45 protein-coding genes are annotated in these 50,968 nt (G+C 50.4%); 13 read left to right on the top strand and 32 right to left on the bottom strand.

Translation table 11 applies throughout. The features are described from left to right. A partial coding sequence (locus tag ACVBEF_RS08055; RefSeq protein ID WP_447123422.1) for an aldehyde dehydrogenase family protein occupies window positions 1–435 on the bottom strand: 435 nt, incomplete at its 3' end. A 305-nt stretch (window positions 436–740) separates the two neighbouring features. Between ACVBEF_RS08055 and ACVBEF_RS08050 the strand changes: the two genes are divergently transcribed. From ACVBEF_RS08050 to ACVBEF_RS08020, 7 genes are read left to right on the top strand one after another with little or no spacing between them, the layout of a single operon-like run. After that, complete coding sequence (locus ACVBEF_RS08050) at window positions 741–2,519, top strand: fatty acyl-AMP ligase (RefSeq protein WP_447123421.1); 1,779 nt, start codon at window positions 741–743, stop codon at window positions 2,517–2,519. A gap of 55 nt (window positions 2,520–2,574) precedes the next feature. Next, window positions 2,575–4,377: an acyl-CoA dehydrogenase family protein gene (locus tag ACVBEF_RS08045; RefSeq protein ID WP_447123420.1), complete on the top strand. Its 1,803-nt coding sequence runs from the start codon at window positions 2,575–2,577 to the stop codon at window positions 4,375–4,377. Next, window positions 4,374–6,080, top strand: a complete 1,707-nt coding sequence (locus ACVBEF_RS08040) for an acyl-CoA dehydrogenase (protein WP_447123419.1) — start codon at window positions 4,374–4,376, stop codon at window positions 6,078–6,080. The genes ACVBEF_RS08045 and ACVBEF_RS08040 overlap by 4 nt, the downstream gene beginning before the upstream one ends. Before the next feature lie 23 nt (window positions 6,081–6,103). After that, the gene (locus ACVBEF_RS08035; protein ID WP_447123418.1) at window positions 6,104–6,373 is read left to right on the top strand and encodes an acyl carrier protein; all 270 of its coding nucleotides are present in this window, start codon (window positions 6,104–6,106) and stop codon (window positions 6,371–6,373) included. Window positions 6,374–6,396: 23 nt separating this feature from the next. Continuing rightward, complete coding sequence (locus tag ACVBEF_RS08030) at window positions 6,397–6,669, top strand: hypothetical protein (RefSeq protein WP_447123417.1); 273 nt, start codon at window positions 6,397–6,399, stop codon at window positions 6,667–6,669. Beyond that, the gene (locus ACVBEF_RS08025) at window positions 6,670–7,785 is read left to right on the top strand and encodes an SDR family oxidoreductase (RefSeq protein ID WP_447123416.1); all 1,116 of its coding nucleotides are present in this window, start codon (window positions 6,670–6,672) and stop codon (window positions 7,783–7,785) included. Window positions 7,786–7,791: 6 nt separating this feature from the next. Further along, a complete protein-coding gene (locus ACVBEF_RS08020; protein WP_447123415.1) occupies window positions 7,792–9,033 on the top strand; it encodes a beta-ketoacyl [acyl carrier protein] synthase domain-containing protein in 1,242 nt (413 codons plus the stop codon). Window positions 9,034–9,058: 25 nt separating this feature from the next. On the opposite strand, the gene ACVBEF_RS08015 is transcribed toward ACVBEF_RS08020, so the two are convergent. The 12 genes from ACVBEF_RS08015 to ACVBEF_RS07960 all read right to left on the bottom strand — a co-directional run bounded on the left by ACVBEF_RS08015 (window position 9,059) and on the right by ACVBEF_RS07960 (window position 19,020). Continuing rightward, window positions 9,059–9,880: an SGNH/GDSL hydrolase family protein gene (locus ACVBEF_RS08015; RefSeq protein WP_447123414.1), complete on the bottom strand. Its 822-nt coding sequence runs from the start codon at window positions 9,878–9,880 to the stop codon at window positions 9,059–9,061. Window positions 9,881–9,904: 24 nt separating this feature from the next. Beyond that, a complete protein-coding gene (locus tag ACVBEF_RS08010; protein WP_447123413.1) occupies window positions 9,905–10,711 on the bottom strand; it encodes a polyphosphate kinase 2 family protein in 807 nt (268 codons plus the stop codon). 118 nt (window positions 10,712–10,829) lie between these two features. Next, the gene (locus tag ACVBEF_RS08005; protein WP_447123412.1) at window positions 10,830–11,270 is read right to left on the bottom strand and encodes a CoA-binding protein; all 441 of its coding nucleotides are present in this window, start codon (window positions 11,268–11,270) and stop codon (window positions 10,830–10,832) included. 499 nt (window positions 11,271–11,769) lie between these two features. After that, window positions 11,770–12,195: a F0F1 ATP synthase subunit epsilon gene (locus ACVBEF_RS08000; protein ID WP_447123411.1), complete on the bottom strand. Its 426-nt coding sequence runs from the start codon at window positions 12,193–12,195 to the stop codon at window positions 11,770–11,772. 122 nt (window positions 12,196–12,317) lie between these two features. Next, window positions 12,318–13,718: a F0F1 ATP synthase subunit beta gene (atpD, locus tag ACVBEF_RS07995; protein ID WP_447123410.1), complete on the bottom strand. Its 1,401-nt coding sequence runs from the start codon at window positions 13,716–13,718 to the stop codon at window positions 12,318–12,320. A 179-nt stretch (window positions 13,719–13,897) separates the two neighbouring features. Further along, window positions 13,898–14,770, bottom strand: coding sequence for a F0F1 ATP synthase subunit gamma (atpG, locus tag ACVBEF_RS07990; protein WP_447123409.1), 873 nt, complete (start codon window positions 14,768–14,770; stop codon window positions 13,898–13,900). 29 nt (window positions 14,771–14,799) lie between these two features. Beyond that, complete coding sequence (atpA, locus tag ACVBEF_RS07985; protein WP_447123408.1) at window positions 14,800–16,341, bottom strand: F0F1 ATP synthase subunit alpha; 1,542 nt, start codon at window positions 16,339–16,341, stop codon at window positions 14,800–14,802. A gap of 88 nt (window positions 16,342–16,429) precedes the next feature. Continuing rightward, on the bottom strand, window positions 16,430–16,963 hold the full coding sequence (locus ACVBEF_RS07980) for a F0F1 ATP synthase subunit delta (RefSeq protein WP_447123407.1): 534 nt from the start codon (window positions 16,961–16,963) through the stop codon (window positions 16,430–16,432). A gap of 2 nt (window positions 16,964–16,965) precedes the next feature. Next, on the bottom strand, window positions 16,966–17,436 hold the full coding sequence (locus ACVBEF_RS07975) for a F0F1 ATP synthase subunit B (protein ID WP_447123406.1): 471 nt from the start codon (window positions 17,434–17,436) through the stop codon (window positions 16,966–16,968). Window positions 17,437–17,509: 73 nt separating this feature from the next. Then, window positions 17,510–17,755, bottom strand: coding sequence for a F0F1 ATP synthase subunit C (gene atpE / locus ACVBEF_RS07970; RefSeq protein ID WP_038494309.1), 246 nt, complete (start codon window positions 17,753–17,755; stop codon window positions 17,510–17,512). A 99-nt stretch (window positions 17,756–17,854) separates the two neighbouring features. After that, entirely contained in the window at window positions 17,855–18,679 is an 825-nt protein-coding gene (gene atpB / locus ACVBEF_RS07965) for a F0F1 ATP synthase subunit A (protein ID WP_447123405.1), read from the bottom strand. Beyond that, on the bottom strand, window positions 18,676–19,020 hold the full coding sequence (locus tag ACVBEF_RS07960; RefSeq protein WP_447123404.1) for an ATP synthase subunit I: 345 nt from the start codon (window positions 19,018–19,020) through the stop codon (window positions 18,676–18,678). The genes atpB and ACVBEF_RS07960 overlap by 4 nt, the downstream gene beginning before the upstream one ends. A 353-nt stretch (window positions 19,021–19,373) precedes the next feature. On the opposite strand from ACVBEF_RS07960, the gene ACVBEF_RS07955 reads away from it, so the two are divergent. Beyond that, the gene (locus ACVBEF_RS07955) at window positions 19,374–19,805 is read left to right on the top strand and encodes a hypothetical protein (RefSeq protein WP_447123403.1); all 432 of its coding nucleotides are present in this window, start codon (window positions 19,374–19,376) and stop codon (window positions 19,803–19,805) included. Window positions 19,806–19,861: 56 nt separating this feature from the next. Here ACVBEF_RS07955 and ACVBEF_RS07950 read toward each other — a convergent pair whose 3' ends face one another. The 7 genes from ACVBEF_RS07950 to ACVBEF_RS07920 form a co-directional block, all read right to left on the bottom strand. Next, window positions 19,862–20,767 (bottom strand): ParB/RepB/Spo0J family partition protein, encoded by a 906-nt coding sequence (locus ACVBEF_RS07950; RefSeq protein ID WP_447123402.1) that lies wholly within the window; start codon window positions 20,765–20,767, stop codon window positions 19,862–19,864. Window positions 20,768–20,800: 33 nt separating this feature from the next. Then, entirely contained in the window at window positions 20,801–21,571 is a 771-nt protein-coding gene (locus tag ACVBEF_RS07945; protein ID WP_447123401.1) for a ParA family protein, read from the bottom strand. Window positions 21,572–21,588: 17 nt separating this feature from the next. Continuing rightward, on the bottom strand, window positions 21,589–22,230 hold the full coding sequence (leuE, locus tag ACVBEF_RS07940) for a leucine efflux protein LeuE (protein WP_447123426.1): 642 nt from the start codon (window positions 22,228–22,230) through the stop codon (window positions 21,589–21,591). 7 nt (window positions 22,231–22,237) lie between these two features. Then, window positions 22,238–22,714 carry a lipocalin family protein gene (locus ACVBEF_RS07935; protein ID WP_447123400.1) on the bottom strand — a complete coding sequence of 159 codons (477 nt, stop codon included), beginning with the start codon at window positions 22,712–22,714 and terminating at the stop codon, window positions 22,238–22,240. Between the two features lie 83 nt (window positions 22,715–22,797). Next, window positions 22,798–23,469, bottom strand: a complete 672-nt coding sequence (rsmG, locus tag ACVBEF_RS07930) for a 16S rRNA (guanine(527)-N(7))-methyltransferase RsmG (protein WP_447123399.1) — start codon at window positions 23,467–23,469, stop codon at window positions 22,798–22,800. Continuing rightward, on the bottom strand, window positions 23,466–25,400 hold the full coding sequence (gene mnmG / locus ACVBEF_RS07925; RefSeq protein WP_447123398.1) for a tRNA uridine-5-carboxymethylaminomethyl(34) synthesis enzyme MnmG: 1,935 nt from the start codon (window positions 25,398–25,400) through the stop codon (window positions 23,466–23,468). The genes rsmG and mnmG overlap by 4 nt, the downstream gene beginning before the upstream one ends. 152 nt (window positions 25,401–25,552) lie before the next feature. Beyond that, window positions 25,553–26,335 (bottom strand): sulfite exporter TauE/SafE family protein, encoded by a 783-nt coding sequence (locus ACVBEF_RS07920; protein ID WP_447123397.1) that lies wholly within the window; start codon window positions 26,333–26,335, stop codon window positions 25,553–25,555. Between the two features lie 334 nt (window positions 26,336–26,669). On the opposite strand from ACVBEF_RS07920, the gene ACVBEF_RS07915 reads away from it, so the two are divergent. Continuing rightward, window positions 26,670–28,928, top strand: a complete 2,259-nt coding sequence (locus ACVBEF_RS07915; protein WP_447123396.1) for a TonB-dependent hemoglobin/transferrin/lactoferrin family receptor — start codon at window positions 26,670–26,672, stop codon at window positions 28,926–28,928. A 13-nt stretch (window positions 28,929–28,941) separates the two neighbouring features. After that, window positions 28,942–29,340 (top strand): ChuX/HutX family heme-like substrate-binding protein, encoded by a 399-nt coding sequence (locus tag ACVBEF_RS07910; protein WP_447123395.1) that lies wholly within the window; start codon window positions 28,942–28,944, stop codon window positions 29,338–29,340. Window positions 29,341–29,766: 426 nt separating this feature from the next. Here the strand turns inward: ACVBEF_RS07910 and ACVBEF_RS07905 are convergent, their stop codons facing one another. From ACVBEF_RS07905 to putA, 8 genes are all read right to left on the bottom strand, one after another. Next, entirely contained in the window at window positions 29,767–30,738 is a 972-nt protein-coding gene (locus tag ACVBEF_RS07905) for a branched-chain amino acid ABC transporter permease (protein ID WP_447123394.1), read from the bottom strand. Between the two features lie 27 nt (window positions 30,739–30,765). After that, on the bottom strand, window positions 30,766–31,650 hold the full coding sequence (locus ACVBEF_RS07900; RefSeq protein ID WP_447123393.1) for a branched-chain amino acid ABC transporter permease: 885 nt from the start codon (window positions 31,648–31,650) through the stop codon (window positions 30,766–30,768). 185 nt (window positions 31,651–31,835) lie between these two features. Next, entirely contained in the window at window positions 31,836–33,062 is a 1,227-nt protein-coding gene (locus ACVBEF_RS07895; RefSeq protein WP_447123392.1) for an ABC transporter substrate-binding protein, read from the bottom strand. Window positions 33,063–33,099: 37 nt separating this feature from the next. Beyond that, window positions 33,100–33,864 carry an ABC transporter ATP-binding protein gene (locus tag ACVBEF_RS07890; protein WP_447123425.1) on the bottom strand — a complete coding sequence of 255 codons (765 nt, stop codon included), beginning with the start codon at window positions 33,862–33,864 and terminating at the stop codon, window positions 33,100–33,102. 5 nt (window positions 33,865–33,869) lie between these two features. After that, the gene (locus ACVBEF_RS07885; RefSeq protein WP_447123391.1) at window positions 33,870–34,640 is read right to left on the bottom strand and encodes an ABC transporter ATP-binding protein; all 771 of its coding nucleotides are present in this window, start codon (window positions 34,638–34,640) and stop codon (window positions 33,870–33,872) included. Window positions 34,641–34,802: 162 nt separating this feature from the next. Then, complete coding sequence (locus ACVBEF_RS07880; RefSeq protein WP_447123390.1) at window positions 34,803–36,428, bottom strand: GMC family oxidoreductase; 1,626 nt, start codon at window positions 36,426–36,428, stop codon at window positions 34,803–34,805. 599 nt (window positions 36,429–37,027) lie between these two features. Further along, window positions 37,028–37,231, bottom strand: coding sequence for a hypothetical protein (locus ACVBEF_RS07875; RefSeq protein ID WP_447123389.1), 204 nt, complete (start codon window positions 37,229–37,231; stop codon window positions 37,028–37,030). A gap of 1,320 nt (window positions 37,232–38,551) precedes the next feature. Continuing rightward, window positions 38,552–42,364, bottom strand: a complete 3,813-nt coding sequence (gene putA, locus ACVBEF_RS07870; protein ID WP_447123424.1) for a trifunctional transcriptional regulator/proline dehydrogenase/L-glutamate gamma-semialdehyde dehydrogenase — start codon at window positions 42,362–42,364, stop codon at window positions 38,552–38,554. Window positions 42,365–42,537: 173 nt separating this feature from the next. Here putA and ACVBEF_RS07865 point away from each other — a divergent pair, with 173 nt between their 5' ends. Continuing rightward, the gene (locus ACVBEF_RS07865) at window positions 42,538–42,996 is read left to right on the top strand and encodes an Lrp/AsnC ligand binding domain-containing protein (protein ID WP_447123388.1); all 459 of its coding nucleotides are present in this window, start codon (window positions 42,538–42,540) and stop codon (window positions 42,994–42,996) included. Window positions 42,997–43,049: 53 nt separating this feature from the next. Here ACVBEF_RS07865 and ACVBEF_RS07860 read toward each other — a convergent pair whose 3' ends face one another. Beyond that, window positions 43,050–43,586 carry an ACT domain-containing protein gene (locus ACVBEF_RS07860; protein WP_447123387.1) on the bottom strand — a complete coding sequence of 179 codons (537 nt, stop codon included), beginning with the start codon at window positions 43,584–43,586 and terminating at the stop codon, window positions 43,050–43,052. A 155-nt stretch (window positions 43,587–43,741) separates the two neighbouring features. After that, window positions 43,742–44,845: an HTH-type transcriptional regulator GntR gene (gntR, locus tag ACVBEF_RS07855; RefSeq protein ID WP_447123423.1), complete on the bottom strand. Its 1,104-nt coding sequence runs from the start codon at window positions 44,843–44,845 to the stop codon at window positions 43,742–43,744. A 272-nt stretch (window positions 44,846–45,117) separates the two neighbouring features. Between gntR and gntK the strand changes: the two genes are divergently transcribed. Continuing rightward, window positions 45,118–46,671 carry a gluconokinase gene (gene gntK, locus ACVBEF_RS07850; RefSeq protein ID WP_447123386.1) on the top strand — a complete coding sequence of 518 codons (1,554 nt, stop codon included), beginning with the start codon at window positions 45,118–45,120 and terminating at the stop codon, window positions 46,669–46,671. A 10-nt stretch (window positions 46,672–46,681) separates the two neighbouring features. Here gntK and ACVBEF_RS07845 read toward each other — a convergent pair whose 3' ends face one another. Further along, window positions 46,682–47,638 (bottom strand): LysR family transcriptional regulator, encoded by a 957-nt coding sequence (locus ACVBEF_RS07845; RefSeq protein ID WP_447123385.1) that lies wholly within the window; start codon window positions 47,636–47,638, stop codon window positions 46,682–46,684. A gap of 427 nt (window positions 47,639–48,065) precedes the next feature. Here ACVBEF_RS07845 and ACVBEF_RS07840 point away from each other — a divergent pair, with 427 nt between their 5' ends. Next, window positions 48,066–48,392: a hypothetical protein gene (locus ACVBEF_RS07840; protein ID WP_447123384.1), complete on the top strand. Its 327-nt coding sequence runs from the start codon at window positions 48,066–48,068 to the stop codon at window positions 48,390–48,392. 225 nt (window positions 48,393–48,617) lie between these two features. Here the strand turns inward: ACVBEF_RS07840 and ACVBEF_RS07835 are convergent, their stop codons facing one another. After that, window positions 48,618–50,492, bottom strand: coding sequence for a phosphoenolpyruvate carboxykinase (GTP) (locus tag ACVBEF_RS07835; RefSeq protein ID WP_447123383.1), 1,875 nt, complete (start codon window positions 50,490–50,492; stop codon window positions 48,618–48,620). Window positions 50,493–50,968 lie beyond the last annotated feature (476 nt).

The following is a 50,968-nucleotide window of genomic DNA, read 5'->3' as shown; positions in this document are numbered from 1 at the left end:
TTTAATGACAACGATCCGATTATTGGGTGAATTCGTCGGAATGGTGTCGCCACCGGCGCGCTTACCCTCTTCTGCAAACCATTCAATGAAGGATGCAGCGTAGCTGATTTCGCCTCTCGATTCGGCCAGCGGTTTGCCTTGCTCGATGGTCATGATCAGCGCCAGATCATCGGCATTGGCGAGCATTAAATCATGCCATTTTCGTAGAATCACGCTGCGCTCTTTGGCGGTTTTACGACGCCATGCTCGCCAGGCGTCATCGGCGGCGGCTATCGCGCGTTTAGTTTCTGCCGCGCCCATCATGGGTACTGTGCCGATGGTCTCCCCGTTGGCCGGATTGGTGACCGGATGCACAGCGCCGTTATCGGCATCGCACCAGAGGCCATTAATAAAGGCTTGCTGACGGAATAAAGAGAGGTCTTTTAATTGCAACATAACAAACTCCAAAATGACATTTGCAGACGTGATCATCCGCAATACGGTGTGAGGGATTGCAGCGACACGTTGCTGCGAGGGCTAAAGCCTTGTCACGACGTCGCAACATAAAGTTCTTACTAGTATAAGAATCATCTCTCTAATACCAAGAATTGCCCTAGAGATAATTCTTAATTTCTGAAATACTTTCCCCTATTGTTGCTAAACAGAAACCTACTCTGTCTGGCTTTATCGGCAATCCGGCCTATGGTTTTGGCCAATGGCGTAGCAATTGAGATCATTTACAAAGGGTCAAGACAATGAATATGAGCGCACAAATTGGGCAATACTCAGACGCTGAGGGGATGCAAACCTTTGTCGACTCTTGCCTGAGACACATCCGTACCAACGGCGATAAACCCGCGCTAATCATGTTAGCCGATCGTTGTCGCGAGGACCTGCGCATCAGCTACACCGCGTTTGGTCAAAAGGTCATGGCGATTGCTGCGCGACTTCAGCAGCAATACAAAGTTGGTCAGCGGGTATTGCTGGTGTACACCTCCAACAGCGATTTCATGATGGGTTTCATGGCTTGCCAATTTGCAGGCCTGGTTGCCGTGCCGGTCCCGGCACCGACCAAAATGGGTGCTCATTTTCAGCGTATCGAGCACATCGCGCGTGACGCAGAAGTGGCGCTGGTGATGACCAACAGCAGTTTATTTGACGAGGTCAGCAAATGGCTTCATCAAAGTCCCCTCTCCGATGTCGCCTGTCTGGCCTCCGACACGGTGACATTGTCAGAAGCTAATCACTGGAAAAAGCCCTGCATTACGCCATCGAGTCTCTCGTTCCTGCAATACACATCGGGGTCCACGGGCGACCCTAAGGGAGTGATGATTAACCACCGTAATTTGGTGCATAACAGTACATTAATTTATCGCAAATTTAACCACTCCGCAGAGACCATATTCGGCGGCTGGCTGCCGTTTTATCACGATATGGGTCTCATCGGACTGATGCTGCAAGCGCTTTTTGCTGGTGGAACGTTCGTCTATCTGACCCCGCTCACTTTCATGAAGAGACCTGGCAACTGGCTAAACGCTATCAGCATCTATGGCATCAACACGACGGGCGGTCCGAATTTTGGTTTCGATCATTGCACGCGTCGGATTGATGACAAAGAAATTGAAGGTATTGATTTATCCTCATTGAAGCTTTGCTTTAATGGCGCTGAACCGGTGCGCCTGGAAACGATGGACAAATTCGCCGAGCGCTTCGCTCCCTGTGGGTTTAATAAAAAAGCGTTTTATCCCTGCTACGGCATGGCTGAGACAACGTTATTCGTCAGCGGTGTAGATGCTGGCGGCGGCTATCACGGATTAACGGTAGACGCGCAACATCTGGAAATGGGACGTGCCGTAGTATCGATTGACGCCACGGAAGACGCGACCCGCCAACTCGTCAGTTGCGGCAGCGCGCACGATCTGAAATTGATTGTCGTCGATCCTGAAACGCGCAAGCAACAACTCGACAATCGCGTGGGCGAAATCTGGGTAGCCGGCACGAGCGTGGCTGATGGGTATTGGCGTCAACCGGAGAAAACAGCGGAATCCTTTCATGCGCGCTTAGCCACTAAATCCGCTGGATTAACAGACGAATTAATGGCCATATCCGGTCCCGGTTATTTGCGAACGGGCGACCTCGGTTTCTTGCGCGACAATGCATTATTTGTCACCGGGCGCATGAAAGACTTGATCATCATCAATGGCCGCAATATTTATCCTCAGGATATTGAAAGTCGTGTCATACAAAACGACCCCGGAAAATACATCAGTGCCGCTTTCGCTATCCATGGCGCAGATGGCGAGGCCGTTGCCATCGTCCATGAAGTCGCCGTCGATGAGAAGGACGCATTAGTCTTGCATGCGACAGCGCTCAGAAATGATATTGCCGCGCATTTCGAGGTATCTGTCGCCTTGGTGGTGTTAGTCAAGCGGGGGGCGATTCCCCGCACCACCAGCGGCAAGATACAGCGCAAAAAAACCCAAATGCTGTGGGAACAAAAACAGTTAGTCCCTTTGTATGAGAGCCATTTACGACGCTGATTCGTCAGATGTGAAAGAGGTTTAATTCAGGTAGCTTAATAGGTGGACTGACCAAATGACGATCCAAACAATAACGCGGTTGACCGAGCGTTTCGAGTCACATTTTGGTGCTCCCGAAAATGGTAACAATGTATTTTCTTTTGCCAATGCGTTGACCTCAGATACAACTTCGGTATTTCCTGCCGAGGTGATCGCCGCCATTGATGGCTGGGGAGGTGCGCATTGGTATGTCCCGCGTAATCTGGGCGGGGATTTAACGTCGTTTGACGCACTGTTCCATTTCATACGTTTGATGGCACGCCGCGATCTGACCGTCGCTATCGCCCACGCCAAAACTTTTTTAGGCGCAGTTAACGTATGGGTCGCAGGCAATCCGGCACAATCGTCAGCGTTAGCCCACCGCATCCTACGCGGCGAAGCAGTGGCGCTGGCCTTGACCGAGCGCGAGCATGGCAGCGACATTTCGGCCACGACAACATTGGCCGCCGGATTGACAACAGATGAACCGGGCTATGTCCTCAATGGCGAAAAATACTTAATCAATAATGCTACCCGTTCCAGCGTTGTGAACGTCTTTGCACGTACCGAGACTTCCGGTGGATCGCGCGACTTCAGCCTTTTCATGGTGGAGAAAGATTGCTTGCCGCCACAGCAGTACACGCATTTGGCGAAGGTACTCACCCATGGCATCAAAGGGGCTGATATCAGTGGCATCCGCTTCGCCAATGCGGCCTTAGCGCCGGAGTCTTTAATCGGCGAACCCGGTCATGGTCTGGAAATCACGCTCAAGGGTTTCCAGATTACGCGCGTGTTATGCACGGCCTTATCTTGCGGCGCTGGCGATACAGCTTTACGCAGCGCGTTCCGCTTCGCCAGACAGCGCGCAGTCTATGGCAAAACATTACTGGATTTACCGGTGATCCAACAACGATTAAGCGCCGCTTGCGCGGACTTGTTGATCGCCGATGCAGTGGGATTGGTGGTCAGTCGTGCCGTGACTTTTATGCCACAGCAAATGAGCGTGATCTCGGCCGTTGCCAAGGCGGCATTACCGCCACGGATTGAATTGATGATCGATAGTCTGGTCGATGTATTGGGCGCACGTGCCTATCTTGAAACTGGTGTTGAAACCGGCGTTGAAAATCCGGATGAAAATAGCGGCGGCATTTCCTGTTTCGGAAAACTGCAACGCGACTGTCGCATCGTGAGTATTTTTGACGGCAATACGGTCATCAACTGGCAGGCACTTATCCTGCAATTACCCGCACTTGCACGCCGCCGCATGCGTATGGGCGAGAACGTCAGTGGCGTCGGTGCGCTGTTTCAGATCGATGCTACTTGTCCGGAGTTAACGGCGTCGGCAGGGTCGGGATTTCCCGAGCTCTCACTGAGCAGCCACGGACGAGACGACATCGTGGCAACCTTGCGCACGGCCCATGACCAACTCGCGGTCATGGCCAACCTCACTGAGTCAGTCAGAGTCAATGTGCATCAACACATCAGCACAGCATGCGACAGCCTGACCCGTATTGATCGCTTTGTCATCGACCATCCGCCGAATCCACAATCGATAGAGAAAAAATATTTTGATCTGGCCGAAGAATATGGACGCCTGTTTTGTGCGGCATGCTGTCTGCAATTATTTTTCTACTCGCGTCCAATGCTGAACAGCGCCTGTCAGGACGGACAATGGCTGGCGGTGTGTCTGGCGCGATTGATCACGCAATTGAGGACGCACGATGTGAAGGGCGACGAGACGATGTTGGCATTTCTGGACGCGAGTGTGACGGGATCGTCTCTGCTATCTATTTTTTCAATTCCGCTGGCACCTCCCCTTGCATCGCAGGAGTCGATATGAATCGCATCAATCCTATGACTGCAGATGCACTGTCCAGCACGACTATGAGCACAGCGGCGTTCGTCGCAGGCTGGCAGCGCACGGCGATATGCGTTGACGATACGGTGCTCATCGCGCAAGACGCATCGTCGCAGCGCAACCTGGAGGCCGAAGCGCAATTAGACCGCATGGGTATTCCTGCTTGTCTGATACCGATCAAAGACGGTGGTACGTTCGACAATATGCCTGAACTGATGCGATTGTTGCAGGCCGTTTGCAGTAAGGATTTGTCGCTGGGGCTGAGTTATATTTTGACGACACTAATGGCCGTCACCAATGTCTGGATCGCAGGAAATCCTCAGCAGCGCGCCCGATTGGCCGACTTAATCGCCCGGCAAAAAAACAAGGTAGCGATCGCGTATCACGAGCTTGATCACGGTAACGATTTGAATGCCAATACCCTGTCAGCGACGCCAGTGGAAAACGGTTTTTTATTGAACGGAAAAAAACAAGTCCTCAACAATATCGCCCGCGCTGGCGCGGTCGTCGTCCAGGCCAGAACGGCCTCAACCGAGGGTGCGGCATCGCATTCCTTATTTTTCGTCGAGATCGACCAGCTTGGTAGCGGCGTTCAAATATTGCCGCGTTACCGGACCGTCGGCGTCAAGAGTAGTCAGTTACATGGGATCGCGTTTACGGACTGTTTTATTCCAGACACTTGCCTTCTGGGGCAGGCTGGGCATGGATTTTCGTATGCGTCAAAAGCGTTCCAGATTACCCGTGCTTTGTTGCCCGGCATTACGCTTGGCCCGGTCGCCTATGCGCTCAACCTGGCCATCGGTTATGCCGGGCAGCGACACTTGTATGGCAAGCCCATCGCCAAGCTTCCCTTTGTCAGTGCGGTGCTGGCCGAGGCCCGTCTTGAACTATATATCGCCAACTTGCTAACCCATACCGTCGCAGCTTGCCTGCATCAGGTACCGGCGCAAATGAGTGTGTATGCGTCGTTATGCAAATTCATTGTCCCCAAAAAAATGCGCCAGGTATTGCAACGCTTGTCGAGCATGCTTGGCGCTCGATTTTATGTCTGCGAGGGGCCGTATGCGCTCTTTGAAAAAATAGTCCGGGACTATGCGGTGATGTCCTTCGGACACGCCAGCAGTTTGACGTGTCAGGCGCTGATCGCGCCGCAGTTAGCGTTGATCTTGCGCAATCTGGGAAAGACCATGCCAACCGTTGCCGACATGCGTGCAATGAACGATGGCAGCCTGTTGCCGGATTTCGATCCTGACAAACTGCGGCTCACCAATGTTGGTAACGATGTTTTGCTCAACAGCCTTTTGCTGTGGCCTGAAGTGATCGCCACGCTGCGAGAGCAGAAAATTATTTGTGATGATGGATATAAAGAATGGATAACGATTGCCGCCGAGATGCAGCTTACGTTGAACCAACTGACGACACAAAGCAGCAATCAGGTCATCGACGAACCGATCGTTGAGCGTTATGCATTGCTGCAATGTATAGCGGTGGTTTTCAATGACTGGGCTTATCCAGCCTATGGTGGTGTGGTTGAAATCGATGAAGAAAAATCCGCGCTGGCGGTGAGCGCATTACGTCTTTTACTGTGTCAAATCAGCGGTAACGCGTTTTATATTTCTGCTGAGACGGAGCGAAAAATAATCGCAAGTTGCGGCGTTTCGGCGACGGTTATCGGACGTTTTTAAATTTTTTATAAGGAAGCATAACCGTGGAAAAAACAAAACTTGAATCTGAAATTATTACGTTTATTGCAGATTATTTATGTGAAGTATGCGATCTGGAAAAAAGTGATATCAGCATTCAAAAGCCGTTCACAGAGTACGGCGTCAGTTCAGTTGAGGCCATTAATTTAAGCGCAGATCTGGAGGCTTATCTTGGCACGGAGGTCGAGCCAACTGCGGTCTGGGATTATCCATCTATCCAACTGATGGCGACTGCTTTGGCAGAGCAAATAACACTAGCAACCAAGACAGTTTGATTATTACAAGTACGGAGAAAATTATGGCAACTAATATGAGCAAGGATGAACTTGTCACATTTATGGTGATGAATATTGCTCAGCAATTAAGCAGACTTCCATCCTCAATCAATACAATGTCGTCGTTATCATTGCAAGATGTCGATTCGCTAGCGCTTGCTGAACTGGGTATTGCACTGCAAGATTTGCTGGGAGATATAGTAGAAGTCGAGCGTGACATCTTTTGGGAACACATAACCATCGACGCCGCTGCCAAGCATTTGTCCAAGCAAATACTACGCGCGTCGGAGAAGTAAATGCACACCGTCCTCATGACTGGTGCGACCGGTTTTGTCGGCAGTGCGCTGGCGGCAAATTTTCTGACACGTTCGATGCGTGTGATCGCCTTGGTGCGTGACGATCCGGAGGGTGTGCGTACTCGCCGGGCCATTAATGAGGCAGGCCAGGGTTTTGGTCTGTCTGGTTTATCTATCGCATCAAGCATGACTACGCATTTGCAGATAGTCCATGTAGACGAGGTATTGCTGGCAGACAATCCCGGTAGCCGGGGTCATCCAGCCTTAACGGAGGTCACTGAGGTATGGCATTGCGCGGCCGAGATGAGCTATACGCCACGGAGTTTGACGACCTCTTTTAAAACCAACGTCGGCATCACTTGTGCGCTGTACTTGGCAGTGAACGCCTATGCATTAAAATGCCGCCGTTTTTATCATGTTTCAAGTGCCTATGTTTCTGGTGCGGTGAACGGCCAGATCACAGAAACATTGCGATGGAACGCAGACTGTCTCAATCCCTATCAAGTCACGAAATGGAGTGCCGAGGTCGCACTCAAGGCCCTCTCGGACACTGGCCGCGTACCGGTAACGTTGTTCCGACCGAGCATCATCGTCGGTCACGAACAAACCGGTTGGGTCAAACGCAATGGTTTTGGCGTCTATATGTTCGCCGATGTGATGGAGGCTGTCACACGTGCCAACTTGCAAGTAGTCACGCTCGAAGCGATGCGTGAAGGACGACCGGATATGATTCCGATCAATCGTCTGGTCGATGATGCTGTAGCGCTGACGGTGCGGTTATCTGACCATTTACCATCATCTGAATTTGAAATATTTCATTGTTCGGGCGGGCTGTCACTCAATTATCACACCATCGTTACTTTGTTTGGAGAGGCATTCGGGGTGAGCGTTTCATATGGCCCATCCAAGACAATACTAGAGCAGCAGATCAATCTGGGCATCGCATTGCGTCGCGAATTGATGGAGCATGAATTGCATTTTGATCGATCAAAATTAGACGCGGCAGTGGGACACACTACGTCATTGGAGGCCATCGATACGCCAACAATGTGCCGTTTAATTGCCTGGTATCAGATCGGTATTCAATCAGGCAGATCGTCACTCAGAGGGAGCTAGAACGTAATGGAAGCCATTGCGATCACTGGAATTTCTTGCCAATTTGCAGGTGCGCGCGATACTCGTGCGTTCTGGCGCATGATCGTCGACAACACCATCATCGCGCCGAATCTGCCAACAGAGCGCGAGGCTTTATGCGATCAATTGAAGGCCTGTGGCGTGCCGGATTTTGGTGGGTATATCGACGATATTCATCAGTTCGATGCGCCTTTTTTTAATGTCTCGGCACGCGACGCTGTGGCGATGGATCCTCAGCAGCGCTTATTGTTGCGCAATGCCTGGCATGCTATCGAGGATAGCGGTATGTCTCCCGCAGATTTACAGGGAACGCGTTGCGGGGTGTTCGTGGGCGCGATGTCGAACGATTGGGCGCATGTTCTGTGGCCTGATCTGGAGCAACTCACACCGCACATGGTGACCGGAAACGGACTGGGATTATTAGCCAATCGGATTTCTTATCAGCTCGATTTGAAAGGCCCTAGTGTCACAACTGACAGCGCTTGTGCGTCGTCTCTGGTGGCATTGCATGCGGCGATGCGCAGCTTGCGGGATGGCGAATGCGATACGGCAATCGTCGCTGGCGTGACGGCGATCTTGACGCCGACCTTACAGATTTTTTATCAGCGCGCTGGCATCGCCGCACCAGATGGCAGGTGTAAGCCATTTAGCACAGAGGCCAACGGGATCGTGCGCGCCGAAGGCGTTGGCGTCCTGTTTTTACAACGTCTGTCTGATGCACAGCACGATGGACGTGCAATTTATGCGACCTTGCTCGGCAGCCATGTCAATCATAATGGAAGAAGCAACGGGATCACCGCGCCCAACCGTTTTGCGCAGGAAGATTTACTGGCCAGCACCTATGCTTCCATCGGCTTGCCTGCTACAGCAATTGGCTATATTGAATGTCACGGCACAGGCACTGCGCATGGCGATCATATTGAAGCGCGTGCTTTACAGAATTTTTTACACAACAGAAACCATCCTTGCCCTATCGGTGCAGTCAAAGGCTTGATTGGTCATACTGAATCGGCGGCAGGTGTGGCCGGGGTGATCAAAGCGGCCTTGATGCTCAAGCATCGTTATGTTCCCGCCGGTTTGTACGCTGACAAGCCGAATCCGGTGCTCACCAAATCGGATAAGGTCGCATTGGTCAGGGATGGTTATCCGATGGTTGCAGGTAGCGATTTTTATATCGGGGTCAGTGCGTTTGGGATTGGCGGGACAAATGCACACGTGGTGTTGGCTTGATGCTTGAACTAATACACCAGACTTTTCAGCCTAGCGATGCTGGCACACTATTTTTCTTGCGATATGTCAATTGTGGCGCAACTGCCACTGCCAACTGGCGTCCCCAGACTGCCGCACCGAGAGCCGATGGATGATATCCATCGGAGGCCATCTGCGCTGGATCGACCATATTGGACAAAGTAGGAACTAGCATTACGTTCATCTGCTGCGACAAGACCGCCACGACTGCTTGCGCTGCCTCATCAAGTTCCTGCGCTTTGAGACCAAGCACGGTACGTAACGGTTGCGGTAACGCCGGAAATAAATGTAGCGGCGGAATCCCTGTCACCACGATCAGCCGGGGCGATAAATGGTGCTGCAATTGCAGTAACAGGGTTTTCAGTTCGGCAGCATAACGGCGACCTGATCGAAACGCCGTACTGTCATTGACACCGAAGACAACCAGAACAACATCTATATGTTCAAACGCACGATTGGTCGATATTGTTTTCTGCGTAATGGGGGGAAGAATGGTGTTGATAGCGCAATGCAATGTCGCCCCATTTTGCCCCATCGCCTGCCACGCCACCGGACGCCCCAACCGCGTCGCCAACGCAGCGGCAAACTGGCTGGTAATCGCCTCGTGATGGGTTGCTACGCCCACACCAGCCACAGGGGATTCGCCGATGGCGAGTAACTGTAACGTCGGTGGACGGGGATTGCCAGCAATCATCTTTGGTTGAGCCACACCGTTATCAGGACCGATTGCATCTAGTAACCGCGGGGTTATTCTGCGCGTGCGCTTACCCTGGATAATCAGCCAAGGCAAGAGAGGTAATGCCACACACTCGGGTAACCATCGACGCATGGGGATTCTCCTTGATGACTTTATCTACACTATTTTAATATCAGCTAAACTTGGGTTAGCTGCGGGCGGCGTCAGTTTCATTTTTTGCAATGTCTCCAGCACAATACTCGCAATCGCTAGATTGCGATGGGTCTTGGAGTTCGCCGGGATCACATACCATGGCGCATGATCGGCATCGGTTGCCCCAATCATATTGGAATACACATCCTGATAGGCATCCCAATATTTCCGCTCTTCCAGATCTTGAGGATCAAATTTCCAATTTTTTTCAGGGTCATTGATGCGTTCTTGAAGACGACTGGCCTGTTCGTCCTTGGAGATATGCAAGAAAAATTTGATGATGGTGGTACCGGTCTCCGCCAGCATGCGTTCAAAATCCAGAATCTGAGCATATCGTCGTAAGCATTCACTTTCGTCGATCCAATCATGAACGCGCGTTATCAGGACGTCTTCATAATGACTGCGATTGAATACGGCGATTTCGCCGAGTCGCGGGACCTGCTGATGGATACGCCACAAATAATCGTGCGCTTTTTCTATCGTGGTCGGTGCCTTGAAACTGATGACGTTAATGCCCTGAGGATTCACACCGGAAAATACGCCCTTCACCGTACCGTCCTTGCCGCTGGTGTCTATGCCTTGCAAGATGACCAATAATTTATGCTGCTGACCTGCGTACAACATCTCTTGCTGCAGGCCGATTTCAGTCGCCAGCTCGACTACCTTGGCTTTATCTTTATCTTTGTCGCCGCTCGATAAGGACTTTTTGCTTGCATCTGTATCTTTGATTTTGGTTTTTTTGGAGCCACGAAATGCACTTTGTGCTGACATCAGGGTTTCCTCTTTTGTGCCATGGTGGACTATCGGTTAACCGCGTGATTCGCCTTGTGTGGATTATCTTTGGGCCTTATCGATGATGGCTGGTTGAACGATCTTAGGCTCTTAGAAATTACAGTACACCATGGAAATTACCCAGCGCATGCTCAACTTTGATGCAGCGATCCATTATCACCGACAGCCCCGCCTTGATGGCCTTGTCAGCCGCATCCTGATGACTAATCCCAAGTTGCATCCAAACACAGCTCGCACTGATCATAATTGCCTCGCCGACTATGGGCGAAATATCGCTGGCCTTGCGAAAACAGTCTACGATATCGATCTTTAGATTACTCACTGCTAATGCATTGGCAGCTTGATAGAGGTCTTTGTAACATAGCTCTCCGAGAATGTGAGTACCCGCATACATCGGATTTACAGGAATAATCCGATAGCCATGCTCTTGCATATAACGCGCAACTCCAAAACTTGGTCGCTCGGGTTTTATGGATAAGCCGACGATGGCGATGATGGGCTTGTCGGATAACTTTGACGTGGGCGATGGATTTGGCATGGGAGACTTTCCTATTCAGATTGCGCGGGTTGCAAAAACTAGAATTAAGAAACGGACAAACTAACTTGGTGGTTATTTTTTTACGGCTGGCATAGGACTTAGGCAATGCTGTGCCTGTATAAGCAAGCCTGCATAATTGTTTAGACTAGGCGTCACGACGCGGACAGTACTACTGTACGGTAAGATGAGGCAACGTCGTATAAACGATTATGCAGGCTTGCTTAGTCTTACCAACAAAACGTGGTTTGTATTGTTAGGCACAATCCATTTTGCAGGAGGTTTGTGGTGCAGAGGTACGCCTGGGAAACAACAATAAGGGGGCTGCATCCGATTCAACATCTCGATGGCAGCACTTGTAGCGGCGTTCAAAGTCTGCCCCGCTGAGGCATAATGCGTCAATCTCATTCATAGGATATTACTGGGTGCAGACAACAAAAAAGCAGCCGAAGCTGCTTTTTTATCACCTGATCCGAGCAATACCGCGACTCAACATACCGTATTAACGGCCTTTTGAACGCAATTTGTGAATCGCAGCCAACTGCGCAATCGCAGCTGACAATTCTGCCTGCGCTTTTGCATAATCAATCTTCGATTCCTGATTGGTCAAAGCATCTTCTGCCAAACGCTTAGCTTCAGTTGCTTTAGCCTCATCCAGATCGCGACCACGGATCGCAGTATCGGCCAGGATAGTGACGGCATCCGGCTGTACTTCCAGCAAACCACCGGCGACGAACACGAACTCTTCCTGCGCCTGGCCCGGTACTTTGATACGCACCGCACCCGGCTTGATGCGGGTAATCAATGGCGTGTGACGAGGATAAATCCCCAGCTCACCCGACTCACCCGGCAACGCGACGAATTCAGCTTCACCGGAGAAAATTAATTCTTCTGCCGAAACCACGTCAACGCGAATAGTGTTTGCCATGTTAGATCCTTATTTATCCTATCGATCAATTCTTGATAACGGATGTTTTCTGTCTTTAGAGCGCGGGGACGGCCCATGATAGACAGTCCCCGCGTGCTATACGCAGCAAACATCGCTACGTCTTAATTGATTTTCTTGGCTTTTTCGATTGCTTCCTCGATCGTACCAACCATGTAGAACGCTTGCTCTGGCAGGTGATCGAGTTCGCCGCTAGCGATCATTTTGAAGCCCTTGATCGTATCTTTTAGCGAGACGTACTTACCTGGTGAACCGGTAAATACTTCAGCAACGTGGAACGGCTGCGACAGGAAACGCTGCATTTTACGTGCGCGCGCTACCAACAGTTTGTCTTCCGGTGCCAACTCATCCATACCCAGAATTGCGATAATGTCGCGCAATTCTTTGTAGCGCTGCAAGATACCCTGAACAGCGCGAGCTGTTTCGTAGTGCTCTTGGCCAACGACTAACGGATCGAGCTGACGTGAGGTCGAATCCAGCGGATCAACCGCAGGATAAATACCTAACGAAGCGATATCACGCGACAACACAACGGTAGAGTCCAAATGCGCAAACGTTGTAGCTGGCGAAGGATCGGTCAAGTCATCGGCAGGAACATAGACGGCTTGAATCGACGTAATCGAACCAGTTTTAGTCGATGTAATCCGCTCTTGCAGACGACCCATTTCTTCAGCCAATGTAGGTTGATAGCCCACAGCAGAAGGCATACGACCCAGCAACGCAGAGACTTCCGTACCGGCCAATGTGTAACGATAGATGTTATCGACGAAGAACAACACGTCTTTACCTTCGTCACGGAAACCTTCGGCGATTGTCAGACCAGTCAAAGCCACGCGCAGGCGGTTACCTGGCGGCTCATTCATCTGACCGTAGACCATCGCAACTTTGGAGTTCTCTGGATTTTCCAGATCGACCACTTTTGCGTCAGCCATTTCGTGATAAAAGTCATTACCTTCACGAGTACGCTCCCCAACGCCGGCAAATACGGACAAACCGCTGTGCGCTTTAGCAATGTTGTTGATCAGTTCCATCATGTTGACGGTCTTACCAACACCCGCACCACCGAACAAACCGACTTTACCGCCTTTAGCAAACGGGCACACCAAGTCAATAACCTTGATACCTGTTTCAAGCAACTCTTGCGATGGTGACAATTCGTCGTACGCAGGAGCTTTACGGTGAATAGAAGCAGTTGTTTCGTGACTTACCGGACCGCATTCGTCAATTGGGTTACCCAATACGTCCATGATGCGACCAAGCGTTGCTTTACCGGTAGGGACCATAATTGGCTTACCGGTATTCTTGATCATCATGCCGCGACGCAGACCGTCGGAAGTACCCAACGCAATAGTACGCACGATACCGTCGCCGAGTTGCTGTTGCACCTCTAGCGTCAGTTCCGAGCCTTCCATTTTTAGGGCGTCGTAAATCTTAGGCATCGCGTCACGTGGAAATTCAACGTCCACAACAGCGCCGATACACTGAACGATTTTGCCATCAGCCATTTTCGTTCCTTCAATATATAAAATTAAATTCAGTTGAACGCATTTACGCGTTATGGTCGTTGAGCCTGTTTGAGTACGCTAAGTAAGTCCGCATATCTGTTTATACCGAGTTGCCCCTTGCCGTACAGTCGTACTGGCTACGTCGGGGCGCTATGGTCTAAACAATGATGTTGCCTTACTTATACAGCAGCCGCACCGGAAACGATTTCCGACAATTCCTTGGTAATCGCAGCCTGACGCGTTTTGTTGTAGACCAACTTCAGCTCGCCAATTACGTTACCGGCATTGTCGCTTGCCGACTTCATTGCGACCATCCGCGCTGATTGCTCAGACGCCATGTTTTCCGCAACTGCTTGATAAATCAGCGTCTCTACGTAACGCAGGAGCAAGTCGTCAATCACGCTTTGCACATCCGGTTCATAGATGTAATCCCACGGATGGCCGCCATCAGTATCAGCATTTAGACGCTCGTTCGACAGCGGCAGCAATTGCTGTAGCGTCGGTTCCTGTCTCATGGTGTTAATGAACTTGGTATACACAAGGTACACCGCATCCAGACGGCCTTCTTCGTATGCGTCCAGTAATACCTTGACCGGGCCAATTAACTTGTCCAGATGCGGGGTATCCCCGAGTTGTACTACGTGCGAAACAACTTTAGCGCCGACCCGGTTCAGAAAACCCAAGCCCTTATTACCAATTGCGACTGCTTGAATTTGATTACCAGCTGTTTCCAGTTCGCGCATCTTGGCAGTAACCAGACGCAAAGAATTAGTATTCATACCGCCGCACAAACCTTTATCGGTTGTAACGACAATGAAACCAACGGTCTTGGCGTTGTCCTGCTTGGTCATGAACGGATGCGTGTATTCAGGATTCGCTTGCGACAAGTTAGAAGCGATATGACGAATCTTTTCACTGTAGGGACGAGCCGCCAGCATCCGGTCTTGCGCTTTACGCATTTTGGATGCCGCGACCATTTCCATCGCCTTGGTGATCTTCTTCGTATTTTCTACGCTCTTGATCTTGCCGCGTATCTCTTTGCCTGTAGCCATGAGTTGTTACTCCTTATAGCCCCAGAGAATTAATACGCGTCGGATTTTTTGAAATCAGCAACTGCAGCAGACAATGCAGCTTCAGCATCTTTGTCGAGTTGCTTGGTTTCTTCGATCTTTTGCAACAACGGTGCGTGGCTGGTTTTCATGAAATCATGCAAAGCTGCTTCAAATGGCAGCAATTTTTTCACTTCAACATCATCCAGGAAGCCTTTGTTGACCGCGAACAATGTCACTGCCATCAATGAGATCGGCAATGGCGAGTATTGTGCTTGTTTCAACAATTCAGTGACGCGCGCACCACGATCCAACTGCTTTCGGGTGGCGGCATCCAAATCAGAAGCAAACTGCGCAAACGCAGCCAACTCACGATACTGCGCCAAGTCGGTACGAATACCGCCTGACAAATTCTTAATAACTTTGGTCTGAGCAGCACCACCAACACGCGACACCGAGATACCGGCGTTAATCGCAGGGCGGATACCAGCGTTAAACAAAGACGTTTCCAGGAAAATCTGGCCGTCAGTGATCGAAATAACGTTGGTTGGAACGAAAGCAGAAACGTCGCCAGCTTGAGTTTCAATGATAGGCAGAGCAGTCAATGAACCAGTTTTGCCCTTGACTTCACCTTTGGTGAAAGCTTCGACATATGCTGGATTAACCCGTGCTGCACGTTCTAGTAAACGACTATGGAGGTAGAACACATCGCCAGGATAAGCTTCACGACCCGGTGGACGACGCAGCAGCAACGATACCTGGCGGTACGCAACAGCTTGCTTGGATAAATCGTCATACACAATCAGTGCATCTTCGCCACGATCACGGAAATATTCGCCCATCGCGCAGCCAGAGTAAGGCGAAACGAACTGCATTGCTGCAGACTCGGATGCCGACGCGGCCACAACGATGGTGTATTCCATCGCGCCATGCGCTTCTAACGAACGCACGATGTTCTTGATGGAAGATGCTTTTTGACCAATCGCAACATAGATACATGTCACGTTTTGACCTTTTTGATTGATGATGGCATCGATCGCTACTGCAGTCTTACCCGTTTGACGGTCACCGATGATCAGTTCGCGTTGACCGCGACCGATTGGCACCATCGAGTCGATTGACTTGATACCGGTTTGCATCGGCTCTGACACCGATTGACGTGCAATAACGCCCGGGGCGATCTTCTCGATCGGCGCTGTCAACTTGGCGTTGATCGGACCTTTTCCGTCAATTGGCTGGCCCAGCGCGTTAACAACACGACCGCGCAGCTCAGGACCAATCGGCACTTCCAGAATACGACCAGTACACTTGACTATGTCGCCTTCGGAGATGTGCTCGAAGTCACCCAAAATAACGGAACCGACTGAGTCGCGTTCCAGATTCAGTGCCAGACCGAATGTATTACCTGGGAATTCCAGCATCTCGCCTTGCATCACGTCAGACAGACCATGAATACGGCAGATACCATCGGACACGGAAATAACCGTACCTTGATTACGAACCTCAGCGGTATCGCCAAGGCCTTGAATCCGGCTCTTGATCAGTTCGCTGATTTCAGACGCGTTGAGTTGCATACTAACTCCTAAAATTTTTCTCTTTGGCTTACGCTAAGAACTCGGGCCACTCAATTCGACGCAATGCTTTACTACAGTTACCAAAAACTTAAGCTGCCAAAGCAACATGTAACTGTTGCAGCTTGGCGCGAACCGATGTATCCAGCACTTCGTCGCCAACTATCACACGCACTCCACCAATTAGCCCACTATCGACTTTGACAGCGGGGTTGAGCTTGCGGCCGAATTTCTTTTCTAACGTGACCAGCAGTTCTTGCACTTGTTCTGCAGACAGCTCAAAAGCGCTCGTGATTTCAACATCGGCAGCACCTTCTTCGACATTTTTCAGCACATGAAATTGGGTCGCGATTTCTGGCAATACGATCAAGCGACCATTTGCAACCAGCGTGCTCACAAAGTTTATGGCTTCATTGGACAACGGTGATTTCAACAACGCGAGAAAGATGTCAGTAACCTGCTGATGTGTCACTGCGGGATTTTGTGCTAATGCCTTAACATCTGGGTGAGCAGCCACTTGCGCCATCTCATTAACCAAATCAGACCAGGCGACCAAGTTTTGCGACTTGGCCACGCGGAACAGCGCATCTGCGTAAGGGCGGGCAATCGTTGCGATTTCAGCCATGATTACAGCTCTGTTTTCAGTTGATTCAATAAGTCGGCGTGTGCCGCTGCATTGACTTCCCGCTTCAGAATCTGTTCTGCGCCTTTAACAGCGAGAGCAGCAACTTCGCCGCGCAAGCCTTCGCGCGCTTTAGTTACTTGCTGATCTGCATCAGCTTTAGCATTGGTAACGATGCGGGCAGCTTCTTCAGAAGCCGTTTTTTTGGCATCATCAATAATTAGCTGAGCGCGCTTTTCAGCCTCGCCAATACGCTTTTGACCTTCGTCACGCGCAGATGCCATTTCTGCCTGGACCCGCTTTTCAGAGGCTGCCAGATCTGCCTTGCCGCGATCAGCGGCTGCGAGGCCGTCCGCAATCTTCTTAGTGCGCTCATCGAGCGCTTTCATCAACGGCGGCCACACGAATTTCATCGTGAAGCCGGCGAGGATAAAGAAGACCACGAACTGCGCAAACAATGTTGCATTTAAGTTCACGGTAATTTCCTTCTCAGAATAACGTGTGCTGAAATTATTTCAGCAAAATGAGAATCGGCTAATGTTGGCCGAATTACTTAGGTACAAATGGATTTGCGAAAGCGAACAACATAGCGATACCAACACCGATCAGGAACGCAGCGTCGATCAAACCAGCCAGCAAGAACATTTTAGTTTGCAAAGTGTTCATTAATTCTGGTTGGCGTGCGGATGCCTCAAGGTATTTACCGCCCATGATAGCGATACCGATACATGCACCGATTGCGCCCAAACCAATGATCAAACCACAAGCCAAAGCAACAAAAGAGAGATCCGTCATGACAATTCCTTCAAAGTTAAAGTTAATACAAAAGACAAAAAATAAAAACCACTAAACCACCAAATTACCGAGCATGTTGCCAGCTTAAAACCACCAACTTTAATGTTTCTCGTGGGCCTGACCGATATACACCAGGGTCAGCATCATGAAAATAAATGCCTGCAACAATACGATCAGGATATGGAAAATCGCCCAGATCGAACCGGCAATGACGTGGCCAACGAAACCAAAAGTAGTCGCAGCGGAACCCAGCAATGCGATCAACAGGAATAACAATTCACCGGCATACATATTGCCGAACAATCGCATTCCCAACGATACGGTTTTTGCAGCAAATTCGATTAGATTCAATAACAGATTGAACGGTGCCAGCCAAATACCGAAAGGCGCGGCTAACAATTCATGAATAAATCCGCCGACACCTTTGATTTTGACGCTATAAAACAGCATCAATACCAACACGCCTAGTGCGATCCCCATGGTGCCGTTCAAATCGGCAGTCGGTACAGCACGGTGATGCGAAATAATGCCGTCGAGACCGACTAGCTTGAAGAAAGTGGAAAACATATCAACTGGCAAGAAGTCCAGCGAGTTCATCAATGCCACCCAGACAAATACTGTCAGTGCGAGTGGAGCGATGAAACTGCGGTCGCCATGAACGATTTCCTTGGATTGGTTTTCAACCATTTCGACCATCATCTCGACGAACGCTTGAAAGCGGCCCGGTACGCCAGCGGTGGCGCTACGTGCAGCAACATACATCAGCAAGCAGCCAAGCACGCCAGCAAAGACGGACCAAAAAATGGTATCGATATTGATGATCGAAAAATCAACAATTTTAGTTTGATGAGCGGTGGCAAGATGTCCGAGATGATGGACAATATATTCGGAGGGGGTAAGTGCGTCGAGTACAGCTGCAGTCATGATTGGCGTCTAAATAGTAGGATAAAGTAACTTTTCAGCACCACGATGAAACTGGCGACAAAAGCCAGCCATTTTACATCGTGATACAACCATACAACTGCGCCCAAGAGCGCAACCGTCGTAGCAATTTTGATAAATTCGCCGATAAAAAATGATATCGGATCAGCGCCGCCAAGTTTGCGTGCGCTGAAATAAAGACGCAGTGCAAACAAACCGTTTGGGACTGCACAACACATACCACCGAGCAGTGCGGAAATAAATCCCGACATCCCGCCCAATAGCCCTGCCACACATGCAACAGCAACCGTGACGATAAATTGCAATAGCACAATACGCAACATACTGATCCCAAATTGTGCATAGCCGGGCGTCCAGAAGAGTGCGCTTACGGCAGTTTTAGAACCCGAGGATTATACGATTAGCCTGTTGTCTTCGTCAAACATTTGCAAAAGAATCATGAACTTATGAGCGCTATACAACAGTTTCCATGTTGCCGGGTTGCACCAGCAATACAGGTGCTACGGTGAGGACTGATTGCACCAATGTTGTGAAAGCATGGTCAGGCCATGATTTTGATGACGCTTTTGATATTCCAGCTATGAATCGAGTCGCAATAACGACTAAAAGCTATTTATAGAATTGTATTTTTATTGGGATCGATACCATAGTGTTTTTTTCATATCGGAGGTTACTCGTGAAGATAAATTCAAACACGTCTTCGCTGCAAGACGCCGTTTACGCAAAATTCAAAAATACAACGATCTCAGACACCACCATAAGAAAACTCAACGGAGTCTCATTTCGATGTGCGGGCGTGAGCAACAATCCAATAAATTTTCGATATACCAATGAAAATATCAAGCAAGCACGACAAAATGGCCAATTAAAAGACTTTATGGGACTAACGCGATTCCTCGCGATCGTAACGGAACTCGGAAGGGCCCTCGAAGAAAATTTTGCATTAGGAAGAATGGGACTTCCTGCGCATGAGACCCTATCTTCTTACCTCAAAGAGTTAGACAACACCATTTACACTGCTGGCAAACGTTATAATTTTGATCCCACAAAAACAACACTGACGCGAGAAGAGGAATTCAATAAATTGATGCTTTGGGAACCAGATTAATACGGTCATCCACCGACAATCGCCGGTGGATGACCGTAATTACTTACTCCACACTGTTACTCCGCGCCTTTAAGTCTGGCAATCAGCCCGTCCAGCGTATCGAGATCAGAAAAATCAATAATCAGTTGCCCGCGATGTTTTGCAGCAGTCTTAATCGTCACCGTTGTCGCCAGCAAATCAGACAACTCTTCTTCCAGTCGCGCAATGTCACGCGACTTCTCCTTGCTCTTGCCCATAGGCCGCGTGACTGAGTTTTGCTCGGCAGTCGTACGCGTAACCAACTTTTCCGCATCCCGCACCGACATCCGCTTTGCCACCACCTGATTCGCCAACGTAATCTGCGTAGCCGCATCCACCGCCAGCAACGCCCGTGCGTGGCCCATATCGATATCACCGGCCATCAACATGGTTTGCACTGGCTTAGCCAAATTAAGCAAACGCAGCAAATTCGATACAGCGCTACGCGACCGACCTACGGAGAGCGCTGCTTTTTCGTGGGTGAAATCAAAATCGGTAATCAGGCGATGGATCCCCTGCGCCTCTTCCAGCGGATTCAAATCCTCACGCTGAATATTTTCGATCAGCGCCATGGCTGCCGTAGCCTGATCATCCACATCTTTCACCAGCACCGGCACTTCGGTCAGTCCGGCAATTTGTGCCGCCCGGAAACGGCGTTCACCAGCAATGATTTCGTAATGCTGGGCTCCCAGGGCGCCATTATGCAAAGAAATCGGCCGCACCAGAATCGGCTGCAGCAAGCCCTGCTCCTTGATCGATGCCGCCAATTCAGCCAACGCACCTTCATCCATGCGTGTACGCGGTTGATATTTACCCGCCTGCATCAACGTCATCAACAACACCGATGGCGCGCCAGGAACGGTTGGCACGGCCTCAGCCATATCAGTTGAGCCGCCCAGCAATGCATCCAGACCACGGCCTAAGCCAGATTTTTTCGTTGCCATATTTATCTCTATTTTGCTTATTACATTGTCTTATTACATTGTTTTAATGCGCTCAACCATCTCAGCCCCAAACGCAATATAAGCCTGCGCCCCTTTGGAAGATGGATCGAAACAGACTCCTGGCATGCCGTACGACGGCGCTTCGGCCAGCCGCACATTGCGCGGGATCACGGTGGTAAACACCTTATCGCCAAAATGTTGCTCCAGCTCTGCCGAGACTTGCTGCGACAACGTCATCCGCGGATCGAACATCACGCGTAGCAAACCGATGATTTTCAAATCGGTATTTAAATTGGCATGGACTTTTTTAATTGTGTTGACCAAGTCCGACAAACCTTCCAGTGCGTAATATTCGCACTGCATCGGAATAATCACGCCGTGCGCCGCGCACAGACCATTCAAGGTCAGCAATGACAACGCTGGCGGGCAATCGATCAAAATAAAATCATACTCATCAGCAATACTGGCAAACGCATTCTTGAGACGTTTTTCTCGGTTATCCAAATCCACCAGATCAACCTCGGCACCAGCCAACTCACGATTTGCCGGCAACACATCAAAATGGCCCGTCTCTGAAGTCAGGCGCACACTTCTGATATCCGCCGTTCCCAGCAACACTTCGTAAATAGAGCCTTTCAACGTCCCTTTATTAATCCCAGCCCCCATCGTCGCATTGCCTTGCGGATCGAGGTCGGCCAGCAATACACGTTGATTAAGTTGCGCTAAACCTGCGGCCAGATTGACGGCAGTAGTCGTTTTACCAACTCCGCCTTTTTGATTCGCAACACAGAATATTTTTGCCATATTTTATTTTTATAGAGTTAGTTTGTTGTTAACTTTATCCCAAAGCCAATGAGAAAAATACCCGCTGTCTTCGAAGCAAAAGCGGCGATGAGACGATGGCGTGCCAAATGTTTGGCCGCCGCATTGCCAAGCAGCACAAGCAAGCTACCGTAAATCAACGTACAGCTGGAAATGATGATGCCCATCGTCAGAAAAGTAATCCCGCCACGCTGCGTCAACGGATCGATAAACAGCGGGAAAAAAGCCATATAAAAAATGATCGCCTTCGGATTAATCAATGTCACAAAAAATCCACGCCGCCAATCTGCCATTTTCGACACCGGTGTCGTCACGATCTCAACTACGCCGCCCTCTTTTTTAGCGCGTAACAAGTTAAATCCAAGGTAAGCCAAATACATCGCGCCAAGATATTGCACGCCTTTAAACAGCATCACATTCGCGTGCAACAAGGCCGCCACTCCGATGGCCGCCAGAAACATCAGCACAGCGTCACCCATCATGAGTCCTGCCAAGGCAACAAAACCGCCCTTCAAGCCGTTCTTGCTAGCCGACGATAGCAGGCAAAACGTACCCGCTCCCGGCAACATTAAAAACACTACCGTCGCAGCGACCATCTGATAAACATCGGAAATACCTAATGTTTTAAAAAACACATCGATCATCTCATCACTCCTGTTTGGTTTTCACCAACTTGCTGATATCAAATCCTTGCGCTGCGACCTTGGCAATCGCTGCCTGATAAATCGCCTCAGGCAAATCAGGCGTGCGCGACAACACCCATAAATAATCACGCTCCGGTCCACCGACAACCGCATACGAATAGTCCGGCGCCAGATCAAGCACCCAATAATGGCCCCAGACAAATGGCAACCCGGCCATCCACTCTGGTGCGAAGCGTACTTTTAATTTCGCATGGCTCACCTTGTCGGTCACGCGCGCTACCCCAACGGCCTCGCTCAACTGACCGTCACTTTTTTTACAACGATTCACGACGTCGATATTGCCATCTTCACGGCTGGTATATTGCGCCGTCACATTGCTCGCGCAGTCTTTCTGAAAGCGATTCGGAAGGCGCGCAATTTCATACCATAGCCCGACGTAGCGCGCTAAGTCCACTGATGCAACCGGGGAAACGACGAGCATATTCTGCGCCAAAGCGGTTGTTGAAGAGATCGACGAGACTCCCATTAACAGTACCGAACTTACCAATAAAGCAATATATTTCTTCACAGGCCAGCCCGCTTGATATAAATCAAATGCCGCTCAGCATCAAGGCCAGGCACTGCAACCGGGCGCACTTCGGTGACTTCCCAACCGGCTGGCAAGCGTCCAATTTCATCATCCGGCTGCACACCTTTAAGCGCAATAAACTGCCCATCGTCGGCCAGCAAATGCGCCGACCAATTAATAAAATCGGACAACTCCGCAAATGCGCGCGACGTGATGACATCAAATTGTTGCGGGACTTCCAATTGCTCTACACGCGCCGTATATACGCGCACATTCTTCAATCCCAGTTCCGCCTTCACCTGCGTCAAGAATGCGGTTTTTTTATGCACGGTATCAATCATTGACACCCGCATATCAGGCTGTGCGCCCAGCGCCCAGATTGCCAGCACCATTCCCGGTAACCCACCGCCAGCGCCCACATCGAGGACATTTTTCGCACCGGCAAACGCCGGAATCACCGCCAATGAATCCAGTAAATGATGGGTCATCATTTGTTCTGGTTCACGGATTGAGGTCAGGTTATAGGTCCGATTCCATTTCGCCATCATTGCCAGATAAGCCAGCATGTGTCCCTGCTGGATGACATTAAGCGTAATGCCTAATTGTTGAGCACCATCGCGCAAGGTCACCGCGAGCACACCATCCGGACGGATATCTACTTCGCTCATCCTGCCAATCCCTCGATATCGGCGGCGCGCTGATTTTTCATGCTGCCCTTTTTCAGATGCACCAACAACAACGACAACGCCGCTGGTGTCACGCCTGCGATACGCGAGGCTTGCCCGAACGTTTCCGGGCGATGCTGATGTAACTTCTGCCTCACCTCCATCGACAATGATTGCACTTGTAGGTAATCAAAATCGGCTGGCAATTTCAGATTTTCGCTATGCTCGTGGCGCTCAACTTCACGCGCCTGACGGTCAATATAACCAGCGTATTTCACCTGAATTTCAACCTGCTCCTTGACACTATCGTCTTGCACGCCCGGACCGCCCAAATCCTGTCCATCCACACCCTTGAGCGTCACCAACGTATCGTAAGAAACGTTCGGACGGCGCAATAAATCATACAGCGCATACTCGCGCTCAATTGCCTTTCCAACAACTCTCTCAGCCTCTACATCGGCCAAAATCCGTGGGTTCACCCAGGTTGAGCGCAGTCGTTCCATTTCCCGCGCCACTGCTTCGCGCTTCTTCTCGAACTGCTCCCATTGCGCATCGCCAACGCAACCCAATCGACGACCGATTTCTGTCAGGCGCAAGTCGGCATTATCTTCACGCAAACTCAAACGATATTCAGCCCGGCTGGTAAACATCCGGTACGGCTCCAACACGCCTTGCGTAATCAAATCGTCAACTAATACACCCAGATATGCCTCGTCACGGCGCGGCGTCCATGCATCTCGCTCCTGCGTCTGCAAGGCCGCATTCAGGCCAGCCAACATGCCTTGCGCCGCTGCTTCTTCGTAACCCGTGGTGCCATTGATCTGACCGGCAAAGTACAAACCACTGATCAACTTAGTTTCCAGCGACGCCTTTAATCCGCGTGGATCGAAATAGTCATATTCAATCGCATAACCGGGACGCAGAATATGCGCGTTCTCCATCCCCTTCATAGACTGCACCAACGCCAACTGCACATCAAACGGCAAACTGGTAGAGATGCCATTTGGATAATATTCGTTGGTCGTCAGTCCTTCCGGCTCCAAAAATATCTGATGCGAATCTTTACCCGCAAAGCGATGAATTTTGTCTTCAATCGATGGGCAATAGCGCGGACCAACACCTTCAATCACCCCGGTATACATCGGACTGCGATCAAGCCCGGCACGAATAATGTCATGCGTTTGTAAGTTGGTATGCGTAATCCAGCACGGCATTTGCGCCGGATGCATGGCAGCGTTGCCCATCACCGAAAACACCGGAACCGGATCAAGATCACCCGGCTGCGCTTGCATCACCGAAAAATCTATCGTCCGACCATCAATCCGTGGCGGCGTACCGGTCTTCAAGCGTCCCTGTGGCAGCTTCAATTCTTTCAAACGCGCCGACAATGAGATCGCTGGCGGATCCCCTGCCCTGCCCGCCGCATAATTATTCAATCCAACGTGAATCTTGCCATCAAGGAATGTTCCCGCAGTCAAGACCACGGCACGGGCCAGAAAACGAATTCCAACCTGCGTCACAGCCCCAACCACGCGATCACCCTCAACGATCAAATCGTCGACAGCTTGCTGGAAGAGCCATAAATTCGGTTGATTTTCTAAGCGAGAACGGATTGCCTGCTTGTAAAGAATGCGGTCAGCCTGAGCACGCGTTGCGCGTACCGCCGGACCTTTAGATGAATTTAAAATTCGAAATTGTATCCCCGCCTCATCGGTCGCAATCGCCATCGCCCCGCCCATGGCATCGACCTCTTTCACCAGATGGCCCTTGCCTATCCCACCGATGGAAGGATTGCAAGACATCTGACCTAAGGTCTCAATGTTATGGGAAAGCAATAACGTTTTTTGGCCCATGCGTGCAGCGGCAAGGGCGGCTTCGGTACCGGCATGGCCGCCACCGACAACAATGACATCAAAATGTGTAGGAAAGAGCATATTGCGCCTCGATGAGAGGGTGAACAGAGGCGTGATTATAAATCGATTCCACCTCGACCGTCCGCTTGTCAGACGGGCTTGTTGTAATAGTTTCACGTGAAACATTCGCTTAATCTACTAATTTGATTGTTTCACGTGAAACAAAATCCGACTTATTTAATAAAAGCGTCGTAACCAGTTTTTAAAATCAATACCGACACCACTACTAAAAATAACTTACGCACAAATGCACTGCCATGTTTAATCGCCAGCCACGTTCCAACTAACGATCCTGCTACGTTACAAATTGCCATCAGCAACGCGAGCTGCCAAAGAATATGTCCGCTGTACCCAAACCACAATAGAGCCGCAAAATTCGTCGCCACATTAATGACCTTGGATACAGCCGATGCAGCCAGAAAATCAAAGCCAAAAAATCGCACAAACAGAAAAATCAGGAAGCTACCCGTACCAGGGCCAAAAAGTCCGTCATAAAATCCAATGCTGCACCCTATCAATACTGCAAACAATTTTTCTTTAGACCCGGTATGGCGTGGCGCATGGATACTGCCGAAATCCTTCTTCATAAAAGTGTAAATCGCCACCGCCAACAAAATGAACGGCAAACTCTTACGAATAGCATCGGTCGGAATATGCGTCACCGTCACCGCGCCGAGAAAAGCAAAGACAAACGCCGCACTCGCTGCCGGTACTGCGGCACTCCATGCCAACTTAACGCGTCGCCCAAAACTATATGCTGCGGCACTGGTGCCAAATATGCTCGCGAGTTTGTTAGTCCCGAATATCGTTGCCGGCACAGTACTGGGCAACATAGAAAACAATGCAGGAATCTGGATCAATCCCCCGCCACCGACAACAGCATCAATCAATCCAGCGAGAAAACCTGCGGTAGCCAGAAGACCATAACTAAATAAAAAGTCAGGAAAATCAAACATATTGACCACCCTGCCCGCTACTTAGACAGGCAATCAAAACTGCATAAAAGTGAACGATAAATTTCATAGTGAGAGTTAGCAAAGATTTGGGGGTAAGAAAACTAATGGTAATTGTTCTATGTTTCACGTGGAACAAAGTGTAATTTTACGCAGACTGAACCATAATTTATACGTAAATATCCTTCGTTGTATGCATCAGTCAAATCTTGCTAATAAGAACCATTCTCATCTACAATGCACACCTTGCAGCAAATTTCAACGCAGTAAATTATCCCTTTCAGCCAGCCGCACACACACGTCGCCAGCCAATACTTAATTGACCCTGGAGTACGTTATGTTCGGATCTTCATCGCGATTTCCATTCTCGGAATTCGTCAGTCTCACTGTCATTGCAGCGGCAATCGCATTGCCCGCATCAGCGCAATCCTTAGTCCTCTGTTCGCGCACAACAAATATCGCCGCTTACAACCCAGACCAGACACTGGAAGAAATTTCGGTTACCGCAAACCGCTTTGAGACGCCTGTCGCACGCACACCGGGCAGCATTTCGGTCATTAACGCCAACACCATCGAAGAGCAACAAGCGAAGGATATAAAAGATTTGTTGCGCTATGAGCCGGGCGTGACGGTACGGCGCGGACCCTACCGCCCGACCTCCGCCGCCACAGCAGGCGGACGCGGCGGTAACGAAGGCATCAATATTCGTGGACTGGAAGGCAACCGCATACTCATGATGGAAGACGGTATTCGCTTGCCGAGCGCCTTCTCATTCGGACCGCTGGAAGCCGGTCGCGGGGATTATGGCGATATGGATTTCTACAAACGGGTCGAGATTTTGCGCGGCCCGGCCTCCTCCATGTACGGCAGCGATGGCTTAACCGGAGCGGTCAACTTCATCACCAAAGACCCCGGCGACTTTCTCGATATCTTCGAAAAACCAAGCTACTTTTCCATCAAGCCCTCCTACAATTCTGTAGATAACAGCTTCTCCACCACCGCCGTCGCCGCTTTCGGCGGCGAACGCTTTGAAGCCATGCTCATTGCCAACACGCGCCAAAGCCATCAAGTCAGCAATCAGGGCCAACGCAACGTGATCGGCCCCAATCGTGACACGCCGAATCCTCAAAATAGTGAAAGCAATTCTTTACTGGGCAAAGTCGTCTTCAAAGCCAGTCCGCGCGACAAATTAACGCTCACACTAGAGCATCACGAGGGCCGCACCAAGTCCGATGTGTTGTCAGCCGTCACCAAGACAACGCCCGGCCTGCGTGGCAACGATAACATCGAGCGCAACCGTTACAGCCTTGATTACGACTTCAAAGACAGCACCGAAAATAGCAACGGGCTGTTTCAGAGCGCACACGCACAGCTCTACTATCAAGACGCCAACAACCGTCAATACTCTTACGAGCAACGCACGCCCGCCGCCGATCGCACCCGCGACAACAACTACAGCGAGAACACCATCGGCGGCTCCGTGCAGGCCCAAAGCGCGTTCAATACCGGTCCGTTGCAACACAAATTGATCTACGGCCTAGACGCCAGCATGGCGCGCATCACCGGATTGCGTAACGGCACCGTTCCAGGCGCAGGAGAAACATTCCCCGGCAAGGCATTCCCGGACACCGACTACACCTTATTCGGCGCTTTCCTCCAGGATGAAATCCAATTCACCCCGCATAGCGCCCTGACTCTGGTGCCCGGCCTGCGCTTCGATGCTTACCGTCTGTCACCCAAAACCAACGATTCCGCCTACACTGGCCAAGCCACCAGCTCCAGCGGTCAGGCGGTCTCGCCAAGACTGGCCTTACTGTGGGAAATCAATCCCGCCCTCATCCCCTACGTGCAATATGCGCACGGTTTTCGCACACCCACACCCGATCAAGTCAACAACAGCTTCGGCAATCCGATATACGGCTACACCACCATCGGCAACCCGGACCTGAAGCCCGAAACCAGCAACACCTTTGAACTCGGATTGCGCGGCAAAATCAGTGACGACGGCAGCAATGTCCTGCGCTACAGCACCGCCGCATTTACCGGACGCTATCGCAATTTCATCTCGCAAGAAATCATCAGCGGCAGCGGTCGCCCGTATGTTGATCCGTATATCTATCAATACATCAATCGCGGACAAGCACGCATCAGCGGACTCGAAGCCCGGCTCGACTGGCAGTTTTCCAACGGCCTCGGCGTCAAAGCAGGCATGGCCTACACCAAAGGCAGCACCGAATCGAACGGTGTGAGCACACCGCTCGACACCGTCAATCCCTTCATGGCCGTCGTCGGCTTACGCTACGAACCCAGCCAACGCTGGTTTGCTCAAGCCGATGTCAGCTATCAGGCACGCAAACGCCCTAGCGACATCTCCAAACCGACATATTTCGCTCCGCCCTCCTCGACCAGCGCAGACCTGCGCGCGGGCTACAACTTCAACAAACACGCCACGCTCTACGCCGGGGTCAGCAATTTGTTCAACAACAAATATTGGAACTGGTCGGACGTGCGCGGCTTAGCTGACAGCTCCATCGTCAAAGACGCTTACACCGCACCGGGCCGCAGTTTCAACATCGGCATGAAATTTCAATATTAAAAGAGAGAACACCATGACTACATCAACCCGTACTTCCGAGACATGGCGCGACGCTTTTTTAGAAACAAAAACACAACAAAAATTGCGCAATCGGGATGCTGCTGCCGCCATCGGCATCTCTGAAGGCGAAGCGCTCGCCGCCTGCATAGGTAGCGATGGGGCGGAGGTCATCCGCCTCAAACCAGACTCCATCAACCTCTTCGAAGAAGTCCCGCAGCTCGGTCCCGTCATGGCCCTGAGCCGCAATGACAGCGCAGTCCATAAAATATTTTTACGCGAACACAGCGTGCACGCTGGCGCGACACCAATCAGCAAGCCGGTTTCACCGTCTTGCCCGCCACGCCTGCGGTTCCCGAAACGCCAGACGCTGAGATCGACAGCGCAGGTTTTCAGTCGGCCTGGCACGACATGAGCGACACGCATCAATTTTTCGGCTTAATGCGCTAGTTTGGCGTCACCCGAACACAAGCCATTCCGCAGCGCTCAATGTCATGCTCTTAGGCGAGGCCGAAGCGCAACATTTATGCGCATCAGGATCAAATGCTGACCACGCTAAAAAGGCTGGCTTGCAAATGAAATGTTGGCGTGCTGGCGATCATGCATGATCCCAATCTGGCCGCACGTTATACCCACTAACTGGCATGGCTAACTGATGGCACGCTGCTGGCCCAGGACACACCGGAGCGCACGATGACGCGCAGATTGTGCAAGCCTGTCTCGGCATTAAAGTTGAGGTTATCAGACAAGGCGGCAAACCACCCTTTGCGATGGCCTCCCACACATAAAAAAACCCGTACAGGTTCGCTGTACGGGCTTTGCATCAAGCAAATCAAACTACTCAGGCACGTCGCACACGCTTAAACAATGCCCCAATTTCGCCAACAATTCCACGCCGAAACGCCAGCACGCAGACGATAAAAATAAACCCGGTCACGATCGTCACCGATTCACCCAAACCGCTAAACCATTCAATGTGCGTCACCGTCGCCAACCAGCTACCGATATCGCCTAGTTTATTTTCCAGAACAATGATAATCACCGCACCAACGATCGGTCCTGTGAGCGTCCCAAGACCGCCCACCAACGTCATCAGTATCACCAGACCAGACATGGTCCAATGCGCGTCTGTAAGCGTCTCAAAGCCCAGCACCACGGTCTTGGTGGCACCGGCCAGACCCGTCAACCCTGCCGACAATACAAAGGCCAGCAATTTATAGCGATCAACATCGTAGCCCAGCGAAATCGCACGCGGTTCATTCTCCTTGATCGCCTTTAACACCTGACCGAATGGCGAATTGATCGTGCGCACAATCAACGCAAACGCCAACGCCGCAATCGCCAGCACCACGTAATACAAAGTCAGATCGCTCTCAAGACTGATCAAGCCCAATAACTTCCCGCGCGGAACGCCCTGCAAACCATCCTCGCCCCCCGTGAACGGCGCTTGCAAGCAAACGAAATACACCATCTGCGCCAACGCCAGCGTGATCATCGTGAAATAAATCCCCTGTCGCCGAATCGCCAGACTACCCATCACTAATCCGATGAGCGCTCCCGCCAGTGTCCCCAATATCAACCCGGCTTCTAACGGCAAACCAAGTTTAGTTAAGGCATACCCGGCAACATAACCGGCTCCGCCAAAAAAAGCCGCATGCCCAAACGACAGCAAGCCGGTAAAACCGATCAACAAATTAAAAGCACAGGCAAACAACGCAAAGCACAATATTTTCATCAAAAATACGGGATAAATACCGAACGGTGCCGCGATTGCCGCCAGCAATATCACGCCATACAGAAGGTTTTTATTCATGCTGGTTTTCATTATTTATGTCTCCGACTATTTTTCTTTACCAAACAAACCTGCCGGGCGAATCATTAATACGATTGCCATGACGATAAACACCACGGTCGCCGACGCCTCGGGATAAAACACTCGGGTCAAGCCCTCAATCACCCCTAACCCCAAGCCCGTCAAAATCGAGCCCATGATCGAGCCCATGCCGCCAATGACCACCACGGCGAAGACGACGATAATCAGGTTAGAACCCATCAGTGGCGACACTTGGATTACAGGCGCCGCCAGCACCCCGGCAAAGGCCGCTAAAGCGACGCCGAAGCCGTAGGTCAGCGTCACCATCAATGGCACGTTGATCCCGAACGCCTCGACCAGTTTTGGGTTTTCGGTACCGGCCCGCAAATACGCACCGAGCTTGGTTTTCTCAATCACAAACCAGGTCGAAAAACACACAGTCAACGAAGCAAACACCACCCAGGCACGATAGTTAGGCAACATCATAAAGCCGACATCGGTTGCACCGCTCAACATATCCGGCACCGAAAATGGCTGACCTGACACGCCATAAAACGAGCGGAAAACACCCTCCACCATCAGCGTGATCCCGAAGGTCAACAGCAGACCGTATAAATGATCAAGCTTGTATAACCAGCGCAGCATCGTCTTTTCAATAATGATGCCGAATACACCTACGATGAGTGGTGCAAGGATCAGCATGACCCAATAATTCAAATTGAAATACGTCAATCCAATCCAGGCTAAAAATGCGCCCATCATGTACAACGCGCCATGCGCAAAGTTAATCACATTAAGCAGGCCGAAGATGACCGCAAGGCCTAGCGATAACATCGCATAAAACGAGCCGTTGACCAGACCCAGCAAGAGCTGGCTCATCAAGGCCTGGAGGGGAATGCCGAATAATTCCATAGCTTTGTCATCAAAAAATCACTTTCGATACCACACGGGATTGTCGGCTTTAAGGTACCAAGACGGCAGGCGAATATCGATCAGTGATGCATCATTAAAAGACACAACGGTGCATTGTGCGTATTGACTACGAACACAACGCACCGTCGGTGTCGGACTAATTTAAACAGGGAGATTGCGGGGACTTATTTCCAGGCCACGCACTTAGAATCTGCTTTCGGCATAAACGCTTTTTCCGCTGGAATCGTCTCGACTTTTGTCAAATAATCCCAAGGGTATTTGGAGTCTGCCGGTGCTTTAACCTGATACAACGTCATGTCATGCACTACACGACCATCCGGACGCAAATAAGCATTCTTGGTGTACATATCGGTGAATTTTTCTTTGCGCAATTGGGTCATGACTTTGTCGCCATCATCCGTGCCTATCGTTTTCACCGCCATCAGATATTGCATCGCCGCCGAATAGTCAGCAGCATGCAAACTCGATGGCTCTTTTTTCATTTTAGAAAAATACCGTTTTGCCCATGCGCGCGATGCATCGTCCTGATCCCAATACCAGCTATCGGTTAAATACATGCCTTGCGTTTGCTTCAATGTCAGCGAATGAATATCGTTAATAAACACCAGCAAACCAGCCAATTTTGCCGTCTTGGTCACACCAAATTCATTGGCCGCCTTGACCGCATTAATCATGTCACCGCCAGCATTTGCCAAGCCAATAATTTGGGCTTTCGAAGCCTGAGCCTGCAACAAAAAGGAAGAAAAATCAGACGCATTCAAAGGATGCTTGACCGCACCCAGAACGGTCCCGCCAGAGGCTTTTACCACTGCCGTTGTATCTTTTTCCAGCGAGTTTCCAAACGCATAATCGGCGGTCAGGAAATACCAGCTTTTACCGCCCTGCTTGACCACTGCCGAGCCGGTCCCGTTTGCCAACGCGTATGTGTCATAGGCGTAATGTACCGTGTAAGGTGTGCATTCTTCATTGGTCAAACGGGTGCTGCCTGCACCAATAGCAAAGAACGGTTTTTTCTTTTCAGAAGCAATTTTTGCCATCGCCAGTGCAGCGCCGGAATTGGTCCCGCCGATCAACATATCCAAGCCTTGCTGATCAAACCATTCACGCGCTTTGCTCGATGCAATATCTGCTTTGTTTTGATGATCTGCGACGATTAATTCAATTTTTTTGCCGTTAATAGCGCCACCCATATCAGCGATCGCCATCTTGATTGCTTCAACTCCGCCAGGGCCGTCAATATCAGAATACACGCTCGACATATCGGTGATAAAACCGATTTTGACGGTGTCGCCAGAAATTTGCGCTGATGCCGGTGCGGCTATAGCAAACGCTACTGCACTCGCGACGGCGAGTGTTAATACTTTGAATGTTGTATTCAATGTCTTCTCCATTTTTACTACTTTTTTTACTACTTATAAATGAGCGTTTTTATACACCCAATAACGTATTCAATACCGGCATTTTTTCTTGCAATTGTGCAGCCTCAAAAGTCTCCACAATCTGCCCGTGTTCCATCACATAAAACCGGTCCGCCAGAGGTGCAGCAAAACGAAAATTCTGCTCAACCATAATAATGGTGTAACTATTCGCTTTTAACATCAAAATCATGCGCGCCAAGGCTTGCACAATCACTGGTGCCAAGCCTTCTGAAATTTCATCAAGCAACAATAAACGTGCACCAGTACGTAATATGCGCGCCACCGCCAGCATCTGTTGTTCACCACCAGACAAGCGCGTTCCCTGACTGTTTTTGCGCTCCTCCAGATTCGGAAACATCGCGTAAATTTCAGCGATGGACATGCCCTTATCGGTCTTCGATACCGACGGCGGCAAGAGTAGATTTTCTTCGGTTGAAAGCGACGAAAATATACCGCGTTCTTCAGGGCAATAGCCAACACCAAGATGGGCAATTTTATGCGTCGGCAAACCAATTGTTTCGACACCGTTGATTTGAATTGACCCTTTTCGCGTGCCAGTTAATCCCATAATGGCGCGCATCGTGGTGGTCCGGCCAGCACCATTACGGCCCAGTAGCGTTACCACTTCACCGGGATTGACGGTCAGATTGACGTTATGCAAAATATGCGATTCGCCATACCAGGCTTGCAGATTGCTGATACTCAAAGCAGGTGTAACGTTAGATGAAATTGGCGTACGCGTGACGCTCTCAGGCGGAGAAATAACCGATGGCATTGTCATCAATGCGCTCCTTCTAATGCTGTAGCCTCTGTACCCATATAGGCTTCCATCACCAACGGATTGGTCGATACTTCTGCGTAGCGGCCCTCGGCCAGTACCGCACCGCGTTGCAACACGCTGATCTTGTCGCAAATGCCTGAGACCACGCCCATATTGTGTTCAACCATTAAAATGGTCCGGCCAACCGATACTTTCTTGATCAACGCAGTAACGCGATCAACGTCTTCGTGGCCCATGCCCTGGGTCGGCTCATCGAGCAACATCAGCTCAGGTTCCATGCTCAAGGTTGTCGCGATTTCCAAAGCACGCTTGCGGCCATACGGCAAATCCACAGTCAAAGTATCGGCAAATTCAGTCAAATCGACCTCTGCAAGTAAGGCCATCGCACGATCCCGTAATGACGCCAGACTCTTGCTACTTTTCCAGAAATGAAATGACGTACCCAGCGTGCGCTGCAAGCCGATACGAACATTTTCGATCACCGTTAAATGCGGAAAAACAGCAGAAATCTGAAACGAACGAATAATCCCCTGCCGCGCAATTTGGGCCGGAGCCGCTGCAGTAATGTCACGATTATTGAATAAAATCTGGCCCGAAGTCGGTACCAGAAATTTCGTCAGCAAATTGAAACAAGTTGTTTTACCAGCGCCATTCGGACCGATCAAAGCATGGATATGTCCACGCTCAACCTGCAAATTGACGTTGTTGACGGCAGTAAAACCTTTGAACTCTTTGGTCAGATTTTTTGTTTCCAAGATGATGTCGCTCATCCGGTCTCCTTGTATTTTTTATGTATGTAATAAGGACTGCCAGTATTACCAAATTATTGTTTGATTATTATGTGTTGTAGATAGTACAGAGGAGAACAAATCCCAGCAATACGTAGTTGTACTAAAACCAAATAGCGCAACAAATCGCTCAAACAATATGCGTTAAATAGCTTTATCCATAATGAATTTCGCCGCCATTTCAGCAATCATCAAGGTCGGCGAATTGGTATTACCAGACGTAATAGTGGGCATCACAGAAGCATCTGCCACCCGTAATTTACTTACGCCAATTACACGTAATTTACTATCAACTACTGCTAATTTATCACTAACTTTACCCATCTTACAGGTTCCAACCGGATGAAAAATAGTCGTTCCGACCTCCCCTGCAGCACGAATTAATTCGTCTTCGGTTTGATATTTCAGTCCCGGCATGAACTCTTGCGGCGCATATTTTTGTAGTGCCGGCGCTGCTGCAATTTTGCGTGTGAGTGTCACCGACGCCGCCGCAACTTGACGATCAGTTTCTGTTGCAAGGTAATTTAAAGTGATCTTTGGGGCGACAAAAGGATCTGCTGAAGCGAGCCGAATATGCCCGCGTGAAGTGGGTCGCAAATTACACACACTGGCTGTAAATGCCGGAAAACTGTGCAAAGGATCGCCGAATTTTTCTAGCGATAATGGCTGAACGTGGTACTCAAGATTGGCTGTTTCCTGGGTCGGATCGGATTTCGCAAAAGCCCCTAATTGCGACGGTGCCATCGACATCGGGCCGCTGCGCGACCACAAATATTCCATGCCGATCTTCATTTTTCCCAACCAGTTGTTGGCCATCACGTTCAAGGTTTTTACGCCCGTAACTTTAAAGCCCATCCGTATTTGTAAATGATCCTGCAAGTTTTCACCAACGCCAGGCGCATCGACTAATACCGGAATTTGATGTTGTTGTAAAAGCGCTGCCGGACCGACGCCGGATAATTGCAAAATATGCGGAGAACCTACGGCCCCGGCGCACAATAAAACTTCCTTTTCCGCTTCGGCAAACCACTCTTTTCCACCGCCAAAAAAGGCAACGCCTTTGCATTCCAGCCCATTTTCACCGGCATCGATTTGTAGTCGTTTAACCTGACAACCGGTCATGATTTCCAGATTGCGACGCGTAGCTGCCGTGCGCAAAAAAGCTTTGGAGGCATTCCAGCGTATTCCGCGTTTTTGATTCACGTCGAAATAACTGACGCCTTCGTTGTCACCTTGATTGAAGTCATCGATTTTAGGAATCCCACTTTCAGCAGCAGCATCGCGAAAAGCATCCAGAATTTGCCACGACAAACGTTGCTTTTCTACACGCCATTCTCCTCCTGCCCCATGAAAAGCACTGGCCCCGTCGTAGTGATCTTCACTTTTCTTAAATGTCGGCAATACATTTTCCCAACGCCAACTGTCGTCGCCGGTCATTGCTGCCCATTGATCGTAATCCCGAGCCTGACCACGCATATAAATCATCCCGTTGATTGAGGAAGATCCACCCAAAACCTTGCCACGCGGATAAAGCAAACTACGATTATTCAATCCGACATCTGCTTCGGTCCGATATAACCAATCAGTACGTGGATTATTGATGCAATACAGATAACCAACCGGAATATGTATCCAGAGGTAATCGTCTTTACCGCCAGCCTCAATTAACAACACCGTTACTTTGGGATCTCGAGTCAATCTGTTGGCTAATACACAACCGGCAGTGCCTGCACCGACGATGACGTAGTCATATTTGCCCACAACTTCCATTTGTCATCCTTTTATCGTTCTTGTTCTTTGTTTTTCCATGTACTTATCTACTTTCTTACTTACTAGGAACTTACCAAGAAAGGCTTGAAGAAGGTTTTTATTTTTTTAAAAAAAATGTATTGCTCCAAAGATACGTGAAACATAGTTTTATTGGGTAATAAACCTTCGTTTTTTTACTTTTAAGATGCTTAAACAATGCTCTTTTCTGCATTTTTCTTTCCTGTGTTTAATTTATAGATTTATATATATAAATAGTAGTAATAGTAAACACCCTGATTTTCTGTGGATAACCCATTAATTCCCTTTATAAATAACTACTTACTTACCGTATAAATGGCTATTTATACGGTAAGTTTGTTAACCTGGGAGAGTGGATAAAAAATTAAATTGTCGTTTTCGAAGCGTTATTCACAAACTGTCCTTCAGCATATCCAAAGACTTATCCACAGATGAAATAGCACTTGAAAAAAATAATGATGTTGATGTTTTTAGAAAGAAGGTTTTCTGTTTTTTTACAATAGCTATCTGCTTATTTTTGCGGGGATTTTTTTGAAAGCGATGTTAAAAGATCTTAGACGACTCAAATAGCCAGCCATTTTTCAAGCTTCTTCTTCTGTTTTGTTTACTTGTTTATATACATAAATAGTAGTGATAGTAAACAACCCTATTTTCTGTGGATAACGCAGCTTTTCTTTTTGTAAACAAACGCTTATAGATTGGATAAGAGCACGCGAATGACTGTACTGAAAGCGCATAGTGATTGCATAAAAAAGAGGAGCGGGGATAAATAGGATGCTAGTCACAATTTATCCCATTGTTATTCACAGAGTTATCCACAAAATCGTGATTTTGAGTCTGAAAATAGCGGATTTACGACAGTTAAGTCGAGGCACAGGCTGCCAGAACGATTTTAAGGGCAATGTTGTGATTGAAAATAGGTGTCTACAGGCTGCTCAAACGGTATTGGATGCAGAATTTTTTCAAAAGAAGCTTTAAAACAAGGGCGTTGATACGGGGGATTTTGGCTGGTGTTTTATAAAACAGCGTGAAAACCTAGGGTTCAGGTCTGATTTTTAAAGAATCTTATCTTTTAAGAGGACTTTATCCGGCGAATTTTTAGAAAAAACCGCTTTTATTTGTTTTAGTTAATGATTGAAAAATATAAATAGTAATAATAGTTAACGACTGTTCTTTCTGTGGATAAGAGTTAAAAATCATTTGTAAACAAGCATTTGCCGTTTGAATAACCTTTGAGTAAACGCTGTATCAACAATGGATAGCTGTTGAACAAAAAAATGCGTGCTAAAAAAATAGGTGATATCCCCATCGTATACATGGGATATCCACAGACTTATCCACATTTGGCGCTGAATGCATGATGAAATGCAGGCCTGGGTAAACAGAACCGGCGCGTTGATATGCCAGAAAAGGAGCGCAAATAGCGGTGAATGTTTGAGCGGTGTTTTTCGGTATCGGTGGCGCAAAGTCCGAAATTACCCAGTAAACCGCGTTGTATGAGGAATGAACGTTCTAAAAAACAGGGGTGAAAGTCGGTCTTTGTGCGTTGAGGACAGGATAAAGGAGGTCGTGCCGGGTTGTGCAACAGGCCAGCCGCTTGCCAACTAATGCGTCAACCATGGGGCTAAATGTAGGATCATCGATTTAAGCTTGAGAAAAGAACAATCGATTTCTTGACTGGTTTTTATGTTCGAGGCAGCCATAATCTCAAACGAGAGCCCGCTAGCGGCTTTTAAATCTCATGCGCATTCAACGCTCTGGAAACGGAGGTGTAATGCCGCCAGCGGCGTGTAGAGCTGATCTGAGGGGATGTTGTGCCAATCCCTACTTTCCCGGCTTGAATCAATCTGTCGTTTATTTTCGCCAGAACGCCCGCCACGGCATTACTGACGTTTGATAGAGCACCGATGGTATTTATCTCGCAAGGGCTGACACGGTCCGATTTCAGCACTCTCTGGCGCGTTATTGAAGGAGGACTCGCTTGCAAAGTGGGCTGTAGGCATAAAAAAAGGGCCATCGTCATCTACGAGGCCCCAAAAACGATGCAAAAAATAATAGTGCAAGGCTGCTACCAAGCAAAAGCAGAAAACCTCACCTATTTGAAATTACGCTTCCAACGTCATCAAACTGGCATTTCCCCCCGCCGCTGTCGTATTGACGCACAAAGCCCGTTCAGCGACTAATCGCCAGAGCGGAATCGGTACAGATTCAGATGTTCCCAGCACTGGCACCAATGCACCGTCGCGGGCTGCCAGTAAAGGGTGCAAGCGTGCCAGATCAGCGTTATCGACCAAAGCCAGATGCAGTGCGATGGCGCTGGCATCATTGCTATTGACGGAGTCGACAATCTGTATCGATGCGCGTACAGACGGTGGCAATCCGCTCGGAATCAATGCTGAGGCCGACGCTTCGATTACCGGCGTATTACCCGTTGCCAGCACGGCGGCCAGTTGATTAAGCATCATCGCCACGGTCTGGGCGCTACATAAGACTGCGCCACGGGGGGCAAATGCCAGCGTATTGCGCTCGCCAGTGGGTCCAGGCAAGACCATTGAGGTTCCCAGCCAGCTATGGTGCAGATATTCCTGACCTAGCGCTGTTATACGTTGATGACCATGGGTTTTTGCCCAGCTTAATAATGCTTGTAGTGCGGAGGTTTCTTCGCTCACCGCGCGTACTGTCGCGTTGGCCTCATGGATGGTGTGCGCGCCCAAATTGACGATGGGATCTTTTTGCAGACGTTTCAAATACAGGGGGCCGCCCGCTTTGGGTCCTGTACCTGATTTTCCTTCGCCGCCAAACGGTTGGACGCCGACCACCGCGCCGACGATATTACGATTGACATAGATATTTCCAACGTGCGCACTACGGGAGATGAAATCGATGGTTTCATCAATCCTCGAATGGACGCCAAGCGTTAAACCATAGCCACTGGCGTTAATTTCATCGATTAATTGCGGTAATTCAGCACGGGTGTAACGTAATACGTGTAACACCGGTCCAAACACTTCACGTTCCAATTCAGCTAGCGAGCCGATTTCAATCATGGTCGGTGCAACAAAGGTACCGTGATCTTGTTCGGCGGACAGCGGTAGTTGGAAAAAGTCTTTTGCCGTGGTTTTCATTTTGGCGATGTGGGCCAGCAATTGCGCTTGCGCTTCGGCATCGATGACCGGGCCGATATCGGTTACCAGACGGTCGGGATTGCCGATCCGCAATTCTTGCATCGCGCCTTTGAGCATGTGGATGGTGCGCTCGGCAATATCGTTTTGCAGACACAACACCCGCAATGCCGAACAGCGTTGACCAGCACTGTCGAAGGCGGAACTGAGCACGTCGACTACGACTTGCTCGGGCAAGGCGCTGGAATCCATGATCAAGACATTTTGGCCGCCAGTTTCCGCAATAAAGGGCAGATCGACACCCTCTTCTACTGCGCGTTTGGCAAGCGTGCGATTGATGATTTGGGCGACTTCGGTTGAGCCGGTAAAGATTACGCCTTTGACGCGTGCATCGGCTGTCAGTCTGGCCCCGACGGTGTCACCCTGCCCGGGCAGTAATTGCAAGGCTGCGCGTGGAATACCGGCTTGATGCAATAGTTGTACGGCCCGGGCTGCGATCAACGGTGTTTGCTCGGCGGGTTTCGCCAGCACCACATTGCCAGCGGCAAGCGATGCACTGATTTCACCGACAAAAATGGCTAATGGAAAATTCCACGGGCTAATACAAACCACCGGGCCGAGCGCCGACGTGTTTTGCGTGGGACGAATCTGGGCGGCGTAGTAGCGCAAAAAATCGACCGCTTCGCGGACTTCGGCAACGCCATTCGGTAGTGATTTTCCGGCTTCGCGGATGGCTAGCGCAATGAATTCAAGTTGATGTTCTTCGAACAGGTCGGCAGCGGCCATGAGCATGTCGGCGCGCTCGGCAGGCGTGGTTGCTTGCCATTCCATGGCATAAAAAGTGGCGGTATGCAGGGCGTATTCAATTTCCTCAGCACTGGCTTCGATGACGCTACCGACAACATCGCGATGATCGGCGGGATTGAGAATCGGTTGGGCTAGTTTGGTGGCGCGGTCACCACTATGTCGCCCTTCGGCAATCAATGGCATGGCTTGCCATTGATTGTTGCCAAAGTGCTGAAATGCGGCGTCAATCTCACGCAAAACATTTTCGTTGCTGAGATCAATTCCGGCGGAATTTTTGCGTTCTGCGCCATACAGGGCGCGGGGGAGAACGATATTGGCATGCGGTTCACCACCCAGCTTGCGAGCTGCTTCCAGCGGGTCGGCGATGAGCATGTCGATGGACACATTTTCATCCACAATTTGATTCACGAACGACGAGTTGGCACCGTTTTCGAGCAAGCGCCGCACCAGATAAGCGAGCAAGGTTTGATGCGAGCCGACCGGTGCATAAATCCGGCATGGTTTGTCCAGGTTATCTTTTCCGACGACCTGATCGTAGAGCGTTTCGCCCATGCCATGCAGACATTGAAACTCGTAATCGGTGATTCCTTTTTCTTGCGCCCAGCTATAAATAGTCGCCAGTGTGTGGGCGTTGTGGGTCGCAAATTGTGGATAAATAACATCAGTGACAGTCAGTAATTTTTGGGCGCAGGCGAGGTAAGACACATCGGTGTAAATCTTACGGGTATAGACCGGATAACCGGGCATGCCGTCGACTTGCGCGCGTTTGATTTCGGCATCCCAATACGCGCCCTTGACCAGTCGCACCATAAACTTTTGACCGCTGCGACGCGCCAGATCGGCCAGATAATCGATCACGAACGGGCAGCGCTTTTGATAGCCCTGCACCACGTAACCGAGACCTTGAAAACCGGCCAGTTCAGGATCAAACGCCAGCGCTTCCATCAAATCGAGCGAGAGTTCCAGACGATCTGCTTCTTCGGCATCGATATTGAGGCCGATGTCATAGTGTTTCGCCAGTAATAGCAATTGCTTCAGGCGTGGCAATAGTTCGGTCAGTGTGCGTTGTTGCTGGGCGCGGGAATATCGCGGATGCAGCGCCGATAATTTGACCGAGATACCCGGTCCGTCTTTGATGCCACGTCCGGCAGAGGCGCGGCCGATGGCGTGGATGGCGGTCTCGTAGGAGGCGAAATAGGCGCGGGCGTCTTCTTCGGTCAAAGCTGCCTCGCCTAGCATGTCGTAGGAATAGCGATAACCGCGTTTTTCGTTTTCGCGGCTGTTTTTGAGCGCCTCATCGATGGTTTGTCCGGTGACGAACTGATTGCCCAGCATGCGCATGGCGACATCGACGCCTTTGCGGATAAGCGGTTCGCCGCCTTTGGTAATTAGTTTGGTCAGGGCGGAACCGAGTCCCCGCTCGCTGTTGGTGCTGACCAGTTTGCCGGTGATGAGCAAGCCCCAGGTGGCGGCATTGACGAACATCGATGGTGACTCGCCCAGATGACGTCGCCAATCGCCTTTGCTGATTTTGTCGGCGATCAGGCGATCTGCGGTTTGATGATCGGGAATGCGCAATAAGGCCTCGGCCAGACACATGAGCGCGACGCCCTCTTCTGACGACAATGAGAATTCATGCATCAAGGCATCAACACCGGAGGCGCGGGTGCGTTTTTCGCGCACGGATTGCACCAACTTGCGTGCCAGAGCTTGGCTTGCCGCATGCGCGCTCGGGCTATCCTTGACCATTCCCAGCAACCATTGCACGGCTAGTGATTCATCGCGACGCCAGGCGGCGGTAATAGCCGCGCGTAAGGGTGACGGATCGCGCATGACTTCGGCGTTGAACGTCGCAAATGCCCCAGTGAATGCAGCAGTAGTGGGAGCAGAAAGCGCTGCACTATGCGTAGCACTAAGCGTGGTGGCATCCAAAGAGGAAGTCTGCAAGGATTGCGTCGGCATGGTGGCGGTCTCAAAATGGTTAAAGATGCAATGAAATGGAGGGCAAAACAGGTAGAATTACTCAAATTGCTTAATATTCTCGAATCGACCGATTGTAGGCGTCATTAAGATGGATTTATTCTGGTAATACTGGGGTCTATCAAAACTTTCTTACCATTGAGAAAATTTAACCGAATAAAATTTTTCTGGAAATGACCACCATGCTCGACAAAATCAGTAAAAGAATTCTCTCGGAGTTACAGAACGATGGTCGGATATCGAATGTCGATTTATCGGGACGGGTAAACCTGTCCCCTGCGGCTTGTTTAGAGCGCGTGCGCAAGTTGCAGGATGCTGGGTATATCTTGCATTACACGGCGCAACTTAATCCGCAGTTGCTCGATGTGGCGTTGCTAGTGTTTATTGAAGTGGTGCTGGATCGGACCACTCCGGAAGTGTTTGATGCCTTTAGCAAAAGCGTGCAGGTCATTCCTGAGGTGCTGGAGTGCCACATGGTGGCTGGCGGCTTTGATTATCTGGTGAAGGCGCGGGTCAAGGACATGAATGCTTACCGCGAATTTTTAGGGAAGTCGTTGCTGCAATTAAAGGGTGTGCGGGAGACGCATACTTATGCAGTGATGGAGGAAATTAAGCACACTACGCGCTTGCCGATTCGGTGAGAAATGTGAAGGGGCGCGAGCGCCCCGTATTCATCAGGCTGCTAAGGTTGGCTTTACTGAGCTAGTTTGTTGGCGTGACCTTGGGTTAGCCCGGTTAAAGCCGCCAAAGCATCATCGGCGCGCGCCGATGGGACAAAGACATGGTCATGGAAATAGGCGGCAATGACGTTGGCACTAATGCCGGACTTTGTCAGTGCGGTGGCAACCGCGGCCGTTAGTCCGACAGCGGCAAGACTGGAGTGGACATTGAGCGTAATCATGGTGAATGTCCCTTCGTAGGCTAGCTTGGCCTCATCCGCTGTTTTTTTATCTAAAATCAGCGTTAATCCTTCTTTTTCCTGAAACGATCCGATGGGCGCTAACGCCGCATACGCACCGTAACTGGCATGCGGGACAGTTACAAAGACAAATAAGCCGGGGCTTGCGGATGGGCTCATCGAGGCAAGCAGTGTATCGAGATCGGTGATGGCGGTCATAGGCAGAGAAGGGGGCGTTGCTGGTTTGATGGGATCGACGGTTTTGGCGTAAGCAGAACTGGCGAGGGCAACGGAAATGATCGTTGTATTGACGATAGGGTTAACAATCCTCATAGATATTTATTCTTTCAGCGATAAGTGCGCAAAAAGTTCATTCATGGCATGAACATAGCCGATTTGAATGACAAAGCGGCGGCGCTAAAGTTCAGCGCCGCCGCATCGTGTAAGTCACTATTTGTATCCGAATGGCTTTTTTTGTATGGCGCTTCTCAGGTACTGCCGCGTACCGCCAGTTCAAATCCCAGATCGATGCGTGCTTTTTCGATGGGGCGGCCTTTGAGGGTTTTCAGTAAGAGTTCGGCGGCGATGAAGCCAATATCGTAGCGCGGCGTGACAATGGTGGTGATGGCCGGATTGGCGTGCGCAGCCCAGGGCAGGTCATTAAAACCGGCAATCGCCATCTGGGACGGCACGGCGATCCCGCGCCGCTGGCATTCAAATAAGACTCCGAGCGCCAGATCGTCATTGCAACAAAATACGGCGTCGCAATCAGGCGTTTGTTTCAGGATTTTTGTCAGTAATTCTGCACCTAGTTCTATCGTCGATGCGACCGGTAACAGGACTTCAAAATTAGGATTGAGGCCGGCTTCGGTCAAGCCTTTGCGAAATCCTTCACGCCGTTTCATGGCGCGTGGATCAAGCTGAGCGGCGATAAATGCAGGGCGTTTGTAGCCGCGCTCAATAAAATGGCGGGCGACGTTGTAACCGGCCTTTTCTTGCGAAAAACCGACAGTCAGATCATTTTCGTTTTTACTGAGATCGAACATCCGTACGGCAGGAATGTTGTTGTTCGCCAATAACACTCTTGCCGATTCTTTTTGTTCAATACCGGTGAGTAAAAATCCGTCCGGGGCGTGGGCCAGATAGGTTGCGATCAGTTCGCTTTCTTTATCGGAAGAATAGTTACTTTCACCGATCAGGAAATGATATCCAGCTTGACTCAGGCAATCGCGAATACCGGACAAGGTATCGATAAAAACCGCATTAGTCAGAGAAGGGACAATGACGCCTATGACACGCGATTTGGCCGAGGCCAGCGTGCTTGCTGCCTGATTCGGCACATACCCGAGTTGTTTGATAATGGCGTTAATTCGGTCACGCGATTTTTGTTGGACCAGTCCGGGTGAAGTCAGCGTGCGCGAGACCGTCATCGGGCTGACGTTGGCGGCTTTTGCTACGTCGGTAATCGTGATCCTGCCTGTCGCGCGCCCACGGCGTTGAGGGGAAAATAGTGTGATGGCTTCCGGCGGGGTGGGGGTGATCGATTTTTTGTTGGTCCGGGAGTTGTTTTTTGGGATCGAACGCGTTGTCAGAGTCGATATTTTAGTCATTATTGGGATATGTTTTGTAAATTTTTTTTCATTTTTGCCCGTTGATATTGTTCGACTACAGCTTTGATATTACCTGCTTTGAGAGTGCATTTTTCATCTTTTTTGGTAGGGTTAGCCAATTTTAATTTGTATAATTGCGTGCTAATCATTTGGCGTTGAAACACCTCTTTTTCCCCCCTCCCTTTTCTATTCAAAATAATTGCGCTCTCAGGCGTGCATGTTTTGATCGATGGTCATCACTCCAAGGAAGCAACATGTCGGTTCAACCCTCGCAGGACGCTCAGCAATATATGTTGGGTGTGGATATCGGTACCACCAGCACCAAGGCGGTGTTATTTACGATTGCCGGTCAGGTGGTCGCACAGCATGCGGTTGAATATCCATTGCTCAGCACGGTCGCCGACATGGCAGAACAGGATCCTGCAGAAATTTACGCCGCTGTATTGACTACGATTGCGCAAGCGATCAGTGCGGCACAGATAAGCCCGGAGCAGGTTGTTTTGGTCTCTTTTAGTGCCGCCATGCATAGCCTTATTGCGATGGACGAGAACGATCAGCCGCTCACCAACAGTATTACTTGGGCCGATAACCGGGCGGGGGCATGGGCGAACAAAATTCGTCAGGAAATGGATGGTCACGCGATTTATTTGCGGACCGGCACGCCGATTCATCCGATGTCGCCGTTGTGTAAATTGCTCTGGCTACGCCACGATCATGCCGCTATTTTTTCACGCAGTGCGCGTTTTGTCGGGATCAAAGAATACGTCTTTCACCGTATGTTCGGACAGTGGTTGGTGGACCATTCCATCGCCTCGGCCACCGGCATGTTTAATCTGCGTGCGTTGGAGTGGGACAGCGGGGCGCTGGCATTAACAGGCGTTACGCAAGGGCAATTATCGCGTCTGGTGCCGACCACTTTTCAGCTAAGCGGCATGTCGCCGATGCTCGCGCAGCAACTCGGATTGTTGACGACGACACCGTTTGTCATCGGTGCCAATGACGGCGTATTGTCTAACCTTGGGGTCAATGCGATTGCGCCGGGGCAGGTTGCGGTCACGATAGGCACGTCTGGTGCGATGCGCACCGTGGTCGATGCGCCGGTCACCGATCCGGGCGGGCGTACGTTTTGCTATGCGTTGACCGAGAAGCATTGGGTCGTCGGTGGGCCGATTAACAATGGCGGCAGTATTTTGCGCTGGGTGCGTGATGAGTTGGCGACTGACGAGGCGGCTAAAGCGCGGCAGGCCGAGCGTGATCCTTACGAAGTCTTGATGGAGATCGCAGAGCAGGTCCGCCCCGGTGCCGATGGCTTGCTGTTTCATCCCTATCTGGCAGGCGAGCGTGCGCCGTTGTGGAATGCCGATGCACGTGGCTCGTTCTTTGGGCTGGCGATGCATCACGGCAAACCGCAGATGATACGGGCGGCGCTGGAGGGCGTGATTTTTAGCTTGTATAGCATCTTGCCAGCCGTTGAGGAATTGATTGGCCCGACCCGGCGCATGATGGCCACCGGCGGTTTTGCGCGCTCGGCACTGTGGCGGCAAATGATGGCCGATATTTTCGATCGCGAAGTGGTGGTGCCGGAAAGCGTGGAGTCATCCTGCCTCGGCGCGGCGGTTTTAGGCCTGTATGCGTTGGGGCGGATTACGTCGTTGGACGCGATTGCCGAGATGGTTGGCTCGACCCATCGGCATGTGCCGAACCCTGCGAATGTGGCGATCTACAAGAAGTTGTGGCCGATTTACGCGGCCATCCCACAGCGGTTAGAACAGCAATATCGGGAGCTGGCGGCGTTTCAGCGCGCATAGTTTTTTGGCGTTATTCGACGCTGAGTTCACTAAATTTCGCATGCGCTGTCGCCGCCAGATGGGCGCGCAACCATTTGTGTGCCGGGTTGCGTGCATCACGCTCGTGCCAGAGCATGTCGACATCGACGGCGGGCGTCGGAAATGGGAGTTCGCATGCGACTAGCACGTCGGTCATGCCGGTTGAATCGATCAGATGACGCGGCAATACAGTGATCAGGTCGGAGCTGGCGACGACTTTGCCAGCGGTAAAAAACTGATTCACGGTGAGCAAAATGCGTCGTTTGCGATGCATGCCGACGAGGATTTCTTCGATTAAACCGTGCGCACGGCCAGAAAAACTGACCAGCAAGTGATGGGCATTGCAATAGCTATCGACGGTCAGGGGCGCTTGCGCTAACGGATGCCCTTTACGCATCACACAAACATAGTGGCCCGTATATAAGCGCTCATGATGGACCGGTGACGCTGAAGTGGTCTGACTGCCTGATAGTTGCGCTGTCACGCCCGGAAAAAATCCTACCGCCAGATCCACATCCCCGCGCATCAACATCTGGCGCGGATCGCGTGTGGTCAGGGGCACCATCCTGATATTGAGCTGCGGCGCTTCGCGCTCGATAGTGCGGACCAGAGACGGTAACCAGAGCGCCGCGGTCGCGTCGGCCATAGCCATTTGAAACGTGGTTTGGGCGCGTGAAACATCGAACGTTTCCGGCGTAATGGCGGTTTCCAGATCGGTCAGGGCACGCCGTACCGAAGGCCAGAGTTCTTCTGCGTATTGGGTTGGTTTGACGCCGTGGGCGGTGCGGATGAGCAACTCGTCCTTGAGTGAGTAGCGCAACCGTTTTAAGGCGTTCGATACCGCCGGTTGCGTCATGGCGAGGCGGTTAGCCGCCCGCGTGAGATTTTGCTCGGTCATTATTGCGTCGAATACGCGCAGTAAATTCAAATCAAGCGTCAAGAAACTCATATGTAGGGTGGACCAATGTTAGTTGTTGGGATTCATTTTTTGATACTGGTTTGATCGTGATGCATTTTCGCAATATTGCCGATGTTTCAAAATGCGGTGCATTGAAAAAGTTTATAACTGTCAAGCGGTAGCCGTTAACGCATTCATATCACATTTATCAGCCAGAAGAGAAAGCGGTCTGCATTATTATGCTCTGGAAATGTTGTTTAAAGACAATAATGTTAATGCTATTCTCATAGCGCATGGCGCTATGCGCCGAGCGCATAACAGATATCCGCATTCACCATTGGATCGCTAAGGATCGTCATAATATACTGCGCTGCAGCAGAGCATTATTATTCTTAACTTGAATATTGCTAATGGTTATTTGTATTAAAAAATGCAAGCCAAAGTTGCAAGAACAGATTCAATAAGTCGAACAAATATCATGTCACTTTTTACATTAGCCTCCTCCACTGAAATAGTCTTGTTTGATCAGCCAATCTTGCAAGCGATAGCAACCATCGCCTCGGCAATGATCTGGCCCGTCCTGGGATTGGGTGTCGCGACGGTCATCGGTATCATTTTCAAACCGTTGTTGCGCGGGATGTGGCGTGCAGCGTTAGCGCTGATTAAGCCGCATAAGTCGTTGGAACGCCGGATTGCAGAAAACAAAATGAAGGGTCGCAAGCTGGCACGGCGTATGGCAAACGATCACGCACGCAGCCATCCGAATCTGGCTGCTGAGCTGCGATTATTGGCAGGTAGTAATTAGTGTCGAATTGTCGTACTGTTACGTTTTAAAGTATTGGTTTTAAGCAATGTTGGTCGTATGTCCGAATTGTCTCCTCCATCCTCCCCGGATGGATTGTCCCCACTGGCGCTTGGCGTAAGTGGGGTTTTTTTTGGTGCCTGGGCAATGTGAAGCGCGCATAAAAAAGCGCAACAAAATAGTTGCGCTTTTTGAATTGATTGGCTTAAAAAATATCAGTTCAAGCGATTAGTTCGCCAGCCGTTTTTCCAGCTTGACCTTCACTTCTTCCAACTCCCGCGGCAAATGATATTTCAGCTTCTCGAATAATTCGGTATGGAGCGCGATTTCGGCCTGCCATGCGGCGGGGTCGATGGAGGTGATCTGATCGAATTGCTGCTCGGTGAAATCAAGCCCATCCCATTGCAGATCAGTAAACCGTGGCGTGGTACCAAACAAATGCTCAACGCCGCCGGCGTTATTGTCGAGCCGATCCAGCATCCATTTCAAGACCCGCATATTGTCGCCAAAACCGGGCCAGACGAACTTGCCTTCGGCATCGGTGCGGAACCAGTTGACGCAGAAAATCTTCGGGATTTCTGCGGGTGAGGCGGCAATCTTGCGACCCATATTGAGCCAATGCTGAAAATAGTCGCTCATGTTGTAGCCGATGAAGGGCAGCATCGCAAACGGATCACGCCGCACGATACCTTGCTGACCGACCGCCGCTGCCGTGGTCTCAGAGCCCATCGTTGCTGCCATATACACGCCCTCGACCCAGTTACGGGCTTCGGTTACCAGCGGGACGGTGGTGGAGCGACGGCCGCCGAAGATGAAGGCCGCAATCGGTACACCAGCCGGATCGTCCCACGCCGCATCGATGACCGGATTTTGGGTCGCAGCGACCGTAAAGCGGGCGTTGGGATGGGCGGCCTTGGCACCGGTTTCTTTGGCAATTGTTGGCGTCCAGTCTTTTCCTTGCCAGTCGATCAGATGCGCTGGCGCTTCTTTGGTCATGCCTTCCCACCAGACATCGCCATCGTCAGTCAGGGCGACATTGGTGAAGATGGTGTTCTCACGCATCGAGGCCATGCAATTGAAATTGGTTTTTTCGTTGGTGCCGGGGGCGACGCCAAAATAACCGGCTTCCGGATTGATCGCATACAAGCGGCCATCCGAACCGGGTTTGATCCAGGCGATATCGTCGCCGATGGTGGTGACTTTCCAGCCCTCAAAACCGGTTGGGGGGATGAGCATCGCAAAATTGGTTTTACCGCAGGCCGAGGGAAACGCGGCGGCGATGTAATGCTTTTTACCGGCAGGCGACTCCACACCCAGAATCAGCATGTGTTCAGCGAGCCAGCCGCCGTCACGGCCCATGGTGGAGGCGATACGGAGCGCGAAGCATTTTTTGCCGAGTAAAGCGTTGCCGCCATAGCCGGAACCGTAGGACCAGATTTCGCGAGTTTCAGGATAGTGGACGATATATTTGGTCGGGTTGCATGGCCAGGCCACATCTTTTTGACCCGCTTGCAAGGGCGCCCCAACGGTGTGCACGCATGGCACAAAGTCGCCGTCTTCACCCAGCACGTCGTAGACCGCTTTGCCCATGCGCGTCATGATGCGCATGTTGACTGCGACGTAGGGCGAATCCGATAGTTCAACGCCGATATGCGCAATTGATGAGCCCAGAGGCCCCATCGAAAAAGGGACGACATACAGTGTGCGGCCTTGCATGCAACCGGCGAACAAACCGTTTAGCGTCGTGCGCATCTCGGCCGGATCGGTCCAGTTATTGGTCGGTCCTGCGTCTTCTTTGTTGGCGCAGCAGATGAAGGTGCGATCTTCGACCCGTGCCACGTCCGATGGATCGGAGCAAGCCAGATAGCTATTCGGGCGTTTGGTTGCATTGAGTTTTTTCATCGTGCCGGCGGCGACCATGTCGGCGCATAGACGATCGTATTCTTCTTGCGAGCCGTCGCACCAATGGATGCTGTCCGGTTGCGTCAGTGCAGCGATTTCGCTGACCCAGGTGATGAGCTTTTGCTGTTTGACGTAGGCCGGCGGGTTGATGGTCGCAATGGAATCAGGTGCGAACCGGGGTTTGAATTGAGGAAAATTCATGGTGCTGTCTCCAAAAGAAAAAATGCTTGTTGCGCCTTATTGGGTGGGGGCAACCGGGCGATACTGAGGCCCTGGCTGTCGTCGAACAATTAAGGTGTCAAATAGGGTCTAAATTCGAGCGTTAAATTCAGTGGCAACCGATGCCGAAATGAACGGGAAGTGGAATAATGCTTTGTTAAGATTAAGTTATCTTTTCATCTGTTCACAGACTAGATGTTGTGTTTTTAATAGCAAGAAAGCATTTATTGTACACGCGTTTTGTAGTAAAAATAACCAACTAATGTAGTAAGGAATTTATGGTTTTACGTAAGCCGTTGCTTTATTACGAGATCGTCGCAGGAACTTCTTTTTTCCACTTTTTTGGCAGGGAATAATATGAAAATAGCCATACTCGACGACTATCAGGATGCGGTCCGGCATCTCGATCGATTCGTGCTTGTCCGTGGTACTCGGCATAGAACTACTGAGTCGGAGAC

The organism is Glaciimonas sp. GG7 (assembly GCF_052976905.1).
This window is presented reverse-complemented; position numbering and strand designations above follow the sequence as displayed.

Excerpts from the sequence above, each read along its gene's own strand:
- atpB (WP_447123405.1), bottom strand. The coding sequence starts at position 18,679 with ATGACTGCAGCTGTACTCGACGCACTTACCCCCTCCGAATATATTGTC.
- atpE (WP_038494309.1), bottom strand. The coding sequence starts at position 17,755 with ATGACGGATCTCTCTTTTGTTGCTTTGGCTTGTGGTTTGATCATTGGT.
- ACVBEF_RS07945 (WP_447123401.1), bottom strand. The coding sequence starts at position 21,571 with ATGGCAAAAATATTCTGTGTTGCGAATCAAAAAGGCGGAGTTGGTAAA.
- ACVBEF_RS08005 (WP_447123412.1), bottom strand. The coding sequence starts at position 11,270 with ATGCCAAATCCATCGCCCACGTCAAAGTTATCCGACAAGCCCATCATC.
- mnmG (WP_447123398.1), bottom strand. The coding sequence starts at position 25,400 with ATGCTCTTTCCTACACATTTTGATGTCATTGTTGTCGGTGGCGGCCAT.
- ACVBEF_RS07845 (WP_447123385.1), bottom strand. The coding sequence starts at position 47,638 with ATGAGTTTCTTGACGCTTGATTTGAATTTACTGCGCGTATTCGACGCA.
- ACVBEF_RS07860 (WP_447123387.1), bottom strand. The coding sequence starts at position 43,586 with ATGAGGATTGTTAACCCTATCGTCAATACAACGATCATTTCCGTTGCC.
- ACVBEF_RS08040 (WP_447123419.1), top strand. The coding sequence starts at position 4,374 with ATGAATCGCATCAATCCTATGACTGCAGATGCACTGTCCAGCACGACT.
- ACVBEF_RS07915 (WP_447123396.1), top strand. The coding sequence starts at position 26,670 with ATGTTCGGATCTTCATCGCGATTTCCATTCTCGGAATTCGTCAGTCTC.
- ACVBEF_RS07890 (WP_447123425.1), bottom strand. The coding sequence starts at position 33,864 with ATGCCATCGGTTATTTCTCCGCCTGAGAGCGTCACGCGTACGCCAATT.
- ACVBEF_RS07960 (WP_447123404.1), bottom strand. The coding sequence starts at position 19,020 with ATGTTGCGTATTGTGCTATTGCAATTTATCGTCACGGTTGCTGTTGCA.
- ACVBEF_RS07840 (WP_447123384.1), top strand. The coding sequence starts at position 48,066 with ATGTCACTTTTTACATTAGCCTCCTCCACTGAAATAGTCTTGTTTGAT.
- ACVBEF_RS08025 (WP_447123416.1), top strand. The coding sequence starts at position 6,670 with ATGCACACCGTCCTCATGACTGGTGCGACCGGTTTTGTCGGCAGTGCG.
- ACVBEF_RS08045 (WP_447123420.1), top strand. The coding sequence starts at position 2,575 with ATGACGATCCAAACAATAACGCGGTTGACCGAGCGTTTCGAGTCACAT.
- ACVBEF_RS08020 (WP_447123415.1), top strand. The coding sequence starts at position 7,792 with ATGGAAGCCATTGCGATCACTGGAATTTCTTGCCAATTTGCAGGTGCG.
- ACVBEF_RS07880 (WP_447123390.1), bottom strand. The coding sequence starts at position 36,428 with ATGGAAGTTGTGGGCAAATATGACTACGTCATCGTCGGTGCAGGCACT.
- atpD (WP_447123410.1), bottom strand. The coding sequence starts at position 13,718 with ATGGCTGATGGCAAAATCGTTCAGTGTATCGGCGCTGTTGTGGACGTT.
- ACVBEF_RS07905 (WP_447123394.1), bottom strand. The coding sequence starts at position 30,738 with ATGAATAAAAACCTTCTGTATGGCGTGATATTGCTGGCGGCAATCGCG.
- ACVBEF_RS08030 (WP_447123417.1), top strand. The coding sequence starts at position 6,397 with ATGGCAACTAATATGAGCAAGGATGAACTTGTCACATTTATGGTGATG.
- ACVBEF_RS07935 (WP_447123400.1), bottom strand. The coding sequence starts at position 22,714 with ATGCTCGTCGTTTCCCCGGTTGCATCAGTGGACTTAGCGCGCTACGTC.
- ACVBEF_RS08010 (WP_447123413.1), bottom strand. The coding sequence starts at position 10,711 with ATGTCAGCACAAAGTGCATTTCGTGGCTCCAAAAAAACCAAAATCAAA.
- ACVBEF_RS08015 (WP_447123414.1), bottom strand. The coding sequence starts at position 9,880 with ATGCGTCGATGGTTACCCGAGTGTGTGGCATTACCTCTCTTGCCTTGG.
- ACVBEF_RS08050 (WP_447123421.1), top strand. The coding sequence starts at position 741 with ATGAGCGCACAAATTGGGCAATACTCAGACGCTGAGGGGATGCAAACC.
- ACVBEF_RS07950 (WP_447123402.1), bottom strand. The coding sequence starts at position 20,767 with ATGGCAACGAAAAAATCTGGCTTAGGCCGTGGTCTGGATGCATTGCTG.
- ACVBEF_RS07885 (WP_447123391.1), bottom strand. The coding sequence starts at position 34,640 with ATGAGCGACATCATCTTGGAAACAAAAAATCTGACCAAAGAGTTCAAA.
- ACVBEF_RS07980 (WP_447123407.1), bottom strand. The coding sequence starts at position 16,963 with ATGGCTGAAATCGCAACGATTGCCCGCCCTTACGCAGATGCGCTGTTC.
- ACVBEF_RS07895 (WP_447123392.1), bottom strand. The coding sequence starts at position 33,062 with ATGGAGAAGACATTGAATACAACATTCAAAGTATTAACACTCGCCGTC.
- ACVBEF_RS07920 (WP_447123397.1), bottom strand. The coding sequence starts at position 26,335 with ATGTTTGATTTTCCTGACTTTTTATTTAGTTATGGTCTTCTGGCTACC.
- atpA (WP_447123408.1), bottom strand. The coding sequence starts at position 16,341 with ATGCAACTCAACGCGTCTGAAATCAGCGAACTGATCAAGAGCCGGATT.
- gntK (WP_447123386.1), top strand. The coding sequence starts at position 45,118 with ATGTCGGTTCAACCCTCGCAGGACGCTCAGCAATATATGTTGGGTGTG.
- ACVBEF_RS08000 (WP_447123411.1), bottom strand. The coding sequence starts at position 12,195 with ATGGCAAACACTATTCGCGTTGACGTGGTTTCGGCAGAAGAATTAATT.
- ACVBEF_RS07900 (WP_447123393.1), bottom strand. The coding sequence starts at position 31,650 with ATGGAATTATTCGGCATTCCCCTCCAGGCCTTGATGAGCCAGCTCTTG.
- ACVBEF_RS07865 (WP_447123388.1), top strand. The coding sequence starts at position 42,538 with ATGCTCGACAAAATCAGTAAAAGAATTCTCTCGGAGTTACAGAACGAT.
- atpG (WP_447123409.1), bottom strand. The coding sequence starts at position 14,770 with ATGGCTACAGGCAAAGAGATACGCGGCAAGATCAAGAGCGTAGAAAAT.
- rsmG (WP_447123399.1), bottom strand. The coding sequence starts at position 23,469 with ATGAGCGAAGTAGATATCCGTCCGGATGGTGTGCTCGCGGTGACCTTG.
- ACVBEF_RS07835 (WP_447123383.1), bottom strand. The coding sequence starts at position 50,492 with ATGAATTTTCCTCAATTCAAACCCCGGTTCGCACCTGATTCCATTGCG.
- ACVBEF_RS07910 (WP_447123395.1), top strand. The coding sequence starts at position 28,942 with ATGACTACATCAACCCGTACTTCCGAGACATGGCGCGACGCTTTTTTA.